Origin of the sequence: Vibrio navarrensis (genome assembly GCF_015767675.1) — a bacterium.
GTDB lineage: Bacteria > Pseudomonadota > Gammaproteobacteria > Enterobacterales > Vibrionaceae > Vibrio.
The window spans coordinates 2,305,008-2,362,678 of sequence record NZ_CP065217.1; the positions used below are offsets into that span (position 1 = coordinate 2,305,008).

General features: G+C 47.0%; 51 protein-coding genes (2 of these 51 cut by a window edge). 16 read left to right on the plus strand and 35 right to left on the minus strand.

Going from position 1 to position 57,671, the window contains the following annotated elements:
* Positions 1–684 carry the 3' end of a Y-family DNA polymerase gene (locus I3X05_RS11020; protein WP_045572034.1) on the plus strand. It extends 720 nt beyond the left edge of the window, so the window shows 684 of its 1,404 coding nt (coding positions 721–1,404); its start codon lies off the left edge, out of view; it ends in the stop codon at positions 682–684.
* A gap of 6 nt (positions 685–690) precedes the next feature.
* Positions 691–3,765: an error-prone DNA polymerase gene (locus I3X05_RS11025; RefSeq protein WP_193157798.1), complete on the plus strand. Its 3,075-nt coding sequence runs from the start codon at positions 691–693 to the stop codon at positions 3,763–3,765.
* A 101-nt stretch (positions 3,766–3,866) separates the two neighbouring features.
* Here the strand turns inward: I3X05_RS11025 and I3X05_RS11030 are convergent, their stop codons facing one another.
* Positions 3,867–4,808 carry a chemotaxis protein CheV gene (locus I3X05_RS11030; RefSeq protein ID WP_045572036.1) on the minus strand — a complete coding sequence of 314 codons (942 nt, stop codon included), beginning with the start codon at positions 4,806–4,808 and terminating at the stop codon, positions 3,867–3,869.
* Between the two features lie 216 nt (positions 4,809–5,024).
* Positions 5,025–6,242 (minus strand): sugar metabolism global transcriptional regulator Mlc, encoded by a 1,218-nt coding sequence (mlc, locus tag I3X05_RS11035; RefSeq protein ID WP_193157797.1) that lies wholly within the window; start codon positions 6,240–6,242, stop codon positions 5,025–5,027.
* Positions 6,243–6,504: 262 nt separating this feature from the next.
* Between mlc and pyk the strand changes: the two genes are divergently transcribed.
* A complete protein-coding gene (gene pyk / locus I3X05_RS11040; RefSeq protein ID WP_045572037.1) occupies positions 6,505–7,953 on the plus strand; it encodes a pyruvate kinase in 1,449 nt (482 codons plus the stop codon).
* Positions 7,954–7,983: 30 nt separating this feature from the next.
* Here the strand turns inward: pyk and I3X05_RS11045 are convergent, their stop codons facing one another.
* Entirely contained in the window at positions 7,984–9,162 is a 1,179-nt protein-coding gene (locus I3X05_RS11045; RefSeq protein WP_045572038.1) for a patatin-like phospholipase family protein, read from the minus strand.
* A gap of 15 nt (positions 9,163–9,177) precedes the next feature.
* Positions 9,178–9,270 carry a YnhF family membrane protein gene (locus I3X05_RS11050; protein ID WP_139045625.1) on the minus strand — a complete coding sequence of 31 codons (93 nt, stop codon included), beginning with the start codon at positions 9,268–9,270 and terminating at the stop codon, positions 9,178–9,180.
* Between the two features lie 125 nt (positions 9,271–9,395).
* Here I3X05_RS11050 and I3X05_RS11055 point away from each other — a divergent pair, with 125 nt between their 5' ends.
* From I3X05_RS11055 to I3X05_RS11065, 3 genes are all read left to right on the plus strand, one after another.
* Positions 9,396–9,992: a porin family protein gene (locus tag I3X05_RS11055; protein ID WP_193157796.1), complete on the plus strand. Its 597-nt coding sequence runs from the start codon at positions 9,396–9,398 to the stop codon at positions 9,990–9,992.
* A gap of 458 nt (positions 9,993–10,450) precedes the next feature.
* Positions 10,451–11,911, plus strand: coding sequence for a sodium-dependent transporter (locus tag I3X05_RS11060; RefSeq protein ID WP_045572040.1), 1,461 nt, complete (start codon positions 10,451–10,453; stop codon positions 11,909–11,911).
* 2 nt (positions 11,912–11,913) lie between these two features.
* Entirely contained in the window at positions 11,914–12,006 is a 93-nt protein-coding gene (locus tag I3X05_RS11065; protein WP_139046422.1) for a MetS family NSS transporter small subunit, read from the plus strand.
* Between the two features lie 654 nt (positions 12,007–12,660).
* Here I3X05_RS11065 and tnpC read toward each other — a convergent pair.
* From tnpC to yceD, 19 genes are all read right to left on the minus strand, one after another.
* A complete protein-coding gene (tnpC, locus tag I3X05_RS11070; protein WP_193277828.1) occupies positions 12,661–14,136 on the minus strand; it encodes an IS66 family transposase in 1,476 nt (491 codons plus the stop codon).
* A 60-nt stretch (positions 14,137–14,196) separates the two neighbouring features.
* Positions 14,197–15,405: an IS4-like element ISVsa5 family transposase gene (locus I3X05_RS11075; RefSeq protein ID WP_045568620.1), complete on the minus strand. Its 1,209-nt coding sequence runs from the start codon at positions 15,403–15,405 to the stop codon at positions 14,197–14,199.
* Between the two features lie 103 nt (positions 15,406–15,508).
* Positions 15,509–16,285, minus strand: a complete 777-nt coding sequence (gene ltrA, locus I3X05_RS11080) for a group II intron reverse transcriptase/maturase (RefSeq protein ID WP_337970720.1) — start codon at positions 16,283–16,285, stop codon at positions 15,509–15,511.
* A gap of 511 nt (positions 16,286–16,796) precedes the next feature.
* Positions 16,797–16,997, minus strand: coding sequence for an IS66 family insertion sequence element accessory protein TnpB (gene tnpB, locus I3X05_RS11085; RefSeq protein WP_197541328.1), 201 nt, complete (start codon positions 16,995–16,997; stop codon positions 16,797–16,799).
* Positions 16,994–17,314 carry an IS66 family insertion sequence element accessory protein TnpA gene (gene tnpA / locus I3X05_RS11090; RefSeq protein WP_045570768.1) on the minus strand — a complete coding sequence of 107 codons (321 nt, stop codon included), beginning with the start codon at positions 17,312–17,314 and terminating at the stop codon, positions 16,994–16,996. Before tnpA ends, tnpB begins: the two co-directional genes overlap by 4 nt.
* 148 nt (positions 17,315–17,462) lie before the next feature.
* Positions 17,463–18,893: a PTS glucose transporter subunit IIBC gene (gene ptsG, locus I3X05_RS11095; RefSeq protein WP_045570769.1), complete on the minus strand. Its 1,431-nt coding sequence runs from the start codon at positions 18,891–18,893 to the stop codon at positions 17,463–17,465.
* Between the two features lie 443 nt (positions 18,894–19,336).
* On the minus strand, positions 19,337–20,104 hold the full coding sequence (locus I3X05_RS11100) for a TatD family hydrolase (protein WP_045570770.1): 768 nt from the start codon (positions 20,102–20,104) through the stop codon (positions 19,337–19,339).
* Complete coding sequence (locus tag I3X05_RS11105; RefSeq protein WP_045570771.1) at positions 20,095–21,057, minus strand: DNA polymerase III subunit delta'; 963 nt, start codon at positions 21,055–21,057, stop codon at positions 20,095–20,097. Before I3X05_RS11105 ends, I3X05_RS11100 begins: the two co-directional genes overlap by 10 nt.
* 2 nt (positions 21,058–21,059) lie before the next feature.
* A complete protein-coding gene (gene tmk / locus I3X05_RS11110) occupies positions 21,060–21,698 on the minus strand; it encodes a dTMP kinase (protein WP_045570772.1) in 639 nt (212 codons plus the stop codon).
* Positions 21,698–22,714: an endolytic transglycosylase MltG gene (gene mltG, locus I3X05_RS11115; protein ID WP_045570773.1), complete on the minus strand. Its 1,017-nt coding sequence runs from the start codon at positions 22,712–22,714 to the stop codon at positions 21,698–21,700. The genes tmk and mltG overlap by 1 nt, the downstream gene beginning before the upstream one ends.
* The gene (gene pabC / locus I3X05_RS11120; RefSeq protein WP_045570774.1) at positions 22,711–23,514 is read right to left on the minus strand and encodes an aminodeoxychorismate lyase; all 804 of its coding nucleotides are present in this window, start codon (positions 23,512–23,514) and stop codon (positions 22,711–22,713) included. Before pabC ends, mltG begins: the two co-directional genes overlap by 4 nt.
* A gap of 80 nt (positions 23,515–23,594) precedes the next feature.
* Positions 23,595–24,836 carry a beta-ketoacyl-ACP synthase II gene (fabF, locus tag I3X05_RS11125; protein WP_045570775.1) on the minus strand — a complete coding sequence of 414 codons (1,242 nt, stop codon included), beginning with the start codon at positions 24,834–24,836 and terminating at the stop codon, positions 23,595–23,597.
* A gap of 91 nt (positions 24,837–24,927) precedes the next feature.
* On the minus strand, positions 24,928–25,164 hold the full coding sequence (gene acpP, locus I3X05_RS11130) for an acyl carrier protein (protein WP_039429816.1): 237 nt from the start codon (positions 25,162–25,164) through the stop codon (positions 24,928–24,930).
* A gap of 165 nt (positions 25,165–25,329) precedes the next feature.
* On the minus strand, positions 25,330–26,064 hold the full coding sequence (fabG, locus tag I3X05_RS11135; protein ID WP_045570831.1) for a 3-oxoacyl-ACP reductase FabG: 735 nt from the start codon (positions 26,062–26,064) through the stop codon (positions 25,330–25,332).
* A gap of 25 nt (positions 26,065–26,089) precedes the next feature.
* Positions 26,090–27,013, minus strand: a complete 924-nt coding sequence (gene fabD / locus I3X05_RS11140) for an ACP S-malonyltransferase (protein WP_193157865.1) — start codon at positions 27,011–27,013, stop codon at positions 26,090–26,092.
* A 73-nt stretch (positions 27,014–27,086) separates the two neighbouring features.
* On the minus strand, positions 27,087–28,037 hold the full coding sequence (locus I3X05_RS11145) for a beta-ketoacyl-ACP synthase III (protein WP_045570777.1): 951 nt from the start codon (positions 28,035–28,037) through the stop codon (positions 27,087–27,089).
* Between the two features lie 5 nt (positions 28,038–28,042).
* Complete coding sequence (gene plsX / locus I3X05_RS11150) at positions 28,043–29,068, minus strand: phosphate acyltransferase PlsX (protein ID WP_045570778.1); 1,026 nt, start codon at positions 29,066–29,068, stop codon at positions 28,043–28,045.
* Between the two features lie 9 nt (positions 29,069–29,077).
* On the minus strand, positions 29,078–29,248 hold the full coding sequence (gene rpmF / locus I3X05_RS11155) for a 50S ribosomal protein L32 (RefSeq protein ID WP_039429829.1): 171 nt from the start codon (positions 29,246–29,248) through the stop codon (positions 29,078–29,080).
* A gap of 36 nt (positions 29,249–29,284) precedes the next feature.
* Positions 29,285–29,809, minus strand: a complete 525-nt coding sequence (yceD, locus tag I3X05_RS11160; RefSeq protein ID WP_045570779.1) for a 23S rRNA accumulation protein YceD — start codon at positions 29,807–29,809, stop codon at positions 29,285–29,287.
* A 149-nt stretch (positions 29,810–29,958) separates the two neighbouring features.
* Between yceD and I3X05_RS11165 the strand changes: the two genes are divergently transcribed.
* Positions 29,959–30,543: a Maf family protein gene (locus I3X05_RS11165; RefSeq protein ID WP_045570780.1), complete on the plus strand. Its 585-nt coding sequence runs from the start codon at positions 29,959–29,961 to the stop codon at positions 30,541–30,543.
* 20 nt (positions 30,544–30,563) lie between these two features.
* On the opposite strand, the gene rluC is transcribed toward I3X05_RS11165, so the two are convergent.
* Positions 30,564–31,517 carry a 23S rRNA pseudouridine(955/2504/2580) synthase RluC gene (gene rluC / locus I3X05_RS11170; RefSeq protein WP_045570781.1) on the minus strand — a complete coding sequence of 318 codons (954 nt, stop codon included), beginning with the start codon at positions 31,515–31,517 and terminating at the stop codon, positions 30,564–30,566.
* A gap of 598 nt (positions 31,518–32,115) precedes the next feature.
* Here rluC and rne point away from each other — a divergent pair.
* Positions 32,116–35,280 carry a ribonuclease E gene (rne, locus tag I3X05_RS11175; protein ID WP_045570782.1) on the plus strand — a complete coding sequence of 1,055 codons (3,165 nt, stop codon included), beginning with the start codon at positions 32,116–32,118 and terminating at the stop codon, positions 35,278–35,280.
* A 57-nt stretch (positions 35,281–35,337) separates the two neighbouring features.
* Here the strand turns inward: rne and I3X05_RS11180 are convergent, their stop codons facing one another.
* Positions 35,338–35,793 carry a low molecular weight protein-tyrosine-phosphatase gene (locus I3X05_RS11180; protein WP_193167630.1) on the minus strand — a complete coding sequence of 152 codons (456 nt, stop codon included), beginning with the start codon at positions 35,791–35,793 and terminating at the stop codon, positions 35,338–35,340.
* Positions 35,794–35,969: 176 nt separating this feature from the next.
* Between I3X05_RS11180 and cobO the strand changes: the two genes are divergently transcribed.
* Entirely contained in the window at positions 35,970–36,575 is a 606-nt protein-coding gene (gene cobO, locus I3X05_RS11185) for a cob(I)yrinic acid a,c-diamide adenosyltransferase (RefSeq protein ID WP_045570784.1), read from the plus strand.
* A 78-nt stretch (positions 36,576–36,653) separates the two neighbouring features.
* Here cobO and I3X05_RS11190 read toward each other — a convergent pair whose 3' ends face one another.
* The 3 genes from I3X05_RS11190 to apbC all read right to left on the minus strand — a co-directional run bounded on the left by I3X05_RS11190 (position 36,654) and on the right by apbC (position 40,804).
* On the minus strand, positions 36,654–38,762 hold the full coding sequence (locus I3X05_RS11190; protein WP_337970721.1) for an AsmA family protein: 2,109 nt from the start codon (positions 38,760–38,762) through the stop codon (positions 36,654–36,656).
* Between the two features lie 141 nt (positions 38,763–38,903).
* On the minus strand, positions 38,904–39,545 hold the full coding sequence (gene udk / locus I3X05_RS11195) for a uridine kinase (protein ID WP_337970722.1): 642 nt from the start codon (positions 39,543–39,545) through the stop codon (positions 38,904–38,906).
* Between the two features lie 182 nt (positions 39,546–39,727).
* Positions 39,728–40,804 carry an iron-sulfur cluster carrier protein ApbC gene (gene apbC, locus I3X05_RS11200; RefSeq protein WP_193167627.1) on the minus strand — a complete coding sequence of 359 codons (1,077 nt, stop codon included), beginning with the start codon at positions 40,802–40,804 and terminating at the stop codon, positions 39,728–39,730.
* 160 nt (positions 40,805–40,964) lie between these two features.
* Here apbC and metG point away from each other — a divergent pair, with 160 nt between their 5' ends.
* Positions 40,965–43,037, plus strand: coding sequence for a methionine--tRNA ligase (gene metG, locus I3X05_RS11205; RefSeq protein WP_193167626.1), 2,073 nt, complete (start codon positions 40,965–40,967; stop codon positions 43,035–43,037).
* 213 nt (positions 43,038–43,250) lie between these two features.
* Positions 43,251–44,057: a hypothetical protein gene (locus I3X05_RS11210; protein ID WP_337970723.1), complete on the plus strand. Its 807-nt coding sequence runs from the start codon at positions 43,251–43,253 to the stop codon at positions 44,055–44,057.
* 38 nt (positions 44,058–44,095) lie between these two features.
* Here I3X05_RS11210 and fadR read toward each other — a convergent pair whose 3' ends face one another.
* Positions 44,096–44,935, minus strand: a complete 840-nt coding sequence (gene fadR, locus I3X05_RS11215; RefSeq protein ID WP_039429858.1) for a fatty acid metabolism transcriptional regulator FadR — start codon at positions 44,933–44,935, stop codon at positions 44,096–44,098.
* 642 nt (positions 44,936–45,577) lie between these two features.
* On the opposite strand from fadR, the gene nhaB reads away from it, so the two are divergent.
* Positions 45,578–47,167, plus strand: a complete 1,590-nt coding sequence (nhaB, locus tag I3X05_RS11220) for a Na(+)/H(+) antiporter NhaB (protein WP_045570789.1) — start codon at positions 45,578–45,580, stop codon at positions 47,165–47,167.
* An 89-nt stretch (positions 47,168–47,256) separates the two neighbouring features.
* A complete protein-coding gene (gene dsbB, locus I3X05_RS11225) occupies positions 47,257–47,793 on the plus strand; it encodes a disulfide bond formation protein DsbB (RefSeq protein ID WP_045570790.1) in 537 nt (178 codons plus the stop codon).
* 73 nt (positions 47,794–47,866) lie between these two features.
* Here dsbB and I3X05_RS11230 read toward each other — a convergent pair whose 3' ends face one another.
* Positions 47,867–48,475 carry a YecA family protein gene (locus tag I3X05_RS11230; protein ID WP_193186193.1) on the minus strand — a complete coding sequence of 203 codons (609 nt, stop codon included), beginning with the start codon at positions 48,473–48,475 and terminating at the stop codon, positions 47,867–47,869.
* Positions 48,476–48,645: 170 nt separating this feature from the next.
* Here I3X05_RS11230 and dusC point away from each other — a divergent pair, with 170 nt between their 5' ends.
* On the plus strand, positions 48,646–49,611 hold the full coding sequence (gene dusC / locus I3X05_RS11235) for a tRNA dihydrouridine(16) synthase DusC (RefSeq protein WP_193186189.1): 966 nt from the start codon (positions 48,646–48,648) through the stop codon (positions 49,609–49,611).
* Positions 49,612–49,653: 42 nt separating this feature from the next.
* On the opposite strand, the gene malZ is transcribed toward dusC, so the two are convergent.
* The 5 genes from malZ to yfbV all read right to left on the minus strand — a co-directional run bounded on the left by malZ (position 49,654) and on the right by yfbV (position 55,108).
* Positions 49,654–51,495, minus strand: a complete 1,842-nt coding sequence (gene malZ / locus I3X05_RS11240) for a maltodextrin glucosidase (RefSeq protein ID WP_193186186.1) — start codon at positions 51,493–51,495, stop codon at positions 49,654–49,656.
* Between the two features lie 153 nt (positions 51,496–51,648).
* Positions 51,649–52,443 (minus strand): ABC transporter ATP-binding protein, encoded by a 795-nt coding sequence (locus tag I3X05_RS11245; protein WP_193186183.1) that lies wholly within the window; start codon positions 52,441–52,443, stop codon positions 51,649–51,651.
* Positions 52,440–53,375: an ABC transporter permease gene (locus I3X05_RS11250; RefSeq protein WP_193157866.1), complete on the minus strand. Its 936-nt coding sequence runs from the start codon at positions 53,373–53,375 to the stop codon at positions 52,440–52,442. The genes I3X05_RS11245 and I3X05_RS11250 overlap by 4 nt, the downstream gene beginning before the upstream one ends.
* A 60-nt stretch (positions 53,376–53,435) precedes the next feature.
* Positions 53,436–54,401, minus strand: a complete 966-nt coding sequence (locus tag I3X05_RS11255; RefSeq protein WP_045570795.1) for an ABC transporter substrate-binding protein — start codon at positions 54,399–54,401, stop codon at positions 53,436–53,438.
* Between the two features lie 254 nt (positions 54,402–54,655).
* On the minus strand, positions 54,656–55,108 hold the full coding sequence (gene yfbV / locus I3X05_RS11260) for a terminus macrodomain insulation protein YfbV (RefSeq protein WP_193167621.1): 453 nt from the start codon (positions 55,106–55,108) through the stop codon (positions 54,656–54,658).
* 340 nt (positions 55,109–55,448) lie between these two features.
* On the opposite strand from yfbV, the gene I3X05_RS11265 reads away from it, so the two are divergent.
* Both I3X05_RS11265 and pta read left to right on the plus strand, forming a co-directional pair.
* Positions 55,449–56,645, plus strand: coding sequence for an acetate kinase (locus I3X05_RS11265; RefSeq protein WP_337970724.1), 1,197 nt, complete (start codon positions 55,449–55,451; stop codon positions 56,643–56,645).
* Positions 56,646–56,785: 140 nt separating this feature from the next.
* Positions 56,786–57,671, plus strand: the 5' end (the start) of a protein-coding gene (gene pta, locus I3X05_RS11270; RefSeq protein WP_045570798.1) for a phosphate acetyltransferase. It continues 1,259 nt past the right edge of the window; 886 of the gene's 2,145 nt are visible here — the first part of the coding sequence; the start codon lies at positions 56,786–56,788; its stop codon lies off the right edge, out of view.

Genomic DNA, 57,671 nt, shown 5'->3' on the forward strand with positions numbered 1-57,671 from the left:
CTGTATGAGATTGAAAATGTGCAGTGGTTAGAAAAGCCGTTGAGCAAGTTATTAAAGCAGCTTGAAAACCACCTCCGATTACAAGATCAGGTTGCCTATGAATTAGCACTGACATTGCAACAACGCGAAGGACAGCGCAAGCGCGTTATTTTTACTTCAGCACAAGGAGATTACCTCTGGCACAAGTGGCAAACGCTTGCTTGCCTAACACTGGAATCTTTAACCTTAGACGCCCCCGTAACGCGTTTAACGCTTGAAGTGCAAAGGCAAGGTGAGCATGGGCTCAATAAAGCGGAGCTGTTTTCAAAATCGACTGGCGTTCTATCCGCTGCTGAGCTTTGCTCGCTGTTGCAGGCTAAACTGGGTAACGAGGCCGTTGTACAACCTTCCCTTAAGCAAGATCCACGGCCAGAAAAAGCCACCGACTATCGGCCCGTTTTGCAGTCGTCCCCGCATCTCCTTCCTGATTGCCATGCATTGCGACCTAGCTTTCTTCTAACCACTCCTGAGGTTTTGCGCCAACAAGTCGATTTAATTCACGGGCCAGAAAGAGTGGTCAGCGGTTGGTGGGATGGCGATGATGTCATGCGCGACTACTTCATCGCCCGAACTCACGATGGTCAGTGGCTGTGGATCTTTCGCGATCAGCAGCAGCGCTGGTTTGTTCATGGACTTTTCTGTTGATTGACGATGCTTTACGCCGAACTTTTTTGCCAAAGTAACTTCTCTTTCCTCACTGGCGCTTCGCATCCAGAAGAACTGGTTTTACAAGCGGATTTTCTCCGTTATCACGCCATTGCCATCACCGATGAATGCTCACTAGCCGGTGTCGTGCGAGCTCATACCGCGATCAAAGAGCATCAACTCAACATCCGTCAGATAGTTGGCAGCATGTTTTGGTTAAGCGGTGAGTGCCAATGCCTGTTGTTGTGCCCGGACCGCCTTGCGTACGCTGAGTTATGCCGGATTATTACTAACGCCAGAAGGCGCTGCACTAAAGGAGAATATCAGTTATCGGAGTGGGACTTGATGGCTGCCAAGCACTGTTTGATCCTTTGGTTGCCTTGTGGGAAAAGCCGCGATCTGCATTGGGGAAGATGGTTGCAACGCCACCATACTTCCCGGCTCTGGATCGGGTTGCAAAGACATCTGCATCATGACGACCAAACGTACCGCGAGCATTGTCTATCTCTAGCCAAAGAGCTCAATCTACCTATCACGGCTTGTGGCGGCGTACTCATGCATCACAGCGAACGTTTGCCCTTGCAACACACCTTAACGGCCATTCGCCAAGGCTGTGCTGTCGAAGAGCTGGGGGCGGATAGATTAACCAATGCCGAGCGCAGTTTGCGCGACGCAGGGAAACTGCAAAAACTTTTCAAAGCCGAATGGCTAGCCGAAAGTGTACAGATTGCTAAACGCTGTACCTTCAGCCTTGACGAGCTGAGATATCAATACCCAAGTGAACTGATCCCTGATGGCTTTACCCCCGACGGCTATTTACAGCACCTCGTCCATGCGGGCAAATACCGCCGTTTTCCCAACGGCGTACCTGCTCATATCGAGGAGACCATTAGCAAAGAATTGGCATTAATCAAAGAGCTCCAATACGCCTTTTTCTTCCTCACTATTCACGACATCGTGATGTTTGCCAAACGGCAGAACATTCTTTATCAAGGCCGGGGCTCAGCCGCGAATTCTGTCGTTTGTTATTGCTTGGAAATTACCTCGGTCGATCCTCGTCAAATCTCAGTCTTGTTCGAACGTTTTATCAGCAAAGAACGCAATGAACCGCCTGATATTGACGTCGATTTTGAACATGAACGCCGCGAAGAAGTTATCCAATACGTTTACCGCAAATACGGTCGAGAGCGAGCAGCGATAGCTGCAACCGTGATCACCTACCGCTTCAAAAGCGCGCTACGAGAAGTGGGCAAAGCACTTGGGCTTGAAGAGACTCAGCTAGAGTTTTTTATTAAAAACATTAATCGCCGCGATCGCTCGCTCGGCTGGCAAGCACAAATTGTTGAGCTTGGTCTCAAGCCTGATTCACTCAAAGGGCAGCATTTTATTCACTTGGTTAACGAGATTATTGGCTTTCCCAGACACCTCTCTCAGCATGTGGGCGGCTTTGTCATCTCCGCAAGCCCACTGTATGAGCTGGTACCGGTGGAAAACGCGGCTATGCCGGCAAGAACGATCATTCAATGGGATAAAGACGATCTTGAAAGCCTGCGGCTACTGAAGGTCGACATACTGGCGCTAGGCATGCTGACGGCGATCCGACGCTGCTTTCAATCGATTCAACATCACTACCACCGTACGCTTTCCCTCGCCGAGATCACCCGCCTGCAAGACGATCCTCAGGTGTACAAGATGATCCAACGTGCTGATACGATTGGTGTCTTCCAGATTGAATCACGCGCTCAAATGAGCATGCTGCCACGCTTAAAACCAGCCAATTATTATGACTTGGTGATCCAAATTGCGATAGTTCGCCCAGGGCCAATCCAAGGGGATATGGTCCACCCATTTTTAAAACGGCGGCGCAAAGAAGAAGCCGTGACTTACCCATCCAAAGAGGTACAAGCGGTATTAGAACGCACTTTAGGTGTGCCAATATTTCAAGAGCAAGTGATCAAACTGGCGATGGTCGCCGCAGGCTTTAGCGGCGGTGAAGCAGACCAGCTACGTCGTGCGATGGCCGCTTGGAAGAAAAATGGTAGCGTGTTCAAATTTAAATCGAAACTTATCAATGGCATGCTTGAGCGCGGCTATGAAGCGCAATTTGCCGAACGAATTTTTGAACAAATTTGCGGCTTTGGCGAGTATGGCTTTCCTGAAAGTCATTCTGCCTCTTTTGCGGTACTCGCCTACTGCTCCGCCTGGCTCAAACATTACTACCCTGCTGAATTTTATACGGCTTTACTCAACAGCTTACCGATGGGTTTTTACAGTGCATCACAACTTATTCAAGATGCGCAGCGACATGGTATCGAGGTGTTGCCTGTGTGCGTTAACGGCTCTGAAAAGCAGCACACTCTCGTACGTGTTGGGCAAAGGCCGCTTGCGATTCGCTTAGGGCTGAGTCTAGTCAAAGGGCTGAGCGAAGAAGGAATCCGTCGGCTGATCCAGCACCGCCCGGCACAAGGTTACCAGACGATCAATACGATCAAGCAGACACTTAATCACCAGCGAGATATGGAAAGTTTGGCTTCGGCCAACGCACTGCACAGCATTTCTGGAAATCGCTATCAGACTCGCTGGCAAGTGATGGATTCATTGAGCGACTTACCCCTATTTTCCAGCATGGTGAGTGCTGACCACTCGCTTCACTCCACGCCGAGTGACTACCAGAATTTGATTGAAGATTTTGCATCCACGGGCGTTTCTCTTGGCCAACATCCCATCACTATGCTGTCACGGGCCGGAATTTTGCCCAAATTCGTACGTTGTCAGGAGCTAAGCCAGCTTTCCCATCGCTCTGCCGTGACCGTCGCAGGTTTAGTAACGGGTCGCCAAGCACCGGGCACCGCGACGGGCGTGACTTTTGTCACCTTGGAAGATGATACTGGCAATATTAACGTGGTCGTTTGGCAAGCCACCGCAAGAGCGCAAAAGCACGCTTATCTTTCTGCAAAGGCGCTGATAGTGAAAGGCATTTTAGAAAGAGAGGGCGAGGTCATTCATGTGATTGCAGGCAAGCTCATCGACCTGACACCACATCTGACAGAACTGAGTACTCACTCGCGTGACTTTCACTAATCCATATGTCGCGGCGAAGACACTCTTTGTGCCTAAAAAACATCTATAAAAAAGGAAGCACTCGCTTCCCTTTCTGGTCATGTACGACAAATCTGCGGTAGTTATAAGATTTCTCTCAAGCGGTCTTGCGCGACTTCCACCAGCAAGTCTGGCTGGAACTTGGAGATGAAGCGGTCACAACCCACTTTCTTCACCATAGCTTCATTAAAACTGCCACTGAGTGATGTGTTTAAGGTGATGAAGAGTTTGGCCATTCTTGGATCGCTTCGCACTTCGTGTGTCAGCTTATAGCCATCCATTTCCGGCATTTCCGCGTCGGTAATCATCAACAGCAGTTCCTTGGTCAAATCTTTACCTTCATCACACCAAGATTTCAATAATCTCAGCGCTTCGAGGCCATCACGGCACTCAATAATATTCAGACCGAGCTGCGAGAGTGTATCGCGGATCTGGTTACGCGCGGTTGAAGAGTCATCCACCACCAACACATTGCGCCCAACCATGTTTTTGACCAGCTTCTCATCAAGCACTTCCTCTGAGATGGATACGTCATAGTCGATAATTTCCGCCAGTACTTTTTCCACGTCGATGATTTCGACAATCTGGGTTTTGTCGCCCTCTTTCACTTGCGTAATGGCGGTTAGGTAATTACTGCGTCCAGACGTTTTTGGCGGCGGCTGAATTTCGGTCCACGCGGTGTTAATAATGTTACGCACCTGTCCTACCAAAAAGCCTTGCACCGTACGGTTGTACTCCGTAATGATCAGGTTTTCTTCTTGACCGGCCATTTGCGAAGGTGGAAAACCGATAGAGCGTCTTAGGTCAATGACAGGCACAGGCTCGCCACGCAGCGATGCGACACCGCGAATGTTGTAATGCGCGCCAGGCAATTTAGTGAGAGGAGGCACTTTCATCACCTCTTTCACTTTAAACACGTTAATTGCAAATAACTGACGGCTATTCAAACTGAACAGCAAAAGCTCCAGACGGTTTTCGCCGACCAGATTGGTTCGCTGGTCTACAGTATTTAAAACTCCAGACATACAACATCCTAAATGGGTTAAAACTCTATTAAAAATAGCCTAAAAAATGCAAGCCATAGCAAAAGTACATGAATGAAAAATAGATAGCAATCAACTTACCTGATTTGGGATAAGCAGCTCACTAAACCTAGCGCAAGAACAATAGCGATATACGAGAAAATTGAAATTTTATAGTAGAAGCATTGGCCTGATGCTTGTTCAGGCCAGAATGGGACATTAACCTTCGACGACCTTCATTAACAGTAAACCATCGTATAGCGCTTGTTTAATTAACGCCGCCCCAGGCATGGTCGCTTGCTTATAAAAGCGTGATTCGACTAACTCAAGATCTTGGTGATAAACGGGCAGGCTTTGCTCTTCAATACATTGGCGAATCGAGGGATAGAGTACGTCTTTGGCTTGGTTAATGACTCCGCCAATAAGAATTTTTTCTGGGTTAAATAAGTTAATGACGATAGCAATCGCTGAGCCCAAATAGCGGCCAAGTTTCTCAATCACAGCGACACACAGCGGATCGCCATTCGCCGCCGCTTCACACACGCTCTCAATGGTGATCTCTTCCATGCCAGACAAAATGGATTCTTCTCCCTGAGCGATACGTTCAAACACCTCTTGGCGTATGGCTTGTGAACTGGCCACCGTCTCTAAACAGCCTCGGTTGCCACAATGGCACTGACGACCGTTGGGATCTATCTGAATATGACCCAACTCACCAATGTTGCCATGCCGTCCTTGCAGTACTCGACCGTCTAGGATGATCCCAGCGCCAAGACCGTGGTGAATCGAAATCAATACAGAGTTCTCATTTTCTTGCGAGTGGCCAAATAATTTTTCGGCCAACGCCCAAGCGCGGGTGTCATTAGCGATAAAAACAGGTAATCCGGTGGCTTTATAAATTTCAGGGCCCAATGCGAGATTTTCAACATTGTAATGGGGCATTTGCAGCACAATACCTTGCTCAGAATTGACCAAGCCAGGTAGCGTAATCGCTATACTGGTGACTCGATCGAGCTGCTCTGCATACGTTTGAAAGAATTCTTCGATTTCGTGTAGGAGGCGAGCTAACACATCCTCTTGATCGCGTTCATGAATATCAATTTTGGTATCAATAAGTACTTCGCCACCCAACTCGTGGAGTGCAATCGTCAGATAGCCGCGGCCTAACCGCATCGAGAGAAATTGCCAACCAGCATTATTTACCTGAAGCCCAACCGCCGGGCGCCCACGGCTGTTCGCTTCCTGCACTGTTGTTTCATGCACAAGATGCGCTTCGATCAACTCGCGGGTGATTTTTGTGATGCTCGCTGGTGCCAGTTGACTTTCTTTGGATAGGTCTATCCGAGAAATTGGCCCTTTGAGATCAATCAGTTTATATACACGACCAGCATTGATCTGTTTGATATGATCAATATGGCCCGGTTGAGCCATGTACATCTTGCACTCCAACATTCTATAACTAGGTAATTTTTTTACTTTGCGAAGTAATTGTGAAGTGAATTGATAGAACCCCGTGACAAGCATCACGTATAAACATGAATCTTTGTGTATTCAATCAAATATCCACAAATTAGTCGCTGGTAGATTTATTCTTGGATAACTTATTTTTAAATGAAAAATTTCCTATAACGCTGGAAAGTCGGCCATAAACCAACCACGCTTCTCAATAGAAAGTGTCACACACATTCCTGGAGTCTCTATGACCAGCAAGCTTAGAAGAACAAAAATTGTCACTACATTAGGCCCTTCAACTGACAAAGGTAATAATTTGGAAGAGATAATCCGCGCAGGAGCCAACGTAGTGCGCATGAATTTCTCACACGGTAGTACAGAAGATCACAAAAAACGTGCGGAAAAAGTGCGAACCATTGCGGCAAAATTAGGCAAACAGGTGGCGATTTTGGGTGATTTGCAAGGCCCAAAAATTCGGGTATCGACGTTTAAAGAAGGCAAAATAGAACTCAATGTCGGCGATCGATTTACGTTAGACAGCGACCTACCCAAAGGCGAAGGGGATCAATACTCGGTCGGTTTGGATTATAAAGCCTTACCAAGAGATGTTGGACCAAATGACATTCTGCTACTGGATGATGGCAGAGTTCAATTACAAGTACTAAACGTCGAGGGCAATCGGGTTCATACCGAAGTCATTGTCGGCGGACCGCTCTCCAACAACAAAGGCATCAACAAAAAAGGCGGCGGTTTATCGGCTGATGCACTCACCGAAAAAGACAAACAAGACATCCTAACGGCCGCTGAAATCCAAGTGGATTACTTAGCCATCTCGTTTCCTCGCAATGGCGAAGACATGAATTATGCCAGACGCCTCGCTCGGGATGCCGGATTAGAAGCCAAGCTGGTGGCTAAAGTGGAGCGGGCTGAAACAGTTAAGAATGACGAAAACATTGATGACATCATCATGGCTTCCGATGTGATCATGGTGGCTCGGGGCGATTTAGGGGTTGAAATTGGCGACCCCGAATTGATCGGTGTGCAGAAAAAGCTGATCCGACGATCCAAAGAACTCAATCGCGTGGTGATTACCGCGACACAAATGATGGAGTCCATGATCGAAAATCCCATGCCGACACGCGCCGAAGTCATGGACGTCGCTAACGCGGTTCTCGATGGAACCGATGCGGTAATGCTCTCTGGCGAAACCGCCGCGGGGAAATACCCGGTTGAGACCGTTCGTTCCATGGCGGAAGTGTGCATCGGCGCAGAGAAGATGATTGAAGCTGGTACGCAAAACTACCGAATCGACAAATCGTTCGCAACGGCTGAAGAAACCATTGCCATGTCCACCATTTATGCTGCCAACCATATGGAGGGAGTCAAAGCGATGGTCACCTTAACGGAATCCGGTCGCACCGCGCTGATGACATCTAGACTTAACTCTCTACTGCCCATCTTTGCCCTATCTCCCAACGAACGTACTCTCAATCGCTGTTCGCTCTATCGCGGTGTCACACCGGTTTTCTTTGATACCAAAGTGGAGACAGGCTTCGACGTTGCGCTCGCTGCACTCAATACGCTAAGAAAGAAAAAATTATTGGAATTTGGCGACCTAGTGATTATCACCCAAGGTGACATTATGGATGTAGAAGGCTCGACCAACTGTATGCGGATCCTACCTGTGTTTGAATAAGCTATGCCTTAATGATTAGAAAGCCAGTGATTACTGGCTTTCATCTAAACGCAGCAAGCTTTCTTTCACTCGCCCCTGTCGCAGCGATTCGTACTGAGTAATAAACCGATTTCCCGCTTGTACACCTAACTCATAATCCGCTAGTAGATCTTTTTTATCGCTAAGCAACGACGAAGAACGTAGCGGCCCATCCGGCGTTATTTGAATCACAAAGGTATCATCTGGCGGTTTGGCAAGAAAATCTCGCGTTAAGGTGTAGGTCTGATAGTGTACCATCAGCATATCCGCCAATCCTGAATCAAAGTTATCGCCAATAAGATGGCTGAGACGATAAATGTTATCGGCGCCAAACAACCAACGCCCTCCGTTCAGCAAGCGAATCGGCTCTCCTTTCTCACTTTGGGATGCGGCAATTTGCTGCTGGAAGAAATGACTCCAGTCGTCTTTCCATCGATTGAGCCGACTCTGCCACTTACCTTGCACGCTGCCAAAAGAGCGGCGAAACCATTCAATTTCCTCTCTCTGCGCTGCGGCCGATTGCTTCACATCCCCTTTTTCTGGCAACACGAACGGCTCCGTTCGAATCACGATAATGGCTCTGGCGTTACGGCGCCAAGCTTCCTGAACAGGAATGGAGGCTGATACACCGCCATCCACATATTCGCGCCCGCCAATCGTCACTGGATTGGAATAGAGTTTAGGAATCGCACAAGTTGCCAGCATAGTTTGATACCAATTGTGCCCAAAGATAGGCAAGTATTTATCAGTGAGTGTGCTGGTGTCGGTTACGGAAGCAAAAGCTTGACGACAGGCCAAGCTCGTTTCTCCTAGGTCTAGGTCAAGCTTGTAAGGATAAGCGCAGATCTTATCCAAGGCCCAGTCCAACCCTAAGTACTGCTTGTTCCTGATGTAACTGAAAAGATTGAAAAATTCTTGAGACGTCGTCAACTCGGTAATGAATGCTTTACCGAGCCCGTGTTGTCGACATAAATAAGAGCAAAGATTCAACGCCCCCGCAGACGTTCCAAAGAACTCATCAAAAGGGTCGAAATTGGCCAGAATAAAAGCGTCCAGCACACCCGCGGTGAAAATTCCTCTTTGCCCGCCACCTTGGGCGACCAATGCGGTTTTCCCATGCTGGTACTTAGCGAAACGCTCTGTATCCAGATTGATGTAACCGTTCGTGACAATACCACTGTTTATTGCCATCGCTGTTACCTAATTTTAAGCGGCAGCGATCGCAATAAAACCAAATGAGAGTAGAACCGCAAACACAGTTGCTGTGATGATTAAGGCTGTTTTCAGATCGTGTTCCATAGGCACCTCCATGCTGTAACAAAGTAATAACAGCTGTAAGAATTATGTTCAAGAGTTGTCTAATATGCCAGCGCGAATTTGAAGCTAGTATCACAATTAAACAATTGGAGATAAAGGGATTTAGTATGTTACATAGAAGTCTCGTTTTGGCCGTTATCAGCTTGCTGATCACCACGCAAGTTCAGGCACAAACATCGAATGTGATGATTACGCCGTTTCTTGGTTTCATCGGAGGTGGTGCGGTAGAAGATACCTCGGGTAAAAGCTATGATCTCAACCCTTCGACAAGCTATGCTATTGCCTTAGAAACACCACTTGAGAAAGGTCGTGTCGGTTTTTTCTATTCCTACCAAGGGTCAGATTTGCAAGGTGTCGAAAATCAATACGGCTTTCACTACTTACATTTCCAAAGCAGCATTTACTATCCATCCCAATCTGGGTTCACTGGCTATCTTGGACTCGGGCTAGGTAGTTCCTATGCCGATGTGGATTGGGCGGATAAAAAATTTGGCTTCTCAGCCAGTATATTCGGCGGTATCGAGTATAAAGTAAGTGACAATCTCGCACTCACTGCACAACTGCGCTGGTTAGGTACCGTGGTCGATAATGACACATCAGGTGTTTGTACTTCATCAGAGGCTGGACAGAACTGCGTTATTCGCTTCGAAACCGACTGGATGAATCAGTTACAATCCAACTTGGGATTGACCTTCAAGTTTTAACAACCGCACAACAATATCTGCTGCTAGGGTGTATAAAAACTAGCCATACACCCTAGTGGGCAAAAACAGTTTATCTTCCAAGACACTTGTTCAATTACAGAATAATAGTCTGTCTCACTAACAATACTCAGCCACGATCGATCTGTCATCTCCTAATGTTACAAGATATAAACCAGACAAACCGCCAAAATTAACAAATGTCATCTATTGCGCCACACCGGATAAATCGCTAGTCTTCTGCTTAAGCGACAGCTGAATATTTCAGATTTCGCAAACACACATCCAACAATTAAACATTTTATTCTAGATTTTTCTGCCGATAACGACATATACACTAAGAATTACGTTATCAATAGGTTAATTACTAAGTTGATTGTGAATTACCGTTATTCCTTTCTCTAGTCAAAAAACTTGAGCAGAAAAGCTTCATTCCTCAGGGAGTCGTATAGGAGTCTTATATGAAGCGAGAACAATGGGGATCCCGTGCGGGATTCATCTTAGCCGCTGTAGGTTCAGCAATAGGTTTGGGAAACATCTGGCGTTTTCCGTATATGGCCTATGAAAATGGTGGTGGCGCATTTTTTATTCCTTACCTTTTTGCCATGATCACCGCGGGTATTCCATTCATGATCCTTGAGTTCAGTATGGGGCAAAAATACCGTGGCTCAGCGCCAAAAACACTCGCTAAAATCCATGCTAAGTTTGAGTGGCTGGGTTGGTTCCAAGTTGGTGTTGCCGCCGTGATTGCGGTTTATTATGTCGCTGTAATTGGTTGGGCAATTTCTTACTTTGGTATGTCTTTCAATCAAAGTTGGGGAACGGATACAAACGCTTTCTTCTTTAGTGAGTATCTTGGTCTAGGTGATAACTCACCCACTAACTTAGGTAGTATTCAGTGGAAGATTGCGATTGCTATGTTGATTGCTTGGGCAATCACTTATGCAGCGATTGTGGGCGGGGTAAAATCCGGCATTGAGCGGGCTTCCAAGATCATGATGCCTATTCTGTTCATCATGGTGCTGATTCTGATTGGACGCATGATTTTCCTACCTGGCGCTCTAGATGGCGTGAACTATATGTTTGCTCCCGACTTTAGCAAAATTTGGGATGTCAAAGTTTGGGCAGCAGCTTACGGACAGATCTTCTTTACCCTGAGTATCGGCTTTGCCATCATGCTGGCTTACTCAAGTTATTTGCCAGAGAAATCAGACATCACAAATAATGCCTTTATGACGGTGTTAATTAACTGTGGTTTCTCTATCCTAGCAGGCATCATGATTTTCTCGGTGCTTGGTTACATGGCGCAAGAACAAGGCAAACCACTTACTGAAGTCGTCTCTGCGGGTGTGGGGCTGGCGTTTGTGACGCTTCCAGCGGCGATCAACCTACTGCCTGCGCCTTATATCTTAGGCCCACTGTTCTTCTTCGCTCTTGTCGTGGCTGGTTTAAGCTCACACATCTCGATTATGGAAGCAGTAACGTCCGCTATCATCGACAAACTTAACTGGAGCCGTAAAAAGGCTGCAACTGTTGTAGTGGGTGTTGGTGTGGTGGTTTCAATGGCCTTTGCAACCAATGGTGGCCTGTTACTACTGGATTTGGTCGACCACTTTGCCAATAACATCGGCATTATGTTCGGTGGTCTGGTGGAGATTGTATTAATGGCATGGCTACTTAACAAAGTGGCAGACGTCCGTGGCTATGTGAACAATATTTCGGACTTCACCATCGGCATTTGGTTCGATGTTTGCTTGAAGTTCATCACACCAGCGGTATTGGCAGTGATTCTGGCAACCAAGCTGCAGGCTCTGCTCACCGAAGGTTATGGTGGTTACGATCTGACACTGGGTTGGGCCGTTATCGGTGCTCTGTTTATCTTTGGCTTTGCCATCAACTTAAGCAATCGTAAGGAAGCATGATTATGACAACTGGTGCAATCGTCATGATGATTATTGGCCTAGGAATTACCTGGGGTGGCGCGGCAATTTGCATTAAGCGCGCAATGGATAAGTAAACGCTATCCAATCTGTTTTCTAGCCGGCTCTTTTGAGCCGGCTTTTTTGCACCTAACATTTCATTGATTTGAGGGCTCATGACTCTAGCCTTTTATTTATTGCCTTCCGTGTTCCAAACATCGTGATAATCATCCTAATTTCAATCACCGCCATTGCTCCTGTTTACAGTGCGACTCCATCAGTTCGAGACCTCCGACGCTTGGAGCAACAGAAACGAACGCAACAACTCGCTTTCAAACGGTCATTCTCGATAGTCTGAGAGCCAGCACAGATAGCATGTCATTAACGTCTGGATGATCAGATTCGACCTTGCAGCGAATCAATTGAGAGGAAATCTGTCTAGAATGCCGAAAGCTTAGTCAGAGGAAGTTAGATATTTAGGGAAAGACGAAACCGTTCGCGACCATTGGCACTGTGCGCCTGATTTCTAGAAACAGAAGTTTCCCCAAAAGTTGCTGAAGAATAAATGCAGGAGGATAGAGCTGAACACCACATCATCCTAAAACAGTTGGATAAAATCATTTCTCAGGTTATGCGAATAACCTAATTAAGAAGATTGAGGATGCAAAACTAATGTGGGAGTGACACAAAAACCGCTCGCGTTGAACACTCAAATAAACGTATCCGCCCCATGAACCCACGGGGCGATATTATTAATGTTTGAAGTTCCAAGGCAGGAGTGCATCGATATCAGGTTCAGCTTTCGCTAACTCCTGCATGCACTTGACCATGTAGTCGTAAAGGATAAGGCCGTTGGCTTTCGCTGTCTCGACGATACTGTAAAGCATCGCGCTCGCTTCGGCTCCATTGGGATTGGTCGAGAAGAGCCAGTTCTTTCTGCCTATAACCAGCGGTTTTATTGCGCGTTCAGCTCGGTTGTTGTCTATCGATAAGTGACCGTCATCGATATAGCGGGTGAGCTTCGGCCACTGACCGAGCGTGTATTTTATCGCCTTACCCACCGGGCTAGACTCAAGCACTTTCTGAGTTGTCATCCATTCATAAAGCTCATCCAGTATCGGCTTAGCATGCTCTTGGCGCTCTGCTTTCCGTTTTTCGGCACTGGCACCTTTTAAGCGGGATTCTATTCCATAGAGTTTCTGGATTTTAGCCAATGCACTATCCGCTTTGCCTGACTTGCCTTTGCCTTGAAGCTTTTTCGCCTCCATGAACTTGCGCCGAGCATGCGCAAAGCAACCGACATTGGTGACTCGATGAAGCCCATCATAAACACCATAGCCATCGGTTTGCAGATACCCATCATAGTCGCCCAAGAAGGCAACAGGGCACGACCTCGCGCGACTGTTTTGATAGTCATACAAGACGATATTTCTCACATTAGGGAGCGCGGCATCGGGCGAGTCCGCGCCCGAGCAGTAGAGCCACATGTAGCATTGCTTGTCTTCCTTGAGGACATTGAGCGGCGTTTCATCCGCCTGAATCACCACTTGCTCAAGTAGGTGCGCTTTCAAGGCCGCGTAAAGTGGAGCGAACTTCTCACTGACTTGGATAATCCACCTTGCCATGGTGGTTCGTGATAGTTCGATACCCGACTGGGTAAACAGGGATTCTTGGCGATAAAGTGGCATCGCGTATTGGTATTTGCCGAGGATGATATTGGCCAGCAAGCTTTCTGTCGCGAAGCTCTTAGGGATAATGCTTTGCGGCGCTGGCTTTTGAACAACGTGGTTTTTGTCTTCTGTTTGCTCGCATTGGCGGCAAGCATATTTAGGACGAACATATTCCAACACTTTGAGTACCGCTGGCGTGAACTCAAGTTTCTCGCTACGGTCTTCACCGATTTTATGCAGGTTATGTTGGCAGCAAGTGCACTGCTTTTCATCGTCGTCTAAATCAAGTTCGATAACTTCACGAGGCAAGCTCTTTGGCAGTGGTCTGCGTTTACCGCGTTTCTTCGTTGTGATGGTCGTTGTGACAACGTCAACCTCTTCTTCTTTAGCAGCTTCACACTCCGCTTCGTTGAAGAGGTCACCTTGGGATTCATTGTAAGGCTTTAACGCCTCCGAGCGTTTAGCGAACTGACGGTCGAAGGCAAGTTTGAGTTGTTCAAGCAGCGATTGGCGCTCTTGTTTCAATTGGGTTTCTGACGCCATCAGCGCTTTCACCATCGCTTGTAGCTCGGCAACATCTTGGCTTTCTGGGTTGATATTTGGCGCTGAGGGATCCCCTCATAATTTCCCCAAAGCATAACCATGTTTGAATAGATTTTGAGCAAGCAGGGTTGCAGCCACGAGTAAGTCTTCCCTTGTTATTGTGTAGTCAGAATGCCGCAAAACTTCCATGCCTAAGCGCACTGTTGAGAGTACGTTTCGATTTCTGACTGTGTTAGCTTGGAAGTGCTTGTCCCAACCTTGTTTCTGAGCATGAACGCCCGCAAGCCAACATGTTAGTTGAAGCATCAGGGCGATTAGCAGCATGATATCAAAACGCTCTGAGCTGCTCGTTCGGCTATGACGCAGGCCCAGACCGTAGGCAGGACTTTTCAAGTCTCGGAAGGTTTCTTCAATCTGCATTCGCTTCGAATAGATATTAACAAGTTGTTTGGGTGTTCGAATTTCAACAGGTAAGTTAGTTGCTAGAACCCATGGCTCCTTTGCCGACGCAGAGTAGATTTTAGGTGACGGGTGGTGACAATTAGTCCGTGTCGAGCGCTGATTTTTTCGGCCTTTAGGGCGAGATTTATACAATAGAATTTGGCATGAGATTGGATTGCTTTTAGTCAGCCTCTTATAGCCTAAAGTCTTTGAGTGACTTGATGATATATCGTGTAAGTTGCTGATAGGTTTACAGTTTTCCGCTCCTAGGTCTGCATATTGTACTTTTCCTCTTACTCGACTTAACCAGTACCAACCCAGCTTCTCAACGGATTTATACCATGGCACTTTAAAGCCAGCATCACTGACAATGAGCGGTGTGGTGTTACTCGGTAGAATGCTTGCAAGGTCGGCTAGAAATTGGTCATGAGCTTTCTTTGAACATTGCTCTGAAAGCGGGAACGCTTTCTCATAAAGAGTAACAGAACGACCGTGTAGTGCGACTGAAGCTCGCAATACCATAAGCCGTTTTTGCTCACGAATATCAGACCAGTCAACAAGTACAATAGGCATCGTATTGCCCGAACAGATAAAGCTAGCATGCCAACGGTATACAGCGAGTCGCTCTTTGTGGAGGTGACGATTACCTAACAATCGGTCGATTCGTTTGATGTTATGTTTTGTTCTCGCTTTGGTTGGCAGGTTACGGCCAAGTTCGGTAAGAGTGAGAGTTTTACAGTCAAGTAATGCGTGGCAAGCCAACGTTAAGCTGTTGAGTCGTTTTAAGTGTAATTCAGGGCAGAATTGGTAAAGAGAGTCGTGTAAAATATCGAGTTCGCACATCTTGTTGTCTGATTATTGATTTTTGGCGAAACCATTTGATCATATGACAAGATGTGTATCTACCTTAACTTAATGATTTTTATCAAAATCATTAGGGGATTCCTCAGTGTAGAGTAAGCTTACACTCCTTCAAGCGCTTTCCAATCGCTCGTAGCAAATACTCTGCTTGTGCTTTGGAATGACAATGGACAACAGCGTCATCTGCGTACCTAGCAAATGGACATTTTGGAGAAGTTTTACTTATCCAAGTGTCAAACGCATAGTGCATAAACAGATTCATCAGTAACGGACTGATCACCCCGCCTTGGGGAGTACCCTGAGTACGAGGTTCTAGGACGTTGTCAACATTGAGTGTTGCCGCTTTTAACCATCTTTCGATGAACAGTAAAGCCCACTTAATCTTTACATGATGACGCACAGCCTTCATCAGAAACTCATGATCGATATTGTCGAATGCGCCTTTGATATCAAACTCAACGACCCAGTCCATTCGCCAACACCGCAGTCGAGTTTTATCTACCGCTTGCAGTGCCGATTTCCCTGGTCGATAACCGTAAGAATCAGGATGGAAGCATCTGTCTATTTCGGGTTCTATTTGCATCTTGACCACCATCTGAGCGATGCGATCAGACACAGTAGGGACTCCCAGACTCCTTGTGCCACCATCCTTCTTAGGTATATTTACCTGCTGAACAGGTGGTGGCATGTAGGAGCCTGACGACATACGATTCCATATCTTGTAGAGATTTCCTTTCAGGTTTCGCTCAAATGCAGACAAAGAGATTTTGTCTACACCAGCTGCGCCTTTATTAGCTTTTACACGCTGATATGCCCTCCAAACGAGTTGTTTTGAAATATCAAACGATTTTGTTGATGCCATCTGGCTCCTCCCTAACATTGCTAGGTTGACTGAATTTCATCAACTGGATAATGCTGCCCCTTCGCTCCTCATCCATTACAGATGACTCATCACTACTACGAGCAGCTCCGTCCCTGTATTTGATATCGGTATTCTTCCTCATGGTATTTGCCATTTGTCATTTCCCTTAACACTCAAATCCAGGTTCCCACGTTCCATGCTACCGCCTAAATCAAGCTCATGCCGCCTATACACCGATTGCCGCTGAAACAGTAAGTAGGTTTCCTTTCAGCTAATCCTAGGGTTACTGGGCGCCCCTAGTTTTGACAATGCTTAATCCTTAACGATGCGTCATCGGACGGTTTGCTTTCGCTCATCTTCTTGATTCATAACTAATATCTTATTGATACCTTTTCCAAAGTCGCTCACTACCATACCTCTTAAATACAGCAGCACTTGGCGGTTTGAAACCGACCCCTACAGGCAGATTTCGGGAGGCCATCTCCCATCAGTAGCACAGCTCCAAAAGGACTTAGCCTTTTGTTCGTGGCACACCCCAGTACAACACTTTGATTTTGTCGCGTTGTTTGTTGGTGAATAGGAACAGTGCGCCGCTGCCCAAGGGCAAGTCGGTGTCATTTTCGATCATCGCAGCGAGGCCGTTGATGGACTTTCTAAAATCGACGCTTTCGCGATAGAGATAGATTTCGGGAGCACTGAGCATACGTTTCATGACAGCGCACCGATAAGTTCTGCAAGATAGGTCGCTGGCGTGCCTTGTGGGATGCTCAGTTCAACATCATTGACGAGCAGGGTCATATTGGCAACGGCAACGTGAGTGGCTTGATACTTTGTGGTCTTTTCAACGACTTCTGCTTTAACAAAGCCAACCGTGTTCGGTTTTTCGATGTGCTTTAACTGTTGGCGCTTAGCGTAAAAAGTGGAGAGGCTCAGTCCGTTACGTTCACAGAATAATCGTTGTGATAGCTGGCTGGATTCATAGTGTTCGAACAGGGTTCGCCATTCTTGGTTAGTGCGTCGTTTGGCCATTTCAAATCTCCTTTGGGTTGGAGGTTTGATCTTATTATTCGGGCTAAACGATTAGAATGCGGGGTTTATGATACGCTTACAAATAAACGCCAAAAGAAGCAAAATAAAAAAGGAGGCCGAAGCCTCCTTTTCACATGACAATGGAAGATTAACCGTGGTTACGGATCCACTCATCCATTTCAGTTTTCAGGTTGTCAGACTTAGTACCGAAGATAGCTTGTACACCACCTGATACTACAACTACGCCTGCTGCACCCAGTTTTTTCAGTTTGCTTTGGTCAACGATTTCAGTATCAGCAACAGAAACACGTAGACGAGTGATACATGCATCTAGGTTAGTGATGTTCGCTTTACCACCGAAGGCTGCAACCAGTTCACCTGCTAATTCAGTACCTGAAGTTGCAGTTACGTCTGCAGTTTCATCTTCGCGACCTGGTGTTTTCAGATCCATTGCACGGATAACGAAAGTGAACACAACGTAGTACAGCACTGCGTAAGCAACACCCAAACCAACGAGCAGCAACATGTTTTCCGCACGTGGAGATTGAACTACGAAATCGATGAAACCGTTCGAGAAGGTGTGACCGTGTACAACACCCAGTGAGTTAGTTAGTACATAAGCCAGACCAGCAAGCACTGCGTGGATTGCGTACAATACTGGAGCGATGAACAAGAATGAGAACTCGATTGGCTCAGTAATACCGGTTAGGAATGAAGTCAGAGCTGCTGACGCCATGATACCCATTACTTTCGCACGGTTTTCTGGTTTCGCACAGTGAGCGATAGCAAACGCCGCAGCTGGCAAACCAAACATCTTGAACAGGTAGCCACCAGCTAGCTGACCGAAACCATTACCCGCTGCACGAGTTGCGTCATCAGCAGTTAGGAAACAGGTCATGATGCCGTGTACTGTTTCACCTGAACCGTTCACACAAGTACCCGCTTCATAGAAGAATGGTACGTTCCAGATGTGGTGTAGACCGAATGGGATCAAAGAACGTTCAATAACGCCGTAGATACCAAATGCGGTTACTGGGTTTTGATGCGCTGCCCAATCAGAGAACGATGCAATTGCAGCACCCACTGGTGGCCAAATGAATGACAAAATCACGCCAAGAATAATAGATAGGAAACCAGTGATAATCGGCACTGCACGTTTACCAGCGAAGAAACCTAGGTATTCTGGAAGTTGAATTTTGTAGAAACGGTTAAATGCCCAAGCAGCCACGCCACCGGCAAGGATACCACCTAGGACACCCGTGTCGATTTTGTCTGCGCCCATAACGGTTGCCATCACTTTTAGCGTTGCAACCATGATTCCGTAACCAACGATAGCCGATAGACCTGAAACACCATCGTTATTGGTAAAGCCAAGTGCCACACCTACTGCAAATAGAAGTGCCATTTGACCAAATACTGAACCACCGGCTTGCTCCATTAGGTGAGAAACCACCTCTGGTAGCCAGCTGAAGTTGGCAGCACCTACGCCAAGCAAAATACCCGCAACTGGTAAGACTGATACTGGTAGCATCAGAGCTTTACCAACTTTTTGCAGGTTAGCAAAAAGGTTTTTAAACATGTTTATGCTCCTGATTAAGTTATTAGAATTTTGGGTTCTAACGGCACACCCCCGTAGCCTAAATGTTAGCACCCAATGAAAATGTAACCACATTTGTCATTATATTTTCCGCCTCTAAATATATCTTGATGCCACTCAAACTTTCCACAAAGTTACGAAATTTAGTTTCAAAACAAGCCTTGGATCACACACATTTACGTCTGTCAATAGAGAAAAACAATGCAGTAAGTTATTGTTTTTATATGACTTTGTAATTAACAAAATTAATTTTATAGCGTAAATAAAATGATGTTCAATGTTATTTTTAGTAACAAAATTACATTTGCGTGAATTGTCGTAGAATCAATCAACATATTTCGTTAACAAGCGCTATTGGATTATTTCGACACACATAACGAAAAAAAAGAGAGCAAATGCTCTCTTTTTGAACAGCTTTTATATTTTTATCGCAAAAAAAGATCTCGGTAATTTTGGCTCGTTTTTTGCGCAACTTCCACTAATGAGATGCCCTTAAGCTGGGCAATGTATGCGGCAACCTCAACAACAAACGCTGGTTGATTCTCTTTACCTCGATGAGGAACCGGAGCCAAATAAGGTGCGTCGGTCTCAATCAGCAAGCGGTCTAATGGTAGGTTTTTGACCACATCCTTCAATTCGGTTGCTTGTCGAAACGTAACGATCCCTGAAATCGAAATGTAAAAGCCTAATTCCATAGCGGATTGAGCAAAAGGCATATCCTCAGTGAAGCAGTGAATAACGCCCCCACACTGCTCAGCTGCACCACTTTTTAAAATAGAGAGCGTATCTTCTCTCGCCTGTCTCGTATGGATAATCAGCGGCTTGTTGAGCTCTACGGCAAGTTCTACGTGCTGTTCAAAGCGAGTACGCTGCAGCGCTGCCGTTTCAGGTTGGTAATGGTAATCGAGCCCGGTTTCCCCTACGGCAACAACCTTCGGATGACTGGCGTACTCTTTTAGCGTGGCCAAACAAAAATCGCTTTCTACATCCAAAGGGTGGACGCCACACGAGGCGCGAACATTGTCAAACGGCTCAATCATCTCAAGCATTTTAGGGAAAGAATCCAAAGTCACACCCACCGAGAGAAGTTGGTCGACGTTGACTTGTTTTGCTTTGTTAATCACATCTGCAATATCCAGATGCAGGTCGTCATAGTTCAACTTGTCTAAATGACAATGAGAGTCTACAAACATAATGCCTCTCGGATTTCTATAATCCAGTTAGTAATAAGCAGTTCTTCATTCAAACCGGGAAACGTACGCAATTGTTGCATGAGTTGCGTGAGCGATTCCATAGCAGAATGCAAACGGATAAGTGGGCAGTGGCTCAATGCTTGACTGCCAAATAAGAGGTCTTGACTGTCTAAACGAAATGCCGCTTTTTGCGCATCAGATAATAGATACCACAGCCAAGTCAGATTTCTTTGCGAAGACGTTTGTATAAACGAAACCAACTCGGTGATATCGCCCCAAGGTTGGGTCAGCACACTGAGAAAAAGCGCCTCTAGCTTTTGATACTCAGCAAGCCCTCCGGCTTGCGCCATCGCTTTTGCTTGCAGTGGCGAATAATGACTGAGTTTAAGTAAGTCTTTTGCAACGTCCTTCACGCCCTGCTGACACAGCCATTCTACCGCGGTATTGAGATCTGGCGTCGTTACCGTCCATTGCTGACAGCGGCTGACAATCGTTGGCAACAAGCGCTTTTTATCCCGATTCACCAACAGAAAAAGACACTGTTCGCCTGATTCTTCCAACGTTTTCAACAGCGCGTTGGAGGCTGACTCATTCATTGCTTCGGCAGGTTCAATAATAAAAAGTCGGTAACCTCCCAACTGGGACGATTCCTGCGCTAAACGGTTACAATGGCGGATCTGTTCGACGCCAATCGCTTTTCCTTCCTTTTCAGGGAGAATACGATGGAGATCGGGATGATTATTGGATCTCACCAAGTCACAGCTATGGCAAAACCCGCAGGCCTGATCAGGGTAGGTTCTGCACAGCAAAGCGGCAGCAAACGCGTCCACTAAAACTTCGACACCTAAATCGGCATCACTTTGCAACAAAACCGCACCAGGTAGCCGCTGCGCAGCCATTGACGCTTGTAACCCGCGCCACACATTTTCTAGCCAAGGATACTCGTGTACCATCCTCAATCCTGTGTTTCCACTAACCATTTCTGCAGTACGGTGCGAATGTCCTGCGCAACCGCATCGATCGCTTGTTCTGCATTGATAATCACTACTGATGGATCCGCTTGGGCAATCTGCAAATAACGTTGACGTGTACGTTCGAAAAAGCTGATATCCATTTTCTCAATTCGATCAAGCTCCCCACGCCCTCTAGCACGTTCAAGACCCACTTTGGGTTCGATATCCATGTAAATGGTAAAATCTGGTTTGAATTCACCAAGCGCGGTATCACGCAGATTTTTCATCAATAGCGGAGAGATCTGACGCCCACCGCCCTGATACGCTTGTGATGACATATCATGTCTATCCCCCACCACCCATTGCCCTTGGGCAAGAGCAGGTTTGATCACGTTTTCCACCAGTTGCACACGTGCCGCATACAGCAGCAGCAACTCGGTCATATCGTGTAGATGCTCACCTGAGTGTTCTTCTTTAACCAAAGCACGTAACTTTTCTGCTAACGGGGTTCCACCGGGTTCTCTAGTCTGCACGACATCTTGAATACCAGCCGTACGAAGTACATCCAAAACGGTACTGATTGCAGTACTCTTCCCCGCGCCTTCTAATCCTTCTACGACGATAAATTTTGTCTTGTTCATTATTTTTTTCTTAATTCTCGTAAATATGCACGTACTGCGCTGTTGTGCTCTGCCAATGTTTTCGAGAAAACGTGTCCTCCTTTCCCACTGGCAACAAAGTATAAGTAGTGGCTATTTTTTTCTGGATTTAATGCCGCTTGAATAGAGGATTCACCCGCCATCGCAATCGGCGTTGGTGGTAAGCCATTGATCACATAAGTATTGTACGGTGTCGGCGTGCGAAGATCTTTCTTGCGGATATTCCCGTCGTAGCGTTCCCCCAAGCCATAAATGACCGTCGGATCGGTTTGTAAACGCATACCTTTATTCAAGCGATTGATAAAGACTGAGGCAATTCGCTCGCGTTCGTCGTCGATCGCCGTCTCTTTTTCAATGATAGAAGCCAAAATAAGCGCTTCATAAGCGGATTGCAGTGGCAACTTCTCCTGACGACTCTGCCAATGCTTGTCGAGTATTTTATTTAGTTTACTATGCGCTCGTTTTAACAGCTCAATATCCGATGTTCCCATGGTGTAGTGGTAGGTTTCGGCTAAAAACAGTCCTTCCAGCTTGCTATAAGGCACATCTAACTGCGTGGCGATCTCCTCTTCACTTAATCCCTCAAGCTTGTGGATCAAGTACGGCTCATTGGCGATCTGTTCAATCCACTCTTTAAACTGGCTTCCTTCCACAAAAGTGATACTAAACTGATGCTCCTTGCCTTCGTTAAAGAGCACCAACACATCATAGAGCGACATCTCTGGCCGTATTTGATAAGTACCCGCTTTAATCTGCGTCAACTCAGGATAGAGTTTCGGTAGCAGACGGGCAAAGGGGGTGTCGTCTATCCATTGCTTATCTTGAAGCAAGATCAGCGCGCGGCTAAATCCGCTGCCTGCTGGGACTGTGATAATTTGCGCTTGTTCGATGTTCACCGGCAGTTCAACGTATTGCTTGATCTGCGATAATACATACTGGCTGCCCACCGCGATGACGATGGCAGCAACAATAATTACGGCTAATAACTTCTTAATCACGAGCAGAAAATTCCTTGAAAGTATCGTGTCATCTCACCAATCGGCATATTGCGCTCTTGTATGCGGGTAACCGGCGCTACACCGAGCAAAGAGTTACAAACAAACACTTCGTTTGCATCAAGTAGCTGTGCTATCTGCGCATCAATCACATTGACTGGCATGCTGTCATGCTGTGCTTGAGCGAGGATCAAGCGGCGCATAATGCCTGCCACACCACTTTGCGACACATCACTGGTGTACAAAACCGATTCTTTGAACCAAAAAAGATTGGCCATTGTAGTTTCAATAACATGATTTTGCACATTTAAGGTGACGCCGTCTTGATAGCCTTGCTTTTCCATCTCCGCTTTACACAAAATCTGTTCCAAACGGTTGTTATGTTTGTGTCCGGCAAGTAACGGATTAATACCTAAACGGGTTTGACACACCCCAAGTTGCAAGCCTGTTTGTTGCAAAGCGGCATAATGCGGCGGATAGGAAGCACTTGAGATCGTTACGAGTGGCTGCGTGACCTCGGAAAAACTGTACCCTCGCCCACCAAGCCCCCGACTAATATGCAGTTTAAGCACCGCTTTTTCATCGGCAAGTACCGCTAAGTCTAGCCACTGTTTCACTTGTAACCAGTCGGGAATAGGAATATGTAATACGCTTAAACACGCCTGCATGCGTTCAATATGTAAAGGCCAGTGCTCAATATGGCCATATCGGCTCAACATAGTGGTGAAGCATCCGTCACCATATTGAAATGAACGGTCGGTAAGCGAAACCATCTCACTTGGTACACCATTTACCCAAAACATTTCAGCATCCCTAAAAAACAAAAACGGCTCAATGCTAAGCATCGAGCCGTTTAAATACAAGTTTCTAAACTCTAAAGCACTTAGATTTTCTTAAAGATCAGAGAACCGTTAGTACCACCGAAGCCGAAAGAGTTACAGATGGCGTACTCCATCTCCACTTTTTGTGCAACATGCGGTACGAGGTCGATGTCCAGCCCATCTTCTGGGTTATCCAGGTTGATGGTTGGTGGAACAATCTGATCGACCAATGACATCACCGTGATGATAGCCTCAACCGAGCCTGCGGCGCCTAAAAGGTGCCCAGTCATTGACTTAGTTGAAGAAACTTTAACTTGCTTCGCGCCTTCTTCACCAAGAGCACGCTTAACGCCCTTAATTTCTGCCACATCACCAGCAGGTGTTGATGTGCCATGAGCATTCACGTAGCCAACTTGTGTGCCGACAATACCAGCATCGCGCATTGCCGCTTCCATCGCCAGTGCTCCGCCAGAACCATCTTCACTCGGAGACGTCATGTGGTAAGCATCGCCAGACATACCAAAGCCAACCAGCTCAGCGTAAATCTTCGCGCCACGCGCTTTAGCGTGTTCATACTCTTCCAAAACCATGATGCCAGCACCGTCACCCAGAACAAAACCGTCTCGGTCTTTGTCCCAAGGGCGAGACGCTTTCTGTGGCTCATCATTACGGGTAGATAACGCTTTCGCAGCGCCAAAACCTGCCATACCAAGCGGAGTTGAGGCTTTCTCAGCACCACCAGCGACCATAGCGTCGGCGTCACCGTAAGCGATCATACGCGCAGCGTGACCAATATTGTGCAAGCCTGTAGTACAAGCAGTAGAAATAGCGATATTCGGGCCACGCAAGCCACGCATAATAGACAAGTTACCCGCAACCATGTTGACGATGGTTGAAGGAACGAAGAATGGACTCACTTTACGTGGGCCTTTCTCGACTAGAGCGGTATGGCCAGTTTCAATTAAATCCAGGCCACCGATGCCAGAACCAATTGCCACACCAACACGATGTGCATTCTGTTCGTTGATTTCCAGACCTGAGTCATCCAGAGCCTGAATGCCTGCGGCGATGCCGTACTGGATAAACAAATCCATTTTACGAGCGTCTTTTTTAGACATGTACTCTTCGCAATTGAAGTCTTTCACCAGACCTGCGAAACGGGTAGAAAAATTAGTTGTATCGAAATGATCGATATTGACGATACCACTTTTGCCTTCCAGCAGGGCTTTCCATGAATCTGCTACAGTGTTGCCGACCGGTGACAACATACCCATGCCAGTGACAACTACACGACGCTTGGACACGATATAATTCTCCGGGAATTGAGTTTCTATGGGAGGATAGAAGAAGTTGGAAAAAACACAGGCGGTCTAGGTGACCGCCTGGGAGAGACTATTACTCTGCGTTAGCAGTCACGTAGTCGATAGCAGCTTGAACAGTTGTGATCTTTTCAGCTTCTTCGTCTGGAATCTCAGTGTCGAATTCTTCTTCTAGTGCCATTACTAGCTCAACGGTGTCTAGAGAATCCGCGCCTAGGTCATCTACGAAAGAAGCTTCGTTTTTCACTTCAGACTCGTCAACACCTAGTTGTTCAACAATGATTTTCTTTACGCGTTCTTCGAGGTTGCTCATTTTTCTTTTCCTTTACAGAGTTCGCTTTATGCGATGTTTTCCGTAGTTTATTCAATCTATTAAAAGTTGCAAGGCTAACTTTTCTGGTCAAACCACAATTTACGCGATTTTAACCGATTTTCATTACATATTTGACCTAAATCATGCACAGATGCTGCACAAAATTTAAACCATATACATGCCGCCATTCACATGAAGTGTTTCGCCAGTGATGTAAGCCGCCGCTGGCGACGCCAAAAATACCACAGCTTCAGCAATTTCACGAGGATCACCAAGGCGACCTGCTGGTACATTCGCCAAAGTGACGGCACGTTGTTCATCATTAAGCGCACGAGTCATGTCGGTTTCGATAAAACCAGGGGCAACCGTGTTCACTGTCACACCACGCGATGCCACTTCACGTGCAAGAGACTTGGTAAAGCCGATTACACCTGCTTTAGCGGCTGCGTAGTTTGCCTGGCCTGCGTTACCCATAGTGCCAACAACAGAGCCGATGTTGATAATGCGACCATCACGCTTTTTCATCATGCCACGCATAACCGCTTTTGACAGGCGGAAGATAGACGTTAAGTTAGTGTCAAGAATGTCACTCCATTCGTCATCTTTCATGCGCATTAACAGATTATCACGTGTGATGCCTGCATTATTGATCAAAATATCAATCGCGCCGAACTCATCGTTGATGGCCTTTATTGTAGCCTCAATTGACTCAGCTTGGGTGACATTTAACGCAAAACCTTTGCCATTTTCGCCTAAATATTCAGAAATGGCGGCTGCGCCACTTTCTGATGTGGCTGTACCGATGACGGTTGCACCGCGTTCAACCAAGGTTTCCGCAATCGCGCGACCAATACCACGGCTAGCACCTGTCACAAGGGCAACTTTGCCACTTAAATTCAATAAGTCTGTCATTGGTTTTTCCTTATTATTTTACAGCGTCCAGCGAAGCAATATCGTTCACTGCGGCCGCTTCTAGAGACTTAACAATGCGTTTGGTCAAACCGGTTAATACTTTACCAGGACCCATTTCAAATAATTTCTCGACCCCCTGATGACTCATTAGTTCCACGCTTTCGGTCCAACGAACTGGGCTGTAAAGCTGGCGAACAAGGGCATCTTTGATCTTCACCGGGTCGGTTTCTGCAACCACATCTACGTTATTAATAACAGGAAGCTGCGGGGTATTAAATTCGATAGATTCTAGAGCAATCGCCAGTTTGTCTGCTGCAGGCTTCATCAATGCGCAGTGTGATGGTACTGAAACTGGCAGTGGAAGTGCACGCTTGGCCCCCGCTTCTTTACACAGCACGCCCGCACGCTCGACGGCATCTTTACTACCTGCAATCACAACTTGACCAGGAGAGTTAAAGTTAACTGGTGATACTACATCGCCTTGAGCCGCTTCAGTACATGCTTTTGCTATAGCGTCATCGTCTAAACCGATAATCGCGTACATCGCACCCGTACCCGCTGGAACCGCTTCTTGCATCAATTGCCCACGCAGTTCAACCAGTTTGATCGCTTGTTTAAAGTCGATAACACCCGCACAGACCAACGCTGAATACTCGCCTAGGCTGTGACCCGCCAAGTTTGCAGGTTGCGCCAAACCTAATTGTTGCCACACGCGCCAAATCGCGACAGATGAGCTCAGCAAAGCAGGCTGAGTACGAAAAGTTTGATTGAGATCTTCCGCAGGGCCATTTTGCACTAAAGACCAAAGGTCATAACCAAGCGCTTCTGAGGCTTGCGCAAAAGTCTCTTTTACGATGTCGTATTGTTCGCCAAGTTCAGCAAGCATACCTACAGCTTGTGAGCCCTGACCTGGGAATACAATAGCAAACTTGCTCATAGTAATTTTCCTTAACCAAAGCAAAATAAGGGGAAGTCGTTACAAATTAACGACTTTAATATGAAATTCTTAATTAAAAGCGTACTAGGGCCGAACCCCAAGTGAAACCACCACCAAAAGCCTCGAGCAATAATGTCTGACCACGCTTAATGCGGCCATCACGTACCGCTTCATCTAATGCTGTCGGGACCGTGGCGGCAGAGGTATTCCCGTGGCGATCTAGGGTAATAACCACTTGATCCAAAGACATCGAAAGCTTTTTCGCGGTCGCAGAAATAATGCGATAGTTTGCTTGATGCGGAACCAACCAGTCGAGTTCAGATTTGTGCATGCCATTAGCATCCAGGGTATCTTTCACCAGCTTAGACAGTTGCGTCACTGCCACCTTAAATACCTCATTGCCCGCCATGTGCAGCCATTTATCGGCATCTTTACCGCGCTCAGGTACTTCTAAGCTAAGAAGATCACCAAACTCACCATCCGCGTAGATGTGAGTAGATAGAATACCCGGCTCTTCGCTTGCACCAATGACAACCGCACCAGCGCCGTCACCAAAGAGAATAATGGTTGAACGGTCGGTCGGATCACACGTTTTTGACAGCGCGTCTGAACCCACCACGAGGACATTCTTGCACATCCCTGTTTTGATATGCTGATCGGCGACCGATAGTGCATAAATAAAACCAGAACAGGCGGCGGCGAGATCAAATGCTGCACAGCCTTTAATGCCAAGCTTTGCCTGAACCTGACACGCAGATGAAGGGAAAGTATGGCTACCGCTAGTCGTCGCGACAATGATGAGATCAATGTCATGTTTATCGATGCCGGCCATCTCAATGGCATTTTCAGCAGCATAGAAACCCATATCCGCAACGGTTTCGTTTTCTGCCGCAATACGGCGTTCTTTGATGCCTGTACGAGTCACAATCCACTCGTCACTCGTCTCTACCATTTTCTCGAGATCAGCGTTGGTGCGGATCTGAGATGGCAAGTAGCTGCCAGTACCTAAAATTTTGCTATACATGAAGACTAATAATGCCTCTCGAGTAAAACCGCTTCCAAACGATCGCTTATCCGGCTTGGTACTTGTCGTTTGACCTCGTGTACTGCTTCGCCTATGGCGTTAACAACCGCAGATACATCAGCACTTCCATGACTTTTAATGACAATGCCGCGCAATCCTAACAAACTTGCACCGTTATACTGGTCGGGGTTCAGTGTTTTTAATTCATAAAATAGCCCAGAAAGCAGTTTTTTGGCTATCCAACCCTTTATAGACGAAGTCGCCATGCTATTTTTTATTTTTTCGATAAAGAGCTGAGCGGTGCCTTCACTCGCTTTAAGACAGACGTTGCCGACAAAGCCATCACAGACAATCACGTCGGCCACATTCTGCAGAATCTGATTTCCCTCAATAAAGCCGACAAAATTAACCGCGTCGGTTTGGGAAAGCAATTCGGCACAACGTTTGACCACATCATTACCTTTAATCTCTTCAACACCCACATTTAATACCGCCACTTTGGGGATACGGTTAAGGTGTTCTTCGGCGAGCGCTGCTCCCATTACCGCAAACTGAAATAAGCTGTCGGCATCACAAGAAACGTTCGCCCCTAAGTCAAGCATCCAACTGCGGCCAGCGGACACGGTGGGTAATGCAGACACTAATGCAGGTCTGTCGATTCCTGGCAGTAATTTGAGAATAAAACGAGATAAGGCCATCAAGGCGCCAGTATTGCCACCACTGACACAGGCATCCGCTTTGGCATCCGAAACCAGTTCAATCGCCAAACGCATCGAACTGTCTTGACTGTTACGCAGTGCCAGAGAAGGTTTTTCCGAGTTGGAGATTACACGACTGCAATGCTGGATAGTCAGACGAGAGTCAGGTTTATAACCTAATCGGGAAAGTTGAGTTGTGATCAAAGGTTGATCACCTGTGAGAATCACTTTTAGCTCTGGGAAATGAGACAGTGCCTGCACGGCGGCAGGCACTGTGACGCGAGGACCAAAATCCCCGCCCATTGCATCAAGTGCAACGGTAATACTTTGCAAAGGTCAACCTTACTTGTTGATAACCTTTTTGCCACGGTAGTAACCTTCAGCGGTTACGTTGTGGCGTAGGTGCGTTTCACCAGAAGTCGCGTCTACAGATAGAGCTGCTGTAGTTAGCGCATCGTGAGAACGACGCATACCACGTCTTGAACGTGTTTTACGGTTTTGTTGTACGGCCATTGACCCTACTCCTATGTTATGGGTTCAGCGTAAAGCTTATCGCTTTAAGCTTTTTAAAACATCGAACGGATTTGGTTTACCTTCCTCAATTTCTTCAGGAATATCGCCAAATACCATGTTATTTGAATTAACGCTGCAATCCGCTTCATCGTGCATGGCAATTTGAGGTAATTCTAGAATGAACTCGTCTTCAACCAATTGAATGAGATCGACCTCTCCATATTCGTTAAGATCTACCAAATCGTAACATTCTGGAGCATCTTGCTCACTTTTCTCACTGTAGTAAGGAGTATAAGTGAACCCTACTTCACAATAATGTGTGAATGACTCATTACAACGTTGACACTCTAAATCGACTTCGATGTTAGCTTTACCAGAGATAACAACGAGTCGCTGTTCATCTATCTCAAATGACAAATAGACTTCTGCGTCGCGTTTTACGCCTTCGGTCATTTCAGCAAGACGCTTAAACAGACTGGCTTGGATGATACCATCGTAATCCAATCTTTTTTGAGCAGCCTTCGCCGGATCCACCGTTCGCGGTATTTTTACCTTTTGCATAGGGCGCGAATATTATCTTCCAAATAGAAATTAGTCAAAGAAAAAGGCAAAAAATTTGTACTTTTTTGCGCTTGTCATACAGAGCATTAGCAAGGGTCGGTTTTGATCCGTTATGCTAGGAAAAATGCTCTGCCAAATTGTAAATTAAAATGAAAAATTACCAACTAGTTTTAGCGTCTACCTCGCCATTTCGCCAGCAACTGCTTGAAAAACTGTCGCTGCCCTTTACGACCCAATCGCCAATTTGTGATGAGACGCCTTTGCCAAGCGAATCTCCTCAAGATCTGGTTTTACGATTGGCACAGACCAAAGCGGAATCTTGTGCACTGACCCAACCAAGCTTAGTCATTGGCAGCGATCAGGTCTGCGTAATTGGTGGAGAAATTGTTGGCAAGCCACTCTCCGGAGAGCAGGCTATACAGCAACTACTCTCACAAAGTGGTAAAAGCATTGATTTCTATACCGGTTTAGCCGTATTTAACAGCCAAACTGGACAAACGCTGAGCAAGCTAGATACCTTTCGTGTCCACTTTCGCCAACTTTCCCAAGCACAAATTGAATACTATGTCGATGTAGAGCAACCTTTTTACTGCGCTGGCAGTTTCAAAAGTGAAGGATTAGGCATTGCGCTGTTTGAACGATTAGAGGGCAAAGATCCCAACACTTTGATCGGGCTGCCTCTCATTGATCTGGTCGATATACTGGAAAAACACGGATGTAAAGTACTGGGATAATCAGAATAAAGGGATGACCATCATCCCTTTTTCTCACTTCGAAGAGAGGCTAACACCGCCTCTAGCTGCTCACCCATCGGCGCGTTAATCTCCATTGACGCTTCGGTAGCTGGGTGCACAAAACGTATGTTGGCCGCATGCAAAAACAGACGGTCTAACCCATGTTGACCTGTGTAAGCATCAAATCGACGATCACCATATCGATCGTCCCACGCAATAGGGTGGCCGCTGTACTGTGTGTGGACACGAATTTGATGCGTTCTCCCGGTAATCGGACTCGCTTGCACTAACGTCGCTTGGGTAAACTTTTCAAGCACGCTAAAGCGCGTTTCAGAAGGTTTACCATTCGGATTAACGCGAACAATGCTATTCACTTCGTTCTTCAACAGTGGCGCGTTGACCACCTTGCAGCTGTTTTTCCACTCACCCATCACCAACGCGAAATAATATTTCTTAACTGTTTTTTCACGAAACTGCGCTTGCAAATGTCGCAATGCAGAGCGCTTTTTAGCCACGAGCAAGATTCCGGAGGTGTCACGGTCAATACGATGCACTAGCTCTAAAAAACGCGCTTCCGGTCTTAACGCTCGTAGCGCTTCAATCGCACCAAATTTTAAACCGCTACCACCGTGTACCGCCGTGCCAGAGGGTTTATTGAGGATCAGCAGATGATCGTCTTCGAAGATAATCTGCTGCTCAAGCTCTGCTACTCGATTGAGTTTGGTGCTCGGTGCGACTTCTGGTGTTTTTTCTTCCACCGTTAGGGGTGGAATACGTACCACGTCGCCAGCTTGCAGCTTATACTCTGCTTTGATGCGCTTTTTGTTTACTCGGACTTCGCCCTTACGCACGATTCGATAAATCATGCTTTTAGGGACATCTTTTAATTGGTTACGCAAGAAATTATCAATGCGTTGACCAGCCATATCCTCATCGATTTCGACGGATTGGACTTTAGTTCTGATTTCGTTCATGGCGCTATTGTAAACGTAAACGGGCTTAAGTTCACAGAGTCTTTCTTTTCCCTTAACGACAAAATTTACCTATCTGCGCCATAAGGTTCGTTCTCGCTTTGCTCTCCCAACAACAAAGTTACCCACAGGTTACTAATCACCCACCAATTGTTTATAAAGCCAACAGTGGCAATAGGTAAAATTGAACTCAAACTAAAAACTTGCAACGTTTGCGTCAAAGGCGATTGCTGATACTCCGCCGCACTGTTATAGTTCACGACTGCGAAGGTAGGTCCGGTTGATTACTTGTATATAACCGACCGTTTGTCCACAAGCACACCGAGTAGTTTGTTGACGTTTGAATGCTGCAATTGGCGTAAGACATCTCAACATCAACATAACTGTCACACTACTCATCGCACACTCATGTTGAGTAATTACCGATATTGATACGGCTCACAGGCAACCTATGTTGTTTGTGATGACTGACGTGCCCTAGAGCATCCCCCTCCAGCCGGGAGGCTGCAATCTGTAAACCACGGGATCAGGCACCATGAGATAGCGAACTTTGTGACAGAGACAAAAGACAACAAAAGATAAAGACAACGAGAAATTTTCAATGAAAAGAATGTTAATTAACGCAACTCAAAAAGAAGAGTTGCGTGTCGCTTTGGTTGATGGCCAACGACTTTACGATTTGGATATCGAAAGTCCTGGGCATGAATCGAAGAAAGCAAATATCTACAAAGGGCGTATCACACGCGTTGAACCAAGCTTAGAAGCCGCATTCGTCGATTACGGTGCTGAGCGACACGGTTTCCTTCCTCTCAAAGAAATTGCCAAAGAATACTTCCCAGATGGTTATACCTACCAAGGCCGTCCGAGCATTAAAGAAGTGCTAAGAGAAGGTCAGGAAGTAATTGTACAGATTGAGAAAGAAGAACGTGGGAGTAAAGGCGCTGCTTTGACAACGTTTATCTCTTTGGCAGGCAGCTACTTAGTGTTGATGCCAAACAACCCTCGTGCAGGTGGTATTTCTCGCCGTATCGAAGGTGACGAGAGAACCGATCTCAAAACGGCCTTAAGCACACTCGAACTACCGCAAGGAATGGGCTTGATTGTCCGCACCGCAGGGGTAGGCAAAAGTGCAGAAGAACTTGAGTGGGACCTAAATGTACTACTCAATCATTGGGCGGCAATTAAAGACGCTTCTGAATCAAATCCAGCGCCGTTTCTGATCCACCAAGAGAGTAACGTCATTGTTCGTGCTATCCGCGACTATTTGCGTCGCGATATCGGTGAGATCTTAATCGACAGCAACACCATTTTTGAACGCGCCAAAGAGCACATTCAGTTGGTTCGTCCAGACTTTATCAGCCGTGTGAAGAAATACGATGGTGAAGTGCCGCTTTTCAGTCACTATCAGATTGAAAGCCAGATTGAGTCCGCGTTCCAACGTGAAGTTCGTCTTCCTTCTGGTGGTTCTATCGTTATTGACCCAACCGAAGCATTGACCTCGATTGATATCAACTCTGCGCGTGCGACCAAAGGCGGCGACATCGAAGAAACCGCTCTAAACACCAACTTGGAAGCGGCAGACGAAATCGCTCGCCAGCTGCGTCTGCGTGACTTAGGTGGTCTGGTGGTGATCGATTTCATCGACATGACTCCTGTGCGTCACCAACGCGAAGTGGAAAACCGCCTGCGAGAAGCGGTACGTCTTGATCGTGCACGTGTACAAATTGGCCGCATTTCACGCTTTGGTCTGCTCGAAATGTCGCGTCAGCGCTTGAGTCCTTCTTTAGCAGAAGCTAGCCATCACATCTGTCCTCGTTGTAGTGGTACCGGTGTCGTTCGCGACAACGAATCTCTAGCGCTTTCTGTTTTGCGTTTAATTGAAGAAGAAGCACTGAAAGACAATACCGCCCAAGTATTGGCTGTGGTACCTGTACCGATCGCTTCTTACCTGTTGAACGAAAAACGTCGCTCAGTGAACCACATTGAACGCATCCAAGAAGTCAAGATCACTGTCGTGCCGAACTCCGACATGGAAACACCGCACTTTGAGGTGATCCGTGTACGTGAAGGCGAAGAGGTGGATCTGCTTTCCTACTTGCTACCGAAGAAATTGGAAGCGATAAAAGAAGCGGAAGGAAAAGAGAGTTCAGAAACAGAATTCAAGCCGAAACGCATTGAAGAACCTGTTTTGAAAGGTTTCGCATCTACTGCGCAATCTGCTCCTGCGCCAAAACCAGCACCGCAAGTAAAAGAAGTGGAAGCTCAACCTCAGCCACAGCAGCCAGGCTTGTTGAGTCGCTTCTTTAGTGCACTGGGTAACTTTCTGTTTGGCTCTGCTCAAGACAAAGCTGAGGCAGAAAAACAGCAGACGCAAAACGAAGGCGAAAAAGACGACAAACGTCAGAAACGTGAACATCACGATCGTAATGATCGCCGTCGTAACAGTCGTGAGCCTCGTGAAAACCGAGAGCCTCGTGACAACAAACGTCGCCGTAAACCACGCGACGAGAGTGCGACAGTAGAACCCGCTCAAGATGAAAGCGCTAAGCCGCGCCAACAACAAAAGCGTAAGCCGAAAGCGGCTCCGGTGAAAGCAGAAGCACCTGTAGAAAACAAAGCGAACCCCAAAGTCGCGGAAAAAGGTTTACAGCTTGCTTCAGAAGCACAAGGGGCACAGAAGCAGGATTCTGTTAAAGCAAATGTGAAGGCAGAGAAAGTTAAAGAGCGTCGTCAGCGTCGTAAACTGAACAAATCTGTACGCGTAAAAGATCAGGTTCAAGACGAAACGGTAGAAGAAAACGTATTGGCTGCGACGCCTGTGCTGGAGCAAAACGAAGGTTTCGTTGCTACGCCAGTTGAAACTGCGGTTCAAATCGTTGCAAACATTGATACTGACAGTGTCGATGAGCAAGACGAAGATAAAGAGGCGAAACCACGCCGCAATCGTCGTTCGCCACGTCATCTTCGTGCCAGTGGGCAACGTCGTCGCCGTGGTCGTGACCGCCGTCCAAATCCTTTCCGCCTGCGTAAAGGTGGCGTTGCATCACCAGAAATGGCGATGGGTAAAGTGATGCCGCGCTATATTCCAAAACCGGTTGCGAAAAAAGAGCAAGTCGCGAAAGAGCCTGTGACAGAAACCATCGTCGAATCAGCAGTGATTTTGCAAGGTGGTGTTGCTTGTCCTGAACTCGCTATGGGTAAAGTCATTGTTCGACGTGACGCAGATGAGCAGCAAACGTCTGACACTATCCAGCACAACCAAGCGGCTGTTGAAGTCATTGAGCAAGTGACAACGCCTGTCGATGCACAAGAAGCTGTCATTGTGGCAGAAGACTCTTTCGTTGCAGCAAAGGAACCTACATCACAAGCAGACGTGGAAGTTGTAAGCGAATCAGCTCAAGAAACGGCTGAACAGGTTTCGGTTGCCGTTGAAGAAACGGTTGATGAAACTAATGCTGAAGTGACGACCCTAGAAGCGACTTCTTCTAAAGTAGAAAGCAAAGAGGACTCGGCAGAGAATCTGGTCAAAGTCGAAGCACCGGTACAGGCAACTCAGCCCAAGCTGGAAAAGCGAGCGGTGAGTGCGCTATCTAAGCCACATGCCTTTGCGCCGATGACCAAAGCGCCTGGTCCACAGGAGCTGCGTGAGATTACCGTCGTCGCAGCCGCGTTCCGCTCTGAGCGTTATGTTCAACGCGGTGCAGGCAGTCAGGTGGCAACAAGCCAAGCTTCTGCTGAAATGGCAAAACCTGGATTGACAAACTAACCCGACCTCTCTAACTCAAAGGGCTACTAAACAGTAGCCCTTTCGCTATTTGAGCTTCTAGTTCTTGCACTTTTCCAAGATGGCATCTGCCGCTTGTTCAATCAGATCCAGCACCTGCTCAAACCCTGCATCACCACCATAGTAGGGATCAGGGATCTCATCATGCTCGCAAGAGCAATGGTTCAAAAAGAGCGAAATCTTATGCTGGTACTGCGCAGGGCAAATCGCCAAAAGATCGTTGAGATTTGCCTTATCTGCCGCCAAGACCATATCAAAGTACGCAAAATCCTCTCCTCTCACTTGCCGCGCTCGAATTCCTTGGAACGAGTAGCCTCTTTTCTCTCCAGCGCATCGAGAACGATGGTCTGGCTGCGATCCTCTGTGATAGTCAATCGTCCCCGCTGAATCAATTTCTACCTCCATACCCAGATTCATTGCTTTAGCGCGCAGTACCGCTTCAGCCGTCGGAGAGCGGCAAATATTTCCCATACACACAACCAATAGTTTTTTCATCACTTCATCCTTGGTAATCGCCTTCTTTCAAACTCCGACTCTAGCAAGTGACAACATTTTTCTAAAGAAATTGCTTTTTAGCGTGCATCATTTCTATTTAACCCTAATGATTACAAGTACTTTGTAGTTAGGTTTTCCGTTACTATGGCGAAAAGGTAAATATTATTGGAGTTGATATGCACTCGGAAGAGAACAAAGAGAGTCGCCACAAGGAACGACAACAGAAAATTAAACAGCAAGTCGATGCCAAAATCGCCGCCGCCCAGGAAGAAAAAGGCTTGCTACTAGTGATCACAGGCAATGGCAAAGGCAAATCAACCTCTGGTTTTGGGACGATCGCTCGCGCAGTTGGGCACGGCAAAAAATGCGCAGTGGCGCAATTTATTAAAGGAACCTGGGACAATGGCGAACGCAATTTGCTGGAAAAACTAGGCGTTGAGTTTCAAGTCATGGCGACCGGTTTCACTTGGGAAACCCAGAACAAAGAGACGGATACCCAAGCCGCACAGCAAGTTTGGCAAGAGTGCAAGCGCATGCTCAAAGATGAATCACTTGACGTACTTCTTTTTGACGAACTCACCTACATGGTCAGCTATGGTTATATTGATTTAGATGATGTGGTGGATGCGCTAGCACAGCGTCCTCAAATGCAATCGGTGGTAATCACCGGTCGCGGTGCACATCGCACTCTGATCGAAATGGCGGACACTGTCTCTGAAGTGAGAAACGTGAAACACGCTTTCGAATCCGGTATCAAAGCATTGAAAGGGGTTGATTGGTAGCCTTTTCCTCGGCACACATCGTTTGCAATAAGGGCGACCATCAAGTCGCCCTTATTGCATTTAGTTTACTTATTGCGTTTAGTTGAACAGTCCTTTTAACAATCCATCCACCGCTTGCTTGGTTTTTTCATCTTTGATCTTATCGGTCAACTTCTCGACTCCGCGGTCGATCTCTTTCTGCGCTTTCTGCTTGAGCACATCGTCAAACACTAGCTTGAATTTAGGGTCGGCCCATTTACCGGAAATATTGATGGGGATCGTAACATCGCGCAGCTCGTCGATATCCTTACCGCCCTGACCTTCTAACGTGCCAACAATGGAAGTACTGACCGTAAAATCAACCGTTTGATCGATGTAGTTTGCTTCTCCTTTACCACGAATACGCAGTAACGGAGATTGCATGTGCAGATTGTCGGTCGACACATTGCCTTTATTGAGCTTTAACGTAGCACTCATCGAGCTGAAATCGGTTTTTTGCACACCTTGCTTTTCATCCAACTTTTGCCCTTTAAATTTCGCGTAATTTTCACGAATCAACTGGGCAACGTTGATGCCATTGACAGCACCATCAGCAAAATTGATCGTCGCGGTGCCCACTAAGTTCTTCTGAATACCACTTGGTGTCAAACTGCTACCCTGCACATCAATGTTGATGTCGCCAGTGCCTTCCAACTTGTCATTTTGTGCCACGTCCACCAGCAGTGGCTGCACTTGGACATCTTTTATGCGCTTTTTCACACTATAGGTGGCTGGTGATCGACGTGCATCCAGTTTCGCGCTGGCGTTGATAGAGCCTTGATACAGATTGGCATCAAAGCGATCTAAGGTCGCAATACCACGGTTCACCGTGAACTTGGTGATGACATTTTGCAGCTTGGCATTATTGGCTTTGAACTTATCAATACTCACTTGACCAATCACATCCAACGTTTTTAACGCGCTCAGATCAGGCTCAACTTCGTTGTTTGCCTCTGGATGCGCGTCTTTGTCATTGCTGCTGTTTGTGCTTGCCGTTTCTTGCGACGGCTGCGTTAGGCCGAGAAACTCATCGAGATCAATCTCTAGGCTGTGCAGCGAAAAACGCACTTTCGGAATCTCAGCTAACGTCACACCGGCTTTACCGTCTAATGCAATAGCGTTGGCGGTCAGTTTATTCAGCACAAGCGATAGATGGCTGCGCGGCACATCAAAGGTCACTTCAGAGCTCATTGCCACCTTCATTGGCGATTGAGGCAGTGATTCCCCATTGAGTTGCGATTCCAACAGGAATGTCTTCACCATCACGGTGCTGATGGCAGCATCCACATGCAACTGCGCCGAGCCATTGGCCGAAAGATCCATACCGGATGCTTGGCCTTTGATTGCAAATGTCAGTGCGTTGTCTTTATCAAACTCGAATGTGTTCAGCACCAACTTGATGCTATCCATCTTCGTGGCTGGATCGCTAAACTGGCTGTTCAGCTCGATATTGCGCAGAGCATAAGAAGAGAAGTCTTGCGCCAAGTGAAACTCAAGCTTACCGTTTGCGCTGAACTGTTGCTGGTTGTTTTTTCCTTTGGCTGAAAACTCCGCTTTGGTCCATTGCTCAAAGGCAAACTCTGAAAGTGAGAAATTCACATCATAGAGTTCAAGTGAAGTACCCGCTTGTCTATCTTGGTTAACGAGTTTGGCATTGCTCACCGAGATCCCGGCTAGCTCAATACGCCAGTCTGCCGCCGCGCCAGCTTGCTGTGGAGCATCCGTGGCGGGCTCCGAGATCACCTCTTGCGGAGCCGTCTCTTGCTGCGCTTTCTGCTGCTGAGTCAACGCATCAATATTCTTTTGCCCATCTTTACGCGTCTCTAAATGAAATTCCGCACCATCAAGGCGAACATCACCAATCTGCAAGACTTTATCAAGCAGAGGCATCACCGAGATATCGATCCCAACGTTCTCAACTTTAAATAAGTTTTCTTGAGAAAAGCCCTGAGGATTCTTTAACTCCGTTTTGCCTAGAGAAAAACCAACCGAAGGGAAAAATTGCCATTCAATGTCGCCTTCAATCACCAACGCTAAACCCGTTTGCTTGGCTACTTGTTCGGTGATCAACGGTCTAAATTGATTGGGATTCACTAAGGTCACTAACGCTATCACCGCAATCACGACAACCGCGATAGACGCAGCCAAAATAAGGAACAGTTTTTTCATATGCGTATTCCTTTGCATGCAAGAGTTGAGACAAGAACAGAGAAAACACCTATTTTGCGCGGTTCTTGCTCCAAAAAAGAAAGTGGCACTTAAAGTGCCACTTTCTTAAATAAAAATAAAGCTCGCTGACAAGACAATGACTTAAGCTTTCAAAAGTTTTGCAATGTGCGCTTTCAGTACATCAATCGCAATGCGGTTTTTACCACCACGAGGAACGATGATATCAGCGTACTGTTTTGAAGGCTCAATAAACTGCATAAACATTGGGCGCACAGTATGCTGGTACTGTTTCAGGACCGATTCCATGGTACGGCCGCGCTCTTCCACATCACGCTTCACACGACGCAGCAAACAGATATCCAGTGGCGTATCCATAAAGACGGTCGCGTGCATTAAGTCGCGCAAACGCGGATCGGTCAAAAGCAAGATGCCTTCCAGGATGATCACTTTTTTCGGCGTCATTGTGGTGGTATTAGCCGTGCGGGTATGTTCGGTATAGCTGTACTCAGGGACTTCAACCGCTTCACCTCGGGTGAGCTTTTCTAGGTGCTCGCAAAGCAGATCGTGGTCGAGCGCGCTCGGGTGGTCGTAGTTAGTTTTAACGCGTTCTTCCATGCTCAAATGGCTTTGGTCATTGTAGTAGCAATCTTCCGTAATCACACCGATTTGATGGTCGCCTACTTTGGCACGAAGTTCATTATAGATCGTGCTGGCAATCAGACTTTTTCCAGAAGCTGACGCGCCCGCAATACCGACGATGACGCATTGATTATTCTCAGACATTAGTTGCACCCGATGATGATTTTGTAGCAGTAGGAATAGATAAACCGCCTGATTATAGGGAGTTCATCCTTTAGATACTAGTCGCTTTTCCTGCTTTAACGCCCTTTTCTCCGGCAGCGGAGAACAAAAGACCAAGCAAACGATTACTTGGTCTTTTTTTCATCTGAAATCGATGGGCTTATTTAATCAAGCCGGGTGTAGAGAATGGTCTCTGGCTTTGCCTTTCCTTGCCAGTACAATGCACTGCATATACGCTCCGCAAGCTGGTAATAACGCTGTGCATGTTCACTTTCTGGTCGCCGACAAACCGTTGGCACACCAGCGTCAATGTCTTCGCGCATCTCAATATGCAGTGGGATCTGACTTAGCAGGGCCAGTCCATACTCTTTGGCCATTTCTTCACCACCACCATGGCCGAAAATCGCCTCTTGGGCCCCGCAGTGGCGGCAAATATGGTAACTCATGTTCTCAACCACACCGAGCACCGGAACACCCACTTTACGAAACATGGCGGCCCCTTTGCGCGCATCCGCCAACGCGAGATCTTGCGGCGTGGTGACGATAACACTGCCTGTCACTGGCACTTGCTGTGATAAAGTCAGTTGAATATCACCGGTACCGGGAGGCATATCGATGACCAAATAGTCGAGATCCGGCCACTGACTTTCATTGAGCAATTGCGCTAGCGCTTTGGAAGCCATCGGCCCACGCCAAATAGCGGCTTCTTTTTGATCGACTAAGTAACCGATTGAGTTGGTATAGATGCCATGCGCCAGCACAGGTTGCATCCATTTTCCCTGCTCGACGTCTGGCTTTTTATTTAGTGTGCCGAGCATTAGCGGCAAAGACGGACCATAGATATCAGCATCAAGCAACCCCACTTTTGCGCCACTGGCCGCTATCGCCAGTGCCAAATTAACCGCCGTAGTAGATTTGCCCACACCGCCTTTGGCGGAGGTAACCGCGATGATGTTTTTTATTCCACTTACAGCGTGAGCAACTGACGTTTCCATCGCTTTGACTCGCTGCTCAATGGTGAACCCCACCTTAGCCGCCTCGCCGCTTGCTTGCTGCTGCACTATCCAACTCGTCAACGCTTCGATCAACGATTTGGCAGCAAAAGGCAGCGTGATGTGCAGCCCACCGTCGGCTTTTACATTCACCACACCGTGCATATCTGCCCACTGCGGTATCAAAGCCCAATGTTCGAACTGATTAAGCCAATAAGAGAAATCTTGTTTTGAAGTGAATTGACGCATATCGCCTCCTCTGTTGACTGCATCCTACCACCGAGTAAAGCACGACTGAACCCCAAAAAAACCAGGTGATTATCCTCTGTCACACCTTGGACTTACCGATTTACTGAGTTAGTATTATCAATCAAATTTTTATACCTATCGAGAAAAGCGAATATTAAGTATGGCAAACGATCCAAGAAACTTTCCCTCAAGGAAATTGCTGGTAACTTGTGCCCTTCCGTACGCTAACGGTTCGATCCACCTTGGTCATATGCTTGAGCATATCCAAGCGGACATTTGGGTTCGTTACCAACGCCTACGCGGCAACATTGTAAATTTCATCTGTGCTGACGATGCTCACGGCACGCCAATCATGCTTAAAGCTCAACAGATGGGTATGTCGCCAGAAGAGATGATCGCTGCGGTCAACGTGGAGCACCAGAAGGACTTTGCTGGCTTTGATATCAGCTTTGATAACTACCACAGCACGCATTCAGACGAGAACCGTGAGCTGGCTTCGCACATTTATCTGCAACTGAAGAAAAATGGCTTTATCTCTAGCCGTACTATTTCTCAGTTGTTCGACCCTGAAAAAGAGATGTTCCTACCGGATCGTTTCGTTAAAGGGACGTGCCCGAAATGTAAGTCAGAAGACCAATACGGCGACAACTGTGATGCTTGTGGCGAAACGTACAGCCCAACCGAACTGATTAACCCGAAATCAGCGGTATCAGGCGCAACACCAGTAATGAAAGATTCCGAACACTTCTTCTTCGACCTGCCTCAGTTTGAAAGCATGCTCAAAGAGTGGACACGTTCTGGCTCTCTACAAACTGAAACCGCCAACAAAATGCAAGAGTGGTTTGAGTCGGGCCTGCAGCAGTGGGATATCTCCCGTGACGCACCTTACTTTGGTTTTGAAATCCCGGGCGAAAAAGACAAATTCTTCTATGTTTGGCTAGATGCACCTATCGGCTACATGGGTTCATTCAAAAACCTGTGTGATAAGCGTGACGATCTAGACTTCGATGAATACTGGAACAAAGACAGCAAAACGGAACTGTACCATTTCATCGGTAAAGACATCGTTTACTTCCACAGCCTATTCTGGCCAGCAATGCTAGACGGTTCTGGTTTCCGTAAGCCAAACAACGTTTTTGTTCATGGCTACGTTACGGTCAACGGCGCGAAGATGTCTAAGTCTAAAGGGACATTCGTGAAAGCGAGTACCTACCTTGAGCATCTTGATCCTGAGTGCCTACGTTACTACTACGCAGCAAAACTGAACAGCCGCATTGACGACCTAGATCTTAACCTTGAAGACTTTACTCAGCGCGTCAACGCTGACGTAGTAAACAAGATCGTTAACCTAGCATCGCGTAACGCTGGTTTCATTGCCAAGCGCTTTGAAGGCAAGCTCGCTGAAAACTTCGTCGAGCCAGAGCTTTACAACGAATTTGTTGCCGCTGCAGACCGTATCGCTGAACTTTACGAAACACGTGAGTTTGGTCGCGCGATTCGTGAAATTACCGCTCTCGCTGACAAAGCAAACCAGTACGTTGATGAGAAAGCACCTTGGGTTGTGGCAAAGGAAGAAGGCAAAGATCAAGAGCTACAAGAGATTTGTTCTGTTGGTATTAACCTATTCCGCGTTCTCATGACCTACTTGAAACCTGTGATGCCAGCACTAGCGGCGCGAACAGAAGCGTTCTTAAATCAAGAACTAACGTGGGAAGGCATTGCTCTGCCATTAACGGCACACGAAATCACAGCATTCAAAGCGCTGTTTAATCGTATCGATCCGAAAAACATCGAAGCCATGATCGAAGCGTCAAAAGAAGATGCCGCGGCCGAAATGGCAGCGAAAGAGAAAGCTGAAGCCGCAAAAAATGCGCAAGAGAGTGAGTTGAGCAAAGATCCGATTGCCGCCGAGATCGAATTTGACGATTTCGCCAAAGTTGACCTCCGTATCGCTAAAATCGTTTCTTGTGAATCCGTACCAAAAGCGGACAAACTGCTGAAATTCCAGTTAGATATTGGTGGCGAAATGCGTCAAGTTTTCTCTGGTATTAAAGCCGCTTACAACCCCGAGGATCTGGTTGGTAAATACACCGTTGTGGTTGCTAACCTGAAGCCACGTAAGATGAAGTTTGGCATGTCGGAAGGCATGATCCTTGCCGCCGGCCCTGGTGGAAAAGATCTCTGGATCCTTGAACCGCATGAAGGCGCGCAGCCTGGCATGCGTGTGATGTAACCAGCAGTCAACGATTTACTTATCTCCAAGCCTCGCAGTTAAAAACGCGAGGCTTTTTTTGTGTCCTATTTCACACTTTTGGTGATAGCTGCACCAAATTGGCACAGTGATTTTCACTAACAAAATCTAACCATTTGAATTTAAACAATTAATATTCTGGCATTAAACCTGCTCTACCCCTTTGTGGCTAGGAACGCATACAAGGAGTAAGTTATGTTTGTTTTACTGTCATCGTTATTGTCTATCGCCATTTTAGGTTCACTCTTCTACTTTTCACAAAAGCGTGAAAACCGTTACATGCAGAAGTATCAAATCCTTAGTACATTGAGAGAAGTGGTGCACTTAACACGACAACATCGCTCTGCAGCACATTTGAGCTTGCTCTACAAACAGCCTCACAGTAGCGAGATTAAGCACATTCAGGAAGAAGTGTTGTTGCGTTGTCAGATGTTGATCGATCTCACTGCGATAGACAGCAAGCCTTTGTATCGCATCCTATTGAATCAATACACGTTTCTTTTTAACAATTGGCAGGAAAACAGCGTAGCAAAAAGTCAATTTCACCATGGCAAGTTGATCCGTCATACACTCTACCTAATTGATGAAGTGACTGTCAGCTGGTTGGCCGAGTCAGAACGCGATGAACTGAGTGATGAGTACCACGGCCATTGGCAGATTGTGATTGAAAGTCTTGAAGCATTGACACAGCTGCGCATCTCTATCCAAGACATTCAAGATGAGCAAGGGCTAACGCGATTTCGTCATAATGCAGACAGGATGGTTAGAAGGCTCAATCAATTAGCGCTTATAAGTCCTTTGAGTATTGCCTCTCCGGCAGGGATGGAAATCACTCGTGTCTTAGAGGCATATGTGGAATCGGCGGAGAGCCGTCCGATAAAGACTGAACTTTATGAGCTGACCAGTCAAATTTCGGCGGCCATTTTTACCAGTTATGACGCGATGTTAGATGAGATCATTGAGAGTGTTTACCTGCCACTGCCCAAACTTTCCATCGCCTAAAAGAAAACCGCCGATTTGGCGGTTTTCTCTATCAGCTTCTAAGCATCGTCTTCCGTGAAATTGGTCGGCAACTGCTTTTTCATCTCGTTCCAAATCATCGCACTTTCAATGCCATATTGACGAATAAGGCCTGGTAACTGTTCACGTTGACCTGACTCGCAGATCTGTAGCAACTGGCGATAAAATTTCAGAGCAAGTGCACGCGAAGTCGGATTGGAAAAATAGAAGCTTCCAACACGATCATACAGTTTTCTTAAACCGTTAAAGATGAGGCCGTAGATTTGGTTCCCAGAGTGAAACGCCAAACGTTGAAAAAGCATGTAGTCGTAAAAATTGAATGTCTTCGCCACCAGAATTTCCTGACGCTTGACTTCATCTTTCTCATTGTCTTCTTTTACATTTTGTTGAATTTTGTCGGCATAAGGAGACGATGACAAAAATGCATCCCACGATGGCGCTTCAAGCAATTGTTCGCAAGAGTCAATTACATTCCTGATGGTTCGCTCAGAGCTCTCTTTATTCACTTTGAATGCATAACGCATAAAAATAGGGCTGATGTTAGTGCGCGCCGCCAGAAGATCTTCCACGATGTTAGTAGCGTTATCGACATCAAGCGTCATCAAAGTGTCTAGAATATGTAGACCAGATGTTTCCATAAACTGGTTTACTTTGGTTGGTTTACCATGCTGAATAGTCAACCAACCATCACGAGCCAATCGCTGCAATACTTCACGCAGTGTTGTTCTGGTTACTCCAATCAATTCAGAGAGCTCACGCTCAGCAGGTAAAATAGAACCTGGTGGAAAGCGACCATTCCAGATGCTTTCAATAATATACTTCTCTGCAAAGCCCGCTGGGCTCTTTGCCTTAATAACCATTATATTTTGTTATCCAGTTTTTGTTTTGGCGTCTTCAATGGCACTCATCATACCACTACTTATTCAATAGCGAAAATTTCCTAACAATAAATGAAACCAAACTGCAATATTGAATATTTACTCTAATACCAAATGGGTACAGAAAGTCTAGGAAATGGTTGAAGAGTGGCAAAAATGACAATTTATGGCTATCGAACCACGCACAAACCCAGAGTAAATAAAGGGTCATTTGTCACAATTTTTCATTGTAAAATTGCAATTTAAAATTGAGTCAATCATCTAGAACCCTATCTTAATTAGTCTTTTTTCTCCTTTGAACGTCAATTATGATGATAAGAGAACTTTTGCATACTTTTCATGATATACTTGTGCTACTTCGATCGCGTTTTATGAAACAAAGTCGCTATTTGTCAATCTGAAGGGGATTTCTTATTGACTAAGTGTTACTTAATAGTAGAGTTGCGGGCGAAAAAGGAGCGGTGCTTAAGTTCAAGGGAAGTAACTTGGCAAAACTACATAAAAACAAGGATTTGTTGTTTTTCTAAGTTATTGTTTTTAAGATAGATATTTCATCTTTGACACATAGGCTTAAGCACTATGTTGTAGTGTCTATTCATAACTCAGTTAAGTAAGAGAATTATCATGCCGATGTCGCTCGGAAACGCTTTTATCAAGAATTTTCTTGGTAAGGCACCTGATTGGTATAAACTTGCCATCATTTCTTTTCTAATCATTAACCCTTTCGTTTTTTTCCTCGTCAACCCTTTCGTAGCAGGCTGGCTACTGGTGGTAGAGTTCATCTTTACGTTGGCGATGGCACTAAAATGTTACCCACTTCAACCAGGCGGTTTATTAGCAATTGAGGCAATTGCTATCGGGATGACCAGTCCAGAACAAGTAAAGCATGAACTTGTGGCGAATATTGAAGTGCTACTGCTCCTCGTATTCATGGTGGCCGGCATCTACTTTATGAAGCACTTGCTTCTGTTTATTTTCACCAAGATCTTGCTCGGCATCCGCTCTAAAGCGATGCTTTCTTTAGCATTCTGCTTTGCGGCCGCGTTTCTTTCGGCATTTTTAGATGCCTTAACGGTGATTGCTGTGGTTATCAGCGTTGCTGTCGGTTTCTACTCAATCTACCACAAAGTCGCCTCTGGCAGCGGGGTGAGTTCAGACCACGATCATACCCAAGATGACCACATCACTGAGCTAACTCGAGATGACCTTGAGAATTACCGCGCATTCCTACGCTCACTATTGATGCACGCCGGGGTAGGGACTGCACTTGGCGGCGTAACCACCATGGTTGGTGAACCGCAAAACCTGATCATTGCCGATCAAGCAGGCTGGCTGTTCGGTGAATTCTTGATTCGTATGGCGCCAATCACACTGCCTGTGTTTATCTTCGGTTTGCTTACCTGTGTTGCGGTTGAGAAGTTCAAAGTGTTTGGCTATGGTGCCGAGCTGCCTGACAACGTTCGTCATATATTGGTCGATTTCGACAACGAAGAGCGCAAAACCCGCACCAATCAAGACATCGCAAAACTATGGATTCAGGGCTTGATTGCGGTTTGGTTGATTGTTGGACTCGCACTGCACTTGGCTGCGGTCGGTTTGATTGGTTTGTCGGTCATCATCCTCGCCACTGCGTTCACTGGTGTAATAGAAGAACATTCGCTGGGTAAAGCGTTTGAAGAAGCACTGCCATTTACTGCGTTGCTAGCGGTATTCTTCTCTATCGTTGCGGTGATCATCGACCAGCAACTCTTTAAGCCAGTAATTGATGCGGTGTTAGCGGTTGAGGACAAAGGAACACAGCTTGCGATGTTCTATGTCGCTAACGGTTTGCTCTCTATGGTTTCAGACAACGTGTTTGTTGGCACTGTTTACATCAACGAAGTAAAAACCGCCTTGCACGAAGGTTTGATTAACCGCGATCAGTTTGACTTGCTCGCGGTTGCTATCAACACAGGTACCAACTTACCTTCGGTGGCCACACCAAACGGTCAGGCGGCATTTCTGTTCCTATTGACTTCGGCCTTAGCGCCTTTGATTCGCCTCTCTTATGGACGTATGGTGCTGATGGCACTGCCATATACGGTTGTGCTCGCCTTGGTGGGCCTGTTTGGCATTGTGTTCCTACTGGAGCCGATGACTGCCTGGTTTTATGACGCGGGTTGGATTTCGCATCACGTTGGGGCCGTTTCACACGCAGTTTCGAGTGGTCACTAAATATTTCCATTGATTAAGAAACTTATCCAAGATAAAAAGCTCTGAGTATTCAGGGCTTTTTTTATTTATTTACAAAAGGATTGCTTGAAGTGACTCTTTTTTCATCACTTAATCGGTTTTCTCGTAGTCGTGCCTCATGGCTACTTTTGTTGATTTTTGTTCTTTTCTTTGAGGGGGCGGCCCTCTTTTTCCAACATGTCATGCTACTTTCGCCCTGCGTGATGTGCATTTATGAGCGTGTGGCTATGTTTGGGATTGGTGGCGCGGCACTCATAGGGCTGATAGCACCGAGCAACCCATTGATTCGTTGGCTTGGTTTTGCGGCTTGGGGAGCCAGTTCATACAAAGGCTTAACGCTGGCGATGCAACACGTGGACTACCAGTTTAATCCATCTCCTTTTGCAACCTGTGACCTGTTTGTCACTTTCCCTGATTGGGCACCGCTTAACCAGTGGGCACCTTGGCTGTTTGAAGCCTATGGGGATTGCAGCAAAATCGTGTGGCAGTTTTTAACTTTATCCATGCCGCAGTGGCTCGTGGTGATTTTTGCTGCCAATCTCGTGGTTCTCGCGTTTGTGTTTTTTTCCCAATTCTTTGCCATCAAGAAAAGAAATCCCATCCGCTAAGTACATGAACGCAGATAAAACAAAGCCAGGTTGATTTCCCGGCTTTTGGCTTTCTCTAAGTTGTAAACCGATATTACTGGCCGCAGCACTGTTTGAACTTCTTACCGCTACCACAAGGGCATGTATCGTTGCGGCCGATGCCTTTATAAGGATTAAGGCTTTGCGATTTATTGCCAACCATCAACTCATCTGCGGCTTGTGCTACCTCATTGAGCATCAGATCGAACTGAGGCAGAAAGTCACCCAGTTGCGGTGGCGTCTCGATCCCTGCCGCCTTCATTTGCGCTTGAGTTTGTTCTTGGTCGATAGCCAGCATCAAGCATGTTAACCATGCACTGAGCATACGCTGCGTACCGTCATTGATTTGCACCTCTTGCCACTGCTCTTCTACTATCGGCCATAGCGACATAAACCCTTCGGCAAAGTCCGCCAATGCCTCTTGGTTTTCATCGAGTAGTGTCTGCAGCGAGTACTCATTGCGCAGAATGCGATTATGTTGCTTGTGGATCTGCTCTGTGACCGCATGACGTACATCGACAGAGACTTCGCCCAGCAAGCTGTCCAGCCATTGTTCTGGATCGGTCGGTTTGACGGTCAAATTCGCAGCAAAAACAGCCCCTTCAATAAACCAGGCTGATTCTGAACATGCTGAAGTCGTGAGTTCGATAAGTTGGTATTGCATTGTCGTTAACTTTTTTCGGTAATTTTTTCAGTAAATAGCGGCGATTATATACCTAAGCTTAGCCACGTGGTGGATAAATTCGTTGTGGCTTTTGGCAGCCCTCTTATCGTGACAAGCGAGTCGCTTATCGCTACAATCGCGCCTCGTTTTGACAGAGGCAAAAATTAGCTATGCGTGTAATATTGGGACCGATGGAAGGGGTATTGGATCATTTGATGCGTGAGATGCTCACAGAGATCAATGATTACGATTTCTGCGTCACCGAATTTGTTCGCGTGGTCAGTCAGCCACTTCCCGATCATGTCTTCTATCGCTTGTGCCCTGAACTGCTGCAAGGCTCAAAGACACGTGCTGGTGTGCCAATCAAATTACAACTTCTTGGTCAAGATCCACACTGGATGGCAGAAAACGCGGTACGAGCAGCCGAGCTTGGTGCTTATGGCATCGATCTAAATTTTGGTTGCCCAGCGAAGATGGTTAACCAAAGCAAAGGCGGCGCGGCGCTGTTGCAACATCCGGAACTTATCTATCAAGTGGTCAAAGCGTGCCGAGAGGCGGTTCCTGCGAACATTCCTGTCTCTGCCAAAATCCGCCTAGGCTGGGAAAACCCAGAAGATTGCTTTGAGATCGTCGATGCAGTCGAACAAGGTAAAGCGGATGAACTGACCGTGCATGCCCGAACCAAAACGGGCGGCTACAAAGCCAGTGAAATTAAGTGGCACTATATCGACCAGATCCGTCAGCGTTGCAAAATTCCTCTAATCGCCAATGGCGAAATCTGGAATTATGCCGATGGGCAAGCTTGTATAGCAACCACAGGGGTCGACTCTTTGATGGTATGTCGCGGCGCGCTAAATGTGCCGAACTTAGGCAATGTGGTGAAGCATGACCACAAATCAATGCCGTGGGAGCAAGTGGTGGATTTGCTGCTGCAATACAGTGAGTACGAGGTACGCGGCGATAAAAGTAAGTATTACCCGAATCGCATTAAACAGTGGTTTGCCTACTTACGCCAAGCTTACCCTCAAGCCGCCCCACTCTTTAGTGACATTCGTACTCTGACCCAAGTTGAGCCGATTGTGACTCATTTGCAGCATTATCGCGCGCAGCTCCACGCAGAAAGAATTCCTGCATAAAATGAAAACGTATCGGCCGCTGGTACTCAGCGGCCGAGAGCCTCACTTCGCATCCACCATCCATACGGAAATGGATTCAGGCGCAATCTCCATGCACATCTCTTCACTAATGGCTAAAGGCGCGCGTTGCTCTATCATCGGCGTCAATTGGCCTGCTGATATTCCTGTCTGCCAAAATGGTAATGAGATCGACTGCGTTTGACAGAGATTGACAACCACCAGCGCGCATTCTTCTCCCAGTTGGCGAGTAAAGGCAAAGTGATCCTTCTCTATCGCCAGAAACTGTATTGCGCCTTGCTGTAAACAAGGATGAGTTGTTCTCAATTGAATCAAGCGTTGCACATAACCAAACCAAGGGGAGGTTTCGACCTGTTCCCAAGGGAAGCTACGTCGATTATCGGGATCTTGTCCCCCTGCTAAGCCCACTTCTGTCCCATAGTAAAGGCACGGCGTGCCAACATACGTAAACAACAGCCCGAGTGCGATTTCCATGTAACCTTGGTGTTGGTTGAGTAGCGTAATGAAGCGTGCGGTATCATGGCTATCGAGTTGATTGAGCTGGCTTAATTGGTTGAGCCAAGGAATTTTCGCTCGTGCCTCATTGAGCCATTCGACAAATTCGCAGCCATCAATGGTAATCGGGTCGTAAGCGATATCTTGTTGTGCCAGTAGTGCTCGGACTGGGTGGGCAAAGCCGTAGTAGTTCATCGAGCCATCTTCTTGCTCCCCTTGCAGCCACTTAGTGGCCTCAAAAAAATGTTCTCCGAGCACGTACGCCTGTGGGTTTTCCGCTTTGGTCGCCTGACGAAACGCCTGCACGTAATGGGCATTATTGTAGGCCCCTTCCCCTTCACCAAGCATATGGATCACATCGAACCGCCAGCCGTCAATTTGATAAGGCGCTTTGAGCCAATGGCGTATCACCGCATCTTCACCTTGGTAGATGTAATTTTTTACCGCTTGATGAGCAAAATTGAGCACAGGTAGGTTCTCAATCCCTTTCCAACCGATGTAATTCTTCGTTTCGTCATCAAAGAAATAGTAGTCACGATAAGGCGAATCACTGTGATGGTAGGCACCGTTGTCTCCTTTACCGCCGCGATCGAGCCAAGGATGTTCGCAAGAGGTGTGGTTAAACACCGCATCGAGTATCACTTTCATGTTGCGCTGGTGTAATGCTTGCGTGAGCTCGGCAAACTCCTGATTGGTGCCAAGATGCGGATCGACCATCAGATAATCGGTCGTATCGTACTTATGATTACTCGGTGCGGTAAAAATAGGGTTGAGATAGAGCGCGCTCACGCCCAAAGTTTGTAGATAATCCAGTTTGCTTGCGATACCGGCCAGATCGCCGCCATAAAACTCACAGCCACCATAGCCAGATCCGGTATCAACCGCCTCTCCCCAAGCTTTGGCCACCACCAGCCGCGTACCATTTTTTACTGTGTATTCGCCATCTTTCACACTGATATCAGGATTGCCGTCGCAAAAGCGATCTGGGAAGATTTGATAGAAAACCTGCTCTTTCACCCACTCTGGCGGTTGATGTTTAGCATTGTATTTAAAGTGATATTCGCTGCCCGGCATGCGCTTTTGCACCCCGCGAGCATCTAACCAATACTGTCCATCTTCCGTCAGTACTTTGAAGACATATTGAGTGACATCACGGTCACTGTTGAGCGCGAAACTTGCTCGCCATTGCTTTAACACCCCGGCAGCTTCAATCGGTTGCATCTCGACTAAGTACTCTTCATTATCGGGTTCATGCCTGAGGTAGACCTTTTGAATACCTTGCGATTGAGTGCGAAGTGTCACCTGCGCTAAGCCTTGGCTTAAGCAAAATCCATCTTGAGTCTGCGAGTGAAAAAGAAAGGGATGCGTCATTTGAGGTACTCTAGTTGTTGCTTTGTTTTATTGTAGAAGCACAAACAACCGATAAACTCCCCCCTTAAAAAATAAATAATCCTTTATTTTTCAAGGGGAGATCACACTTGGTAGGCGTATTGTTAGGGGCGTAGAGATGTGACGCGACTAATTTTAGTTGAGCAGTAAGCTGTCGTCCGCTAACTCTTCACCACGCACTTTAGAGAACATTTCGAGCAGATGAGTCACCGTCATTCCTGCCCGTTGCTCTCCGGCGACATCCAAAACAATTTCGCCTTGGTGCAACATGACGGTGCGATCGCCACACGCCAGCGCATCTTTCATCGAGTGAGTCACCATCATCACAGTCAGGTTAAACTCTTTGACGATGCGTTTGGTCAGATCGATGATAAACGCCGCCATACGAGGGTCTAAGGCTGCGGTATGTTCATCCAGCAAGAGCAGCTTACTGTCCGATAAGGTCGCCATCACCAAACTCACGGCTTGGCGCTGCCCACCTGATAGTAGGCCAATACTGTCGCCCAGCCTATCTTCTAAACCTAAACCCAGAATACTGATACGCTCTTGAAAGAGCTTTCTGCGCTGGGAAGAGAGCGCTAAGTTCCAACCACGAGATTTCCCGCGCATGTAAGCCAAAGCCATGTTCTCTTCGATGGTGAGCGCGCCGCAAGTACCCGCTAACGGATCTTGAAATACACGTGCGCAAAGCCTAGCCCGCTGGTCAACGGTTTGATGGGTCACGTCGGTGTCATCAATCAATACTTTGCCACCGACCATCGGCGTTTCACCTGTTACCGCGCCCAAAAGTGTTGATTTACCTGCGCCATTTGAGCCAATAACCGTGAGAAACTGGTACTCCGGCACTTCTAAACAGACACCACGCAAAGCGCGATTTTCAAGAATAGTGCCGCGATTAAACGTCACCTGAATATCTTCAAGCCTAATCATGCCGTACCTCCTGATCGACTTTTTCCACCCGCCACTTTGGCAGGGCTAACAGACTTTTTTATACTGAGGTTTCCTTTCAGTTTCGGCGCGATCAAGGCAATCGCAACGAGAATGGCGGTCACTAAGTTGAGATCCGATGCTTGTAAGCCAAACATGCCCGAGCTCAAGGCAAATGCAACGGCTAAACGATAAAGAACCGAGCCAACAATTACCGCAACGACGGCTACCCAAATTTTACGGCCCGAGATCAGCGTTTGACCTAAGATTACCGCAGCAAGGCCGACCACTATGGTGCCAACCCCAGAGGTAACATCGGCAAAACTATTGGTTTGCGCAAATAATGCCCCCGCAAAGCCGACAAAACCGTTCGATAGTGCAAGACCAAAATAGGTGTAAAAAGAAGTACTTCCACCCTGTGCGCGCACCATTCGAGCGTTAACCCCCGTGGCGCGTAAACCCAGGCCAAAATCGCTGCTGAGCAGACGAACCACTAACCAAGCTGAGATTAACACCAAGATGCCAACCACCAATGGTCGAACCAGCATAGGATCGCCCAAAGACTCAAACGGCGTGAGAATGGTTTCTTCCCCAAGCAAAGCCATATTTGGCCGACCCATAATGCGAATGTTGATAGAAAACGCGGCAATCATGGTGAGAATGGATGCTAAAAGGTGCAATATTCCGCAGCGCACCGCTAAAAATGCCGTTACCCAGCCGGTCATTGCGCCAGCGATAATCGCCATTCCAGTGGCAAGCCAAGGGTTGACGCCCGCCACGATTGCCGTTGCTGCAACCGCCGCGCCCATCGGAAAACTACCGTCAACACTGAGATCAGGAAAATCCAACACACGAAAGGTGAGAAAAACGCCCAATGCGACCAAACCGTACAACAGGCCAAGCTCTAAAGCTCCGAAAAATGCAAAAGCAGACATAGTCACTCCTTTAATTCTGCTCAAGAATTGGGCCAGCTTCCCGCTGGCCGATGAGGAGAGTTATTGAACCTCTGTCGCGCGCTCAAGCACAGAAGCAGGAATTGTTACACCGAGCTTGGTAGCAACACGCTGGTTCACCACTAAATCAGAGCCTGTGGCCACTTTTACATCTAACTTGCCCGGCTCTTGTCCATCTAAAATGGCTGCGACGTACTCTGCCGTTTGCACGCCAACTTGATAGTAATCAAAACCTAAGCTCGCAATCGCACCTTTTTCAACATAAGAGGTCGCCCCTCCAAACACCGGCGTTTTTGCTTGGTTTGCAGCAACAATCATCCCTTCGATCGCACTGGCAACGGTGTTGTCCGTCGGTGCATACAACACGTCAGATTTAGCCGCAATCGCTTGAGTCGCTGACTGCACATCAGCACTTTTCAGCGCAGTGGCTTCCACCACCTGTAAACCCTTCTCTGCTGCGCTCTTTTTCAGCAGATCGACTAACGTCACCGCGTTGGCTTCGCCTGGGTTATACACAACACCAATCGACTTGGCATTCGGTAGAATTTCTTTGATAAGGTCAACATGCTGAGAAACAGGAGAAAGGTCAGACAAACCCGTCACATTCTTGCCCGGTTGCTGCATGCTTTTAACCAGTTTCGCTCCGACAGGGTCGGTTACCGCGGTAAACACCACCGGAATAGAGCGAGTCGCCGAAACCAAAGCCTGCGCAGTTGGCGTAGCAATACCCACTAGCACATCTGGATTTTCCCCGACAAACTGACGAGCAATTTGCACCGCAATCGCTGGGTTGCCTTGCGCTGTTTTGTAATCAAATTCGAGATTTTTCCCCTCAACGTAGCCTTTGGCTTTCAGACCATCGAGCAATCCTTGACGCGTTGCGTCCAAGGCGGGATGTTCAACGATTTGCGATACCGCAACTTTGGCAGTTTTCGCTAATACCGATTGAGATGAGAGTAATGCAGCACTGGCAAGAACGGCCGTCGCGATCAGTTTTCCTGCTTTCATCTTGACTCCTTGATTTCAGCATAATTTAGATAGGTGATGTTGTGTGTTTGTTTATTGTGTTCGATCTTTATTGTGTGCACTTTTCGTGCATCTGAATGACATTATTACCAGTAACTTAGCGTGATGGAAAGCGGGATTTAACAGAAAACAAACAAAAGGAGAGATAAGACAAAATGTCTAGCGGAAAATAACGCAAAACAAAAGGCAGCACGGAGGCTGCCCGGAAGAACTCACTTAAGCACTTAGAAATCGCGCTAAAACCAACGTTCTAAGGCGCTTTTATCCAGTTGACGAAAGGCACGATTGAGGATCTGCGCTAACTCTTTATAACGCGGACGGGATTTGAGTGGCTCCAAAGCAAAGCCTGTTTCTACAATCTTATGATGCAACTCACGATACCAACTTGCCAACGCAGGAGGCAATTGCGTGTTAGAGCGATTGCCAAGCCACCACATTCCTTGCAACGGCATACTTAGAGCGAACAGTGCCACCACAATGGCTTGTGGCAAGGCTTGGTAATTGTCGAAAGCCATTTGGGTAAGCAGGCTAATGGCCGCAATCGCCGGCATCACTTTCACGCCGAAGCGCGTCGCCTTAATTATTCTCTGATCAGGAAATATGGCGTTCAACTCTTTGCGCATCGGCCAGATATCCATGTACTTTTGCCCATCTCGTAGGCTGTGGGCTAATCCGACTTTATTGCTCATAACGCCCCTCACTAAAATTTAGTTGAAGATTTAAACTGAAAACGCAAAAAATTGATGAAAGTTAATATCCTTTCAAATTTTTTTTGTTATCATTGTCTATTATCGTTATCCTTTGACGATCCTCAATGTCATTGTTGCTGTATTTTACAATTTAAGCAACTCTGAGGACCTATCTGCAAAGGATGGCAAAGGTGGTGATTGGGATCGCCACCTTTCTTTATTACGGAAAGCGAAAGTTTTTTGACCAAGATTAGTACGCAGCTGTAACGGCATCGTCTATTCTTGTGAATGATTTTTCATCCTTACTGATCTTTATCAGACGAATAACAGGTAGTCACAAATGTCTAAGCTAGTTTTAGTTTTAAACTGCGGTAGTTCTTCTCTCAAATTTGCTGTTGTTGATGCCGAAAATGGCGACGAGCATCTATCAGGTCTTGCTGAGTGTCTTCACCTTCCTGAAGCACGTATCAAATGGAAACTGGATGGCAAACACGAAGCTCAGCTGGGTAACGGTGCAGCACACGAAGAAGCCCTAGCGTTTATGGTAGAAACTATTCTTGCTTCTAAGCCAGAGCTTTCTGAGAATCTAGCAGCAATCGGTCACCGTGTTGTACACGGCGGCGAGAAGTTCACTCAGTCAGCGCTTATCACTGACGACGTTCTCAAAGGTATCGAAGACTGTGCAACACTGGCACCACTTCACAACCCAGCACACATCATCGGTATTAAAGCGGCACAAAAATCGTTCCCAGCACTGAAAAACGTCGCTGTATTCGATACCGCTTTCCACCAAACGATGCCTGAAGAATCTTATCTATATGCTTTGCCATACAGCCTGTACAAAGAGCACGGTATCCGTCGTTACGGTATGCACGGCACTTCTCACCTGTTCATCACTCGTGAAGTGGCAAGCCTACTCAACAAGCCAGTAGAAGAAGTGAACATCATCAACTGTCACCTAGGTAACGGCGCTTCTGTTTGTGCAGTGAAGAACGGCCAGTCAGTGGATACTTCAATGGGCCTAACACCACTTGAAGGTCTAGTAATGGGTACTCGCTGTGGCGATATCGACCCTGCAATCATTTTCCACCTACACGATGCGCTTGGCTACTCGGTTGAAAAAATCAACACTATGCTGACCAAAGAGTCTGGCCTAGCTGGTCTGACTGAAGTGACGTCTGACTGCCGTTTCGTTGAAGACAACTACGGCCAGAAAGAAGAAGCCACTCGCGCGATGGATGTATTCTGTCACCGCCTTGCTAAATACGTTGCTGGTTACACCGCAACCATAGACGGTCGTCTAGACGCCATCACTTTCACTGGCGGCATCGGTGAAAACTCTGCTCCAATCCGTGAAATGGTTCTCAACCGCCTTGGCATCTTCGGTATCGAAGTAGACAGCGAAGCAAACCTAAAAGCACGTTTCGGCGGCGAAGGCGTTATCACAACAGCAAACAGCCGCATCCCAGCGATGGTTATCTCAACCAACGAAGAGTTGGTGATCGCAGAAGATACTGCGCGTCTAGCAGGTCTGTAATTGACTTCACTGGCTAGCCTCACCGCTAGCCAGATTTCTTTATGACAAAAGAATAAGGGGCTTTACTGCTATTGTTTGGCTCGGCCAAGCCATACGCAGTTAAGCTTTTATCCCCCCAATAGTTAAAGGTACTTTGTCTGATGTCCCGTACTATTATGCTCATCCCAGCCAGTGCCGGTGTTGGTTTAACCAGCGTCAGCATGGGTGTCCTACGCGCTATGGAGCGCAAAGGCGTTAAAGTTTCTTTTTACAAACCTATCGCTCAGCCACGCAGTGGCGGTGATCAGCCCGATCTAACCAGCACCATCGTTGCAGTCAACAGTGACATGAAAATTGGCGAGCCAATGCAAATGTCAGTGGCTGAAAACCTGATCGGCAACGATAACATGGACGAGCTGCTTGAGACCGTTGTAGAACGTTACAACCAGATCAATAAAGATGCGGATGTTACGCTGATCGAAGGTTTGGTTCCAACACGTAAGCATCCATTCGCCAACCAAGTGAACGCAGAAATCGCCGCCACACTGGGCGCGGAAATTGTGTTGGTTGCCACCCCAGGCACAGACAACCCATCGCAGTTGAAAGAGCGCATTGAAGTAGCTTGCTCAAACTTCGGCGGCACAAAAAACAAGAACATTTCCGGCGTGATCATCAACAAGCTTAACGCGCCTGTTGACGAAGCGGGCCGTACTCGCCCTGACTTGTCGGAAATCTTTGACGACGCCGACAGCGCAAAACAGAACCAACTCGAAGTGATGCAGATCTTCAATTCAAGCCCAATCCGCGTTCTGGGTTGTGTGCCATGGAGCATCAATCTGATTGCCACTCGCGCCATCGACATGGCCAAGCACCTGAAGGCCGAGGTCATCAATCAAGGTGATATCAAAACTCGTCGTATCAAAAGCATCACCTTCTGTGCACGCTCTCTGCCGCATATGATTGAGCACTTTAAACCAGGTTCACTGCTGGTAACTTCAGCAGACCGCCCAGACGTTATCGTTGCCGCATCGCTTGCTGCAATGAACG

What these genes read in the sequence shown, in the direction of transcription:
- I3X05_RS11245 (WP_193186183.1), bottom strand. Translation starts at nt 52,443, where the DNA reads ATGATTAGGCTTGAAGATATTCAGGTGACGTTTAATCGCGGCACTATT.
- I3X05_RS11075 (WP_045568620.1), bottom strand. Translation starts at nt 15,405, where the DNA reads ATGTGCGAACTCGATATTTTACACGACTCTCTTTACCAATTCTGCCCT.
- rpmF (WP_039429829.1), bottom strand. Translation starts at nt 29,248, where the DNA reads ATGGCCGTACAACAAAACCGTAAAACACGTTCAAGACGTGGTATGCGT.
- I3X05_RS11250 (WP_193157866.1), bottom strand. Translation starts at nt 53,375, where the DNA reads ATGTCTGCTTTTGCATTTTTCGGAGCTTTAGAGCTTGGCCTGTTGTAC.
- yceD (WP_045570779.1), bottom strand. Translation starts at nt 29,809, where the DNA reads ATGCAAAAGGTAAAAATACCGCGAACGGTGGATCCGGCGAAGGCTGCT.
- tnpA (WP_045570768.1), bottom strand. Translation starts at nt 17,314, where the DNA reads ATGGCCAAACGACGCACTAACCAAGAATGGCGAACCCTGTTCGAACAC.
- yfbV (WP_193167621.1), bottom strand. Translation starts at nt 55,108, where the DNA reads ATGAGCAATAAAGTCGGATTAGCCCACAGCCTACGAGATGGGCAAAAG.
- I3X05_RS11025 (WP_193157798.1), top strand. Translation starts at nt 691, where the DNA reads ATGCTTTACGCCGAACTTTTTTGCCAAAGTAACTTCTCTTTCCTCACT.
- I3X05_RS11210 (WP_337970723.1), top strand. Translation starts at nt 43,251, where the DNA reads ATGTTTGTTTTACTGTCATCGTTATTGTCTATCGCCATTTTAGGTTCA.
- pyk (WP_045572037.1), top strand. Translation starts at nt 6,505, where the DNA reads ATGACCAGCAAGCTTAGAAGAACAAAAATTGTCACTACATTAGGCCCT.
- ptsG (WP_045570769.1), bottom strand. Translation starts at nt 18,893, where the DNA reads ATGTTTAAAAACCTTTTTGCTAACCTGCAAAAAGTTGGTAAAGCTCTG.
- I3X05_RS11030 (WP_045572036.1), bottom strand. Translation starts at nt 4,808, where the DNA reads ATGTCTGGAGTTTTAAATACTGTAGACCAGCGAACCAATCTGGTCGGC.
- malZ (WP_193186186.1), bottom strand. Translation starts at nt 51,495, where the DNA reads ATGACGCATCCCTTTCTTTTTCACTCGCAGACTCAAGATGGATTTTGC.
- rluC (WP_045570781.1), bottom strand. Translation starts at nt 31,517, where the DNA reads ATGAACGAAATCAGAACTAAAGTCCAATCCGTCGAAATCGATGAGGAT.
- I3X05_RS11050 (WP_139045625.1), bottom strand. Translation starts at nt 9,270, where the DNA reads ATGGAACACGATCTGAAAACAGCCTTAATCATCACAGCAACTGTGTTT.
- ltrA (WP_337970720.1), bottom strand. Translation starts at nt 16,285, where the DNA reads ATGGCATCAACAAAATCGTTTGATATTTCAAAACAACTCGTTTGGAGG.
- I3X05_RS11190 (WP_337970721.1), bottom strand. Translation starts at nt 38,762, where the DNA reads ATGAAAAAACTGTTCCTTATTTTGGCTGCGTCTATCGCGGTTGTCGTG.
- I3X05_RS11255 (WP_045570795.1), bottom strand. Translation starts at nt 54,401, where the DNA reads ATGAAAGCAGGAAAACTGATCGCGACGGCCGTTCTTGCCAGTGCTGCA.
- apbC (WP_193167627.1), bottom strand. Translation starts at nt 40,804, where the DNA reads ATGCGTCAATTCACTTCAAAACAAGATTTCTCTTATTGGCTTAATCAG.
- I3X05_RS11105 (WP_045570771.1), bottom strand. Translation starts at nt 21,057, where the DNA reads ATGGTACACGAGTATCCTTGGCTAGAAAATGTGTGGCGCGGGTTACAA.
- I3X05_RS11230 (WP_193186193.1), bottom strand. Translation starts at nt 48,475, where the DNA reads ATGCAATACCAACTTATCGAACTCACGACTTCAGCATGTTCAGAATCA.
- cobO (WP_045570784.1), top strand. Translation starts at nt 35,970, where the DNA reads ATGCACTCGGAAGAGAACAAAGAGAGTCGCCACAAGGAACGACAACAG.
- udk (WP_337970722.1), bottom strand. Translation starts at nt 39,545, where the DNA reads ATGTCTGAGAATAATCAATGCGTCATCGTCGGTATTGCGGGCGCGTCA.
- dusC (WP_193186189.1), top strand. Translation starts at nt 48,646, where the DNA reads ATGCGTGTAATATTGGGACCGATGGAAGGGGTATTGGATCATTTGATG.
- I3X05_RS11180 (WP_193167630.1), bottom strand. Translation starts at nt 35,793, where the DNA reads ATGAAAAAACTATTGGTTGTGTGTATGGGAAATATTTGCCGCTCTCCG.
- I3X05_RS11055 (WP_193157796.1), top strand. Translation starts at nt 9,396, where the DNA reads ATGTTACATAGAAGTCTCGTTTTGGCCGTTATCAGCTTGCTGATCACC.
- fabD (WP_193157865.1), bottom strand. Translation starts at nt 27,013, where the DNA reads ATGAGCAAGTTTGCTATTGTATTCCCAGGTCAGGGCTCACAAGCTGTA.
- I3X05_RS11265 (WP_337970724.1), top strand. Translation starts at nt 55,449, where the DNA reads ATGTCTAAGCTAGTTTTAGTTTTAAACTGCGGTAGTTCTTCTCTCAAA.
- tmk (WP_045570772.1), bottom strand. Translation starts at nt 21,698, where the DNA reads ATGAACAAGACAAAATTTATCGTCGTAGAAGGATTAGAAGGCGCGGGG.
- tnpC (WP_193277828.1), bottom strand. Translation starts at nt 14,136, where the DNA reads ATGGTGAAAGCGCTGATGGCGTCAGAAACCCAATTGAAACAAGAGCGC.
- I3X05_RS11060 (WP_045572040.1), top strand. Translation starts at nt 10,451, where the DNA reads ATGAAGCGAGAACAATGGGGATCCCGTGCGGGATTCATCTTAGCCGCT.
- mlc (WP_193157797.1), bottom strand. Translation starts at nt 6,242, where the DNA reads ATGTACATGGCTCAACCGGGCCATATTGATCATATCAAACAGATCAAT.
- I3X05_RS11145 (WP_045570777.1), bottom strand. Translation starts at nt 28,037, where the DNA reads ATGTATAGCAAAATTTTAGGTACTGGCAGCTACTTGCCATCTCAGATC.
- tnpB (WP_197541328.1), bottom strand. Translation starts at nt 16,997, where the DNA reads ATGAAACGTATGCTCAGTGCTCCCGAAATCTATCTCTATCGCGAAAGC.
- nhaB (WP_045570789.1), top strand. Translation starts at nt 45,578, where the DNA reads ATGCCGATGTCGCTCGGAAACGCTTTTATCAAGAATTTTCTTGGTAAG.
- rne (WP_045570782.1), top strand. Translation starts at nt 32,116, where the DNA reads ATGAAAAGAATGTTAATTAACGCAACTCAAAAAGAAGAGTTGCGTGTC.
- fadR (WP_039429858.1), bottom strand. Translation starts at nt 44,935, where the DNA reads ATGGTTATTAAGGCAAAGAGCCCAGCGGGCTTTGCAGAGAAGTATATT.
- I3X05_RS11100 (WP_045570770.1), bottom strand. Translation starts at nt 20,104, where the DNA reads ATGTTTGTAGACTCTCATTGTCATTTAGACAAGTTGAACTATGACGAC.
- I3X05_RS11065 (WP_139046422.1), top strand. Translation starts at nt 11,914, where the DNA reads ATGACAACTGGTGCAATCGTCATGATGATTATTGGCCTAGGAATTACC.
- I3X05_RS11045 (WP_045572038.1), bottom strand. Translation starts at nt 9,162, where the DNA reads ATGGCAATAAACAGTGGTATTGTCACGAACGGTTACATCAATCTGGAT.
- metG (WP_193167626.1), top strand. Translation starts at nt 40,965, where the DNA reads ATGGCAAACGATCCAAGAAACTTTCCCTCAAGGAAATTGCTGGTAACT.
- pabC (WP_045570774.1), bottom strand. Translation starts at nt 23,514, where the DNA reads ATGTTTTGGGTAAATGGTGTACCAAGTGAGATGGTTTCGCTTACCGAC.
- I3X05_RS11165 (WP_045570780.1), top strand. Translation starts at nt 29,959, where the DNA reads ATGAAAAATTACCAACTAGTTTTAGCGTCTACCTCGCCATTTCGCCAG.
- acpP (WP_039429816.1), bottom strand. Translation starts at nt 25,164, where the DNA reads ATGAGCAACCTCGAAGAACGCGTAAAGAAAATCATTGTTGAACAACTA.